Below are 57411 nucleotides of genomic sequence, written 5' to 3'. Positions count from 1 at the left end.
CAAAACAATCGTTTAGCGACCTGGATCGCGATCAAGGTCGCAGAGAGCAGGAACCGCTGCCACTGTGGGTTTTCCCATCCTCGTTAAGGAAAGCAATAATGAAAAAGCTGTGGTTCTTCTGGTTACTGTTTAGCAGTGTGGCAACGGCGGCACCCTGGCAGGTCGCCAGCCGCTTGCAAACGTTTTATAACGGCGATCGTCAACTGGTTACCCGTATCTATTACCCCACTGCGGCCAATGGCCCGTTGCAAACGGTAGGTGCCAGACCGGTATTTGAAGGTATTGCCGCGCAGCCTGATGCGCTACCGGCAGCCGGGCGTTTTCCGCTAGTGGTTTTGAGCCACGGCAGTGGCGGCAACAATAGCAGCCTAGCCTGGCTGGCGCAGGCGTTGGTACAACAGGGCGCGATTGTGGTTGCAGCCAATCATCCGGGCAGTACCACCGGCGATTCTGTTCCCGCACGGTCAATATTGCTTTGGCAGCAAACGCGAGATATTTCAGCGCTGATCGACGCGATGCTCAGTGACACAACCTGGCGGCCGCGGATTAATGCTCAGTCAATTGGCGTGATGGGCCACTCTAAAGGCGGCTACAGCGCCATTGCAACCCTTGGTGGCCGAGTAGCCTTACAAGATTTTGCCGTTGGTTGCCAGCGCCAGCCAAACTCACCCAACTGTCTATTCTACCGAGGGGTAGCACTAGAAAGCGTATCCACCACCGCGTTTGATGCCAGCTATACCGACAACAGGATCCGCTTTGCAGTCGCGCTCGATCCGGGCATGGTGCCCTACCTGCAACCCAGCAGCCTGCGGCAGTTAACTGCACCGCTACTGGTCGTCGCCGCACAGCACTATATGCCAGACGAGGCCGATGGCGGCATCGGGAGTGAATCGCTGGCAGCTTACGGCGGTCAGCACCCCATTACTGCGTTGAAACTGGCGGGTGCCAATCACTTCGACTTTTTGCCGCTATGCAATACAAAAGCCTTGGCGATATTGGCGCAGGAAGGAGAAGCCTTTATCTGTGCTTCTGGCGTACAGCAGCGAAAGCGCGTACATCAACAAACCATCAGCGCAGTACTGGCTTTTATACAGCCATGGTTACCCGCGCCCGTTGCAGAATAGGGTTTTAAAGGAAGCGATACTATATTAACTGGTCAGGAACAGTTGCCAAGCAGCAGCCAGACCACACAGCGTTACAGCACTGAAGATCACTTCAAACAGATAGTGATTAATCATGATGACGTAACCTCAAAAGAAGACACCCGGAAAACCGGGTGTCTGGATACTTAACTGATGACGCGGAACCGTTAGCGGATCCGCAGTCTTCACTTATTTAGCGGCTGGAGCAGCGGCTTTTTTGCTGTCTTTGTGGTGTTTTTTAGCAGCCTGGGCTTTTTGCTCTGGAGCTTTTTTGCTGTGTTTCTTCGCTTTAGCAGCCTGAGCTTTTTGCTCTGGGGCTTTGGTGGTGGCTTTCTTGTGCTCTTTCTTATGATGAGTGGCTTTTGTACCGTGAGCCGGAGCAGCCATGGTATCAGTCGCCGCTGGGGCAGCCGCCGGTGCTGCAGTATCAGCAGCGAAAGCAATTGAAGACAGACCCATAGTGGCAGCAACGATCAGCGCTAATACTTTTTTCATTTTTAAATCCTCAGAGAGTGTTTTTCGGTAAGCCCGGTTGGGCCGTTGAACAGATAATAAAGGAATCAATTCAGTACTTCCGTGAGTGATTGGTTTCGCCGAGTAACCAAATGTACAAAGCTGGTGAAGCCTGTACATCAGGGGTGCACAGTTCAATGATCCCAAATTGCTGCCAACTGCTGAAGATGACCGATCACACGCCGAGATATCGCGATCTTCCCCTATTCGCCAGCATCGATTAAAAAATGGTCTATACTCAGAGGATGTGTTCAATAACGGAGATTCTAATGTTCAAGAAAGCTGAAAAAGTAGAACGAGACATCGATCAGGATCTCGCCCTGCTGGCCGACACGCTCGATGAGGTATTACGCGATTCCGCTAGCAAAACCAAAGAGGAACTGAGCGAGTTGCACAACAAGGCAAAAGGCGTTTTACGCGATGCCCGTGCACGTTTCAACGATTCCAGCAGCCTGACACAGCATGCACGTGACGTGGCAGACCATGCCAATAGCTATGTTCGTGACAAACCCTGGCAGGGTGTCGGTATTGGTGCCACCGTTGGCATCGTCATCGGCCTCCTGCTCGCCCGACGTTAAACACCCCTGTAGCTAAAAAGATGAAACTGATGTGCGTCTGGCCCACGGGAAACCGTGGGCCGTTTAGTTTTAGTTAATACCCCAATTCTCTCTGGCTGCGGATCGCCAGCACAAGTATCGTGTCGATATCGGGAATATAGCGATAAAGCGCCACATAGCCTCTGGCTTGATAACCTATCACCAGCTCACGCATCCCTCTATTTATCGACTTGCCGATCAGAGGGTTATGTTCCAGGACGGAAATGGCCTGAATTATCTCCTGGATCCTCAAGGGAGAATTTGCAACATCATAGCGAGACAGGTGTTCAAGAATACGCTCAATGTCATCCATGACCTTCGGTGGCAGTTTGATCGCGGTCATTTAGCGCCCCAGCTTTCTCGCCACTGGCTTAACTGCACTCTGGTTACCGGCCATATGTTCTTCCAGATAACCACGCATTTCAGACCAGGAGATCGTTTCACCGCTGGCCACAATGTCGGCGTATCTTGCTTCTGCTTCGTCTTCAAAACTGCCTTGCAGCTCTTCGCGCGTGGCTTTTTCTGCAATAGCCTGCAAGATAAAACTGTGTGATGTTATGCCAGCATGTTCCGCCGCAATGGCCACTCTGGCCTTCAGTTCATCAGACATACGGATTGTGGTGGTAGACATAGAAACAGCCCTCAATCAGGAGCACATAAATGTAGCTCAATTGTGCTACAGGCTATCTGATATCACAAGGCGTCCTCCCATAAAAGCCCCGCCGGGAGGCAGGGCAATCCACACCTCAGAAGAAATGCGACAACGCCAGCAGCGACAGCGAAACATTAATCGCGCCGCCGATACGGGTGGCGATCTGGGCAAAAGGCATCAGCGACATACGGTTACCCGCCGTCAGGATCGCCACATCCCCCGTACCGCCCTGCCCGCTCTGGCAGCAGGAAACGATGGCGACATCGATCGGGTGCATACCAATCCTCTTGCCGACAAAGAAACCGGTGCCCACCAGCGCACATATGGTCGACACAATCACGATCAGATTCTGCACGGTGAATGCATTAACCAGCTCCTGCCACGGCGTGATGGCAACCCCTACGGCAAACAGGATCGGATAAGTCACCGCAGTACGGAAAAATTTATATACCACCTGCGAGCCTTCCTGAATGCGCGGGGACACGCCGTGCGCCAGTTTCACCGCCACGGCGGCAAACAGCATGCCCACCGGCGCAGGCAGGCCAATCAGCCGGTTCAGCAGCATCCCGACCATATACAGCAGGATCGCCAGCAGGGCCCCGCAGGCAATGGTGCTCACATCCACCATCTTGCCACTGGCCTGCTCGGCCACCGGCATCTCGCTATACCCTTGTTTGCTAGGCATCAGGCTGCCTTCACCGGTCAGGTGCGGGTAGCGTTTACCTATCTGGTTGAGCAACCCGGCGATCACAATAGCGGTCAGGCCACCCAGCATCACAATCGGTAAAATGCGCCCCAATGCCACGCCCTGCTCCATATGCAGAATGGTGGCATAGCCCATCGACAGCGGAATCGCGCCTTCCCCGACGCCACCAGCCATAATCGGCAGGATCAGGAAGAAGAAGATCTGGAACGGCTCCAGGCCCAGCGCCATGCCAACCCCCATCCCGACCAGCATCCCAACCACTTCACCGCACAGCATAGGGACGAAGATCCGCAGGAAGCCCTGAATCAGCACCTGACGATTCATACTCATAATGCTGCCGACAATAATGCAGCAGATGTAGAGATAAAGAATATTGGTCGACTTATAGAATTTGGTGGTGGACTCCACCACCACATCCGGCAGCAGACCATAATGCACCAGCGCGGAAGGAATAAAGGTGGCACAAATAGCAGCCGCCCCCATTTTGCCCACCAGCGGCAGGCGTTTGCCGAACTCACCACAGGCAAAACCAAAAAAGGCCAGCGTTGCCACCATGACCACAATATCACTGGGTAATTTACCTGCCAGGCAATCCAGTAAAATAAGCACCCCGGCCAGAATAAAGAACGGCAGAGGAATAATACCTATTTTGTAATTATCCAGAATGTGCCACCACTTTTCGCGCAGCGAAAGCGGGGGCGTTTTATCTTTGGTGACAAGGTAGGAATCATCGGTTGTGCTCATAGGCTGGCCTCTTATTAGTCTGTTCGGCCATCATAGAGAAACGCACGGATTAACCGCTGTGATTACGTTCAAAATAAGAAAGGTTTTTTAATGGTGGTTATGGTTTCTATGGTGTTAATAGCCCTTATGTAAAATAATGCGTGGTGTTAATGGCGTTAATAATACTGCCAATTTAAACTTTACTGCTTTTATTGCACGGCAGTGTGCTTATTAGTAAGCACTATAAAGCTGCACAGGTAGTCACAACTTGATCAGGAGCAACATTACTTCACGGGATTCTCATGATAGGGTAATCACTCAAACAGACTTCAAGGCCAGCAGCAAACCATGCGGATAAAACTCTCTTTTCAGATCAAACTGTTTCTATGCCTGGTGGCCTTTTCCTCTCTGCTGTTAACGTTAATTGGTGCTTACACCTACTACCAACTGGATAGCCAACTGCACCGCGATCTGGGAGCTCGTGCCCAGGTACAGGCGCGGGAAATTGCCCTGACCCCTACGCTGATTAGCATGGTAAAAAATAACGACACCGACGGCATTGCTACGCTGATGAACAAAATCCGCGCCAGCAGCGATGCCAGCTATATTGTGATTGGTGATAATCACACCATGCACCTTTATCATTCCGAACACAGCAATTTGCTGGGCACGCCGATGGTCGGTGGTGATAATAAAGAGGTACTGGAAGGAAAAAGTATTATTTCCATCCGCAAAGGGGGCATTGGGATTTCATTACGCAGCAAAGCACCAATTATGGATGAAAATAATCGGGTAATTGGCATTGTTTCGGTAGGCTATCTGAAATCACATATCGACAGTTTAAATGCCCACACTCTGACACAAATTGTCGGTTCGATTATTCTGTTATTGTTCGCCTTGTTTATTTTCTCCTGGTTATTATCCAAAAACTTAAAGCGCCAGATGTTCTCGCTGGAACCCAAAGAAATTGCGCTGCTGGTACGCCAACAGAAAGCCCTGCTGGAAGCTATTTATGAAGGGGTGATCGCCGTTGATCCGCAACTGCGTATTATCACTATCAACCACGCCGCCCGCGAGTTGCTGGATCTGCGCCAGCCTGCCAGCAGCCTGATGGGGCGTGAAATCAGTGAAGTGATCCAGTCGCAGCCAGATTTCTTCAGCGCTACCCAATTAGGGCAGGATACGCACGATGAAGTGTGCCGTTTCAACCATGTGCGGGTGATTGCCAGCCGGGTCAGGATCATGCAGGAAGAGGAATTGCAGGGCTGGGTGATCAGTTTCCGCGATAAAAATGACATCAATACCCTCAGCAGCCAGCTCAGCCAGGTGAAACGTTATGCCGATAATCTGCGCATTATGCGCCATGAACAGTTGAACTGGGCCGCCACTCTGGCCGGTTTGCTGCATATGCAGCGTTATAATGAAGCGATCCGCTACGTGGAAGCCCAGTCCGAAGGCGCACAGGAGATCCTCGATTTCGTTTCCCAACGCTTCAGCTCAGCCGCGCTGTGCGGCCTGCTCTTGGGCAAATACGCCAGCGCGCGCGAAAAAGGCATTGAATTGCGTTTCGATCCGGCCTGTCAGTTGCGCCAGATCCCAGCATCGCTTAACGAAACCGAACTGATGTCGATTATCGGCAACTTGCTGGATAACGCGGTCGATGCCACACTGCTTTGCGCTGCTCCGCACCATGCGGTAGAACTTTATATCAATGACAACAGCACTGAGCTGGTGATTGAGGTGGCAGATCAGGGTACCGGCATCGCAGCGCAAGTGCGCGATACGCTGTTTGAACAAGGCGTCACCACTAAAGATAAAGGCGATCACGGTATTGGCTTGCATCTGGTGGCCAGCCACGTTGCGCAGGCGCACGGCAACATAGAAGTGTCGGACAACGATCCGCGCGGCACCATTTTCTCTCTGTTTATCCCAAAGGCTTAAGCACCCGGACTCACCCTATGCAATATGAAACACTGGACGTTCTGATCGTGGAAGATGAGCCGCAGTTGGCGACACTGCATACCGAATTTGTCGAGAAAAACTTTAACCTGCGGGTGGTCGCCTACGCCGCTACGTTGGCAGAAGCCAGAGCCAAAGTTAACGCTCACCAACCACGCCTGATCCTGCTGGATAATTTTCTACCGGATGGCCAAGGGATCGCGCTAATGGAAGAACCGGCAGTGAAAAACCCGTCCTGTTCGGTGATATTTATCACTGCGGCCAGCGATATGCACACCTGTAGCCAGGCAATCCGCAACGGCGCGTTCGACTACATTATCAAACCGGTGTCTTACAGTCGGCTACGTAATTCCCTAGAGCGTTTTATTCAGTTTGCCCAGACGCAACGCACTTTCAAGGTGATCGACCAAAGCAATGTCGATGCCTTGTACAACCTGCACGCCAAACAGTTTGCCAGCGAAACCGGTGCCAAAGGGATCGAGGCCAACACGCTGGAACTGGTAAAGACGTTATTCATCAACCAACCGGATACCGCGCATGCGGTAGAAGACGTGGTTGATCAGGTCGGCATCAGCAAAACCACCGCACGCCGCTACTTGGAACACTGCGTTGCCACCCAGTTCGTGCGCATCGAGATGCTATACGGCAATATCGGCCATCCGCGGCGGTTGTATCGTAAGGTTTAAATTTGCTAATAATGATGGGCGGATTTTAGGAGCATAAAGAATGACTATTGCATCTCATAGCAGCAAAAATGGCATCGATGCGACAACTGCAGAAGGTATGATCGCCACATTCACCAACGCAGTGAAATGCATTCCACTCATGGCCGGTGGTAAAAGCGAAGCGGAATACAAACAAGCCCTTGAACTGATTGAATATCTCATCGATAGAGACGATCTGGACAACCCACTGTTTGAACCGTTAGCGGCAAAAATCGCTGAATATGAACAGCATGCCCCAGAGTTCGAGGATTTGCGCAACCATATGGCCGAGCTCCCCAGCGGTGTTACAGCTTTGCGCACTCTGATGGACCAATATGGGCTCAAGCCAGCAGATCTGGCAGATGAACTGGGATCCAAAAGTAATGTGAGCAACATTCTGAGTGGCCGCCGCGCATTGACTGTTCAGCATATTAAAGCTCTGGCTGCGCGTTTTAATGTCCCTGCCGGTCTGTTTATTTAGCCATTTGAGTATGCCATTTAACACCAATGCCACTTACTTTACCCGGCCAGATGATTTAGCCGGGTAAATTTTTTATATCTCAAAAAGTATAACGTAGGCCTACCCGGATACGGTATTGCTCAGCATTATAATCCAGCCAACGATCCAGCCATTGCAGTTCTAAATAAGGCATCCAGTGGGTATCTATTTTATAACTGAACTTATTAGTAATTTCCCAATGGTGGCCTTTACCATTTTTACTGTGGAAATCATTTACCCGAATAAAATAATGGGGTTCGAAGGTATAATTCAGCGCATCGGTGACTTTAAAATTCCAATAACTGGCAAACTCATGGGTATCATTACGCGCTGGTTGGCCGTTGAAATCGATGCTGTCATAGTTACTGCGGTTATAACGGTAACGCACGGTCAGGTTAAACACTGGCAGGAATTTATAGTTGTTATCCAGATACAGCGCCCCGCCGGAACCGGCACTGTTTGAGTTAACCAGCCCACCGGAGGAGATAGTCCATTGATCCGTTGGGCGCAGCAGCGGATACCAGCCTTCGAGCTCGTTATAGCCGTGCTTTAACTGATCAAACTTCCCTATGTTATAGGCATTGGTGGCCATCACCCCGGCACCGCCATCAAAGTTATAGCCCGCACGCAAAATAACCTCATTCAATTCCGAGGCGGTGTTGTAAGCTTCGCGCGTTTCCAGATAAGCGCGCCCGGCCTGAGCGCTGGCCGAGGCGATTAATGCCGTAATCAACAGTAATGATTTAACTTTATTCATCTTGATTCCCCAAATAGTCTGGATAAATGAGCGTAGAGAACCCGCCGCCATGCAATAGCGCATGGCGGTAGAGTGTTATTTTTAATAATTAAACTTCTTTGATGGCTTGCGTGTTAACCACCGGCTGAAAGGTTATTTCCTTACAGTGGTTGCCTTTGCGCATATTGATGTCATTGACTATCTGCATAAATAGCTGCTCGTTTAATTTATAGAAAGCACCCATCATAATTGCAGCCCCCATCGCTAATAGGCAGGGATAAATAAAGATCAACTGACGCAGGCCTTCCAATACCGCAGGTGACTGCGCAATATTGGGGACGTAGCCAATTTGCGTCAGCATAATCCCCGGTAGCAACCCCGCCAGCGCGGCGGAAATCTTGCGCGAAAACGTATAGCCGGTGTAGACCGAACCCTCCGCGCGGATGCCGGTTTTCCATTCGCCATAATCGACGGTATCCGACACCAACGCCCAATTAAGGCTGTTAACAAAGGCGGTACCAAAGAAGGCCATGCAGGAGAACGCCACAAAAGAGACCGAGCTATTGCCCCAGCCGTAGTTAAGCAAGTCGCCCAGGCACCACAGCAGCAACCCACCAAGGTAGACGCGCTTCTTGCCAAAGCGTTTCACCGCCGCAGGCACCATCAACACACCAATCAGAATGCAGCCCATGCTGAAAAAACCCATGTAGGACAGCAAACGGATATCGTGCAGCACGTACTGAGTGTAATAAACCTGGATCGCCAGCTTGATGTTAAACGCCGCTAGCGTACACAAGTTGGCAAGACACAGCACCAGCAGCGGCGGGTTCTTGAAGATGCCGCAGAAGGATTTGAAGATCCCCGGTTTATGATGTTCCGGCACAATCTCGACATAGCGCTCTTTCACCCCGGCATGGCACCACCACATGCAAAATACCCCGCAGGTGGCAAACACCGTGGCCGCAGCCAGATAGCCAATCTCCGGGCGGGCGGTAAACAGCGCCTGGATCGGCACAAACCCGACGGTGCATAGCAGCAGGCCAAGCGTGGCACCGCCCTGCCGCCAGGCGGCCAACTGTGCACGTTCATTCGGGTTTTTGGTGATCGCAGGCACCATTGCCCCGTAGGCGCAGTTCATCAGGCTATAAAACAGGCCGAACAACATAAACAGCACGGTGGCCAGTATGGTTTTGGCGTTCAGGCTGAAACCACTATTGAGGAAGTTGGCCACTGCCAGCAGAGCCACCGGCAGCGAGGCATAGAAGATAAAGGGCCGGAACTTGCCTTTGACCCCGATATTACGCCGCGAATCCAACAGCACGCCGGTCAGCATATCGGTGAAGGCGGTAAAGAATTTGGCAATCAGGAAGATTACCCCGCCGTAGATCGCGGGCAGCCCCAGAATGTCGGTATAGAATTTCAGCAGATACAGCGTGCCAATGCACAGCATCAGGTTAGAACCGAAGTCCCCCATGCCGTAGGCCAGCTTTTCACGCAGCGGCAACCGCAGCGTGACGGGATCGTTGTAGGGTATCGAGTCGGCCATATAACAGGTCCTTATTATTTTTTATACCCTTCGTCTTTCAAGTTACAGCGTTGTTGGCTGCGCGCGTCCACCCCAGTCACTTACCTAAGTAAGCTCCTGGGGATTATGAGCCTCATTACTGAGGCTCACCCTGCGGGCCAGCGCAAGCGCTGTTCAAATCAGTCTACGACCGATTTGTCACGCACTTGCCGGCTAGCTGTAACTTGAAATCCTGTGGGTATAGCATCCATTAATTACTGATAGCACTTATGTATCTATCGAATTAGCAGGTTGCATCTGTTTACACTGCCGGGCTCATGTTGCGTTTTCGGGTTTCCAGCTCATCCACAATCTTTAGGTAGTTTTTCTCCGTCAGGTGGTAGAACAAGCCCATGGTCAATGCCGTCAGCACCGCCAGTCCGCAAGGGTAGATAAAGATCAGTTGCCGCAGCCCTTCCAGCGTGCCAGCACCTTGCTGCACATTAGGCACATAGCCGATATAGGCCAGCATCACGCCGGGGAAGAACCCGGCCAGCCCTTGGGAAACCTTGCGGAAGAAGGTAAAGCCGGTATAGACGGTGCCTTCAGAACGCACGCCGGTTTTCCATTCGCCATATTCCACGGTATCGGACACCAGCGCCCAGTTAAGGCTGTTAACGAAGGCGGTGCCAAAGAACGCCAGGCAGGAGAACAGCACAAACAGCGTGGAGGTGTTGCCCCACAGGTAGTTCATCGCATCGCCGAGGATCCACAGCGACAAACCACCCAGGTAAACGTTTTTCTTGCCAAAGCGCTTCACCACCGTCGGCACCAGCAGCACACCGAGCAGAATACAACCCATGCTGAAGAAGCCCATGTAAGACAGCAGCGTGATGTCGTTAAGCACGTATTGGGTGTAGTAGATCTGAATCGCCAGTTTGATGTTGAACCCGGCCAGCGTGCACAGGTTGGCAACGCACAGCACGAACAGCGGTTTATTGCCGGTGATGGCTTTAAAGGATTGCAGCAGGCCCGGCTTTGGTGCGCCCGGTTTCGGCAGCTCGACGTAGCGTTCTTTAACGCCGGAATAGCACCACCACATGCACAGCATGCCAGCGAACGCGAAGATCGCCGCCGCTACCAGATAGCCCACCTGCGCCTGGCCTTCAAACAGCGACAGGATCGGTACAAACCCGACGGTACACAGCAGCAGGCCAACCGTCGCCCCACCCTGCCGCCAGGCGGCCAGTTGCGCTCGCTCCTGCGGGTTTTTGGTCATCGCGGGCACCATGGCGCCGTAGGAACAGTTCATCATGCTAAAGAACAGCCCGAACGCCATAAAGATCAGCGTGGCAATCACGGTTTTCGCCAGCACGTCGAACGACATACCAACGCCGATAAAGTTAGCCACCACCAGCAGCGCTACCGGCATTGAGGCATACAGGATAAATGGCCGGAACTTGCCTTTGGGGCCGATATTGCGCCGAGAATCCAGCATCAGGCCGGTACTGATATCGGTAAAGGCGGTAAAGAAGCGAGAGATCAGGAAGATCAACCCGCCCCACGCAGCCGGAATGCCCAACACATCGGTATAAAACTTCAGCAGGTACAGCGTACCCACGCACAATAAGAGGTTAGAACCGACATCGCCCATGCCATAGGCGAACTTCTCGCGCAGCGGCAGCGTCAATTTAACCGGATCATGGTTGACTTCACTCATGGTGATTCTCCTTGGAAAGCACCCCATCCCGAGGTAGCCGCCATTGCCGGTGGGGCCAATGGCGGCACAGTTTTTTATGCTTACAACGCCTTTAACGAGGCAAACAGCTCGGCCCACTCGCTGCTGGCGCGATAGAACACCGGCGGCTGGCCGATCGGTGCAGCTACCGTCACTTCGCACCCGCCGCTGTGCGGTTCGCCGGTCCACAGGTTGATCCAGCTGTCCTGCGGCAGATAGAGCGTCCAATCGCTGCGCCCCTCTTCATGCACCGGAGCCACCAGCAGTTCGCGGCCAAACAGGTATTGGTATTTCAGGCTGTAGGTGTGCGCGTCATCTTCGTAATGCAGGAACAGTGGGCGCATTACCGGCAGGCCGGATTGCGCATTCAGCGCTACCGCCTGCTTGATGTACGGCTTCATGGCGCTGAACACCCGGCTCATACGGGCGAACTGGCGGATGGTTTCCACATCGTGATCGAACTGCCAGTTGTCGTCCGGGCGGTTGCCTTCGTGGGTACGCATCACTGGTGTAAAGGCGCAGAACTCACACCAACGCATCAGCAGTTCTTTGCTGCGTTTCATCTCGAACAGAGTGGTGTAACCGCCGATATCGCTGTGGTGCAGGCCATGGCCGGTCATGGCCAACGACAGCGCCGCCGGGATCACCGAGGCCAGGCCGTCGTCCAGGCTCCAGTCAACGTTCTGATCCCCCGCCCACATCATCACCGAATATTTCTGGCTGCCGGTGTAGCCTGCACGCATAAAGAACAGGATCTCCCCCAGCTTGCCGCTTTCCACCAGCGCGTCGTAGTTGCACTTGGCCCACAGCGCAGGCCAGGCGTTATGCATGATTTCCGCATCCACGCCGTTGTGCATCACGGTGTCGGTTGGCAGGTATTCGCCAAAGTCCGCCATCCAACCATCGAGGCCGAACTCAATCAGGTTCTTTTTGATGACGTTTTTGAACCAGTCGTAGGCTGCTGGTTTGGTAAGATCCACCACCCCGGCATAGAACTCGCCGAATTCAACCTGATAGTCATTACCGCTGTAATCTTTGGTCAGATAGCCTTGTTCGGCGGCTTCGGCATACAGCTCTTTCTCGATCGCCACATAAGGGTTGATGTAACCGAGGAAACGCACGCCCTCTTTTTTCCACTGGGGAATACGCTTATCCAGTTCTGGATACAGCTCACTATCCCAACGCCAGTTCCACATCAGACGTTTACCGAAAGAGGTGATGCGGCGGCCTTCCCAGTCCTGCGCCCAGATGCCGCTGACCTTAACGCCGTGTTCACGCATCAGATCCAGCTTCTGCTGGCAGACTTCTGTGCCGCCCTGAATGCCGAGGATCACGCCGTCGTACACCCAGTCCGGCAGCTCCGGCTGGCGGCCCAGCAGCGCGGTGAGTTTCTCCAGCAGGCCGATGTAGCTGTTGGCGCAGTCAAAACGCAGCACCGCCTGATCCTGCCAGATCGCCAGTTCGTGGAAATCAGGGGCAGAAAAATCAAAGTTCATGTAGCAGCTGTTTTCCACATGGCAGTAATACTTCTGGCTGCTGACAAAGGTCGGCTGCGGGAAGAACGTCCAGTAATAGTCGCCACCGGCATTCTCTTTGCAGTCCGCCTGCCAGGTGACGTAGCTCTGCTTGTTGCGGCCCACGCCCTGCTCGCTGGTCCACAGTGGGAACGGCTTGCCGCGCAGATCAAAGTAAGAAAACTGCTCGCCGCAGCCGTAAACGTGATCGGCCTGCTGAGCCGCCAAACGCAGCCACATGCGGTTGTTGGTTTGGTCGCTGTTGTGCAGCTGCATTTCCAACCGCCCTTGCGCATCGGTGGTGATGTGCAGCGTGCTGTGCGCCACATCGCCACGGCTGAAACGGATGTTCCAGCCCTGCCCCTGCGGGGTGATGCTGACATCAGTCAGCGCCAGTTTTTCACTGAGCTGATCTTTGATGCTGAAGTTGCCGCGGAACATGTCGATATCCGCCTTGCCGCGCCCGATCCACAGGCAAGGGGCCTCCGGGGTATGGCGCAGCAGCACGCGCTGCTGAAAAGTCAGGGTGAAGCCGCCAGCCTGTTGCGTCAGTTCCAAGCCTTGCTGAGAAGTCATATTCAATTCTCCAAAAGGTTAAATACGGTATTTGCCTAAAACTCAGGTCAGTTCAATCACGTCCAGCCCCAGCAGATCGGCCACTTTGCGCAGCAGCGGGCGATGTTCGCCGTACACCAACGAGGTGTGATGCTCCATCCCGGCGGCGATCAAGCGCTGGCGGTAGGTATCGGCATCCACATCCAGCCGAGCGGTACCGGCGGTGCCGGAAAACGCCAGCGGAGCCTTGATCATCTCGCCACCGGCCAACATCAGGCGCAGCTTGCCTTCGCCCTGGGTAATGCGGCACAGCGTGATGCGCCCCGGCTTGAGGGCAAATTCAGACAGCAGCGGCAGCTTGCGGTTGGAGTGGATGGTGGCCTGCACCGGGCCATCGCGATCGGCCATTTCGATCGGTGCCTGGCCGCAGTGCCAGAACACCACGCTGTTATCCTGCGGATCGATATCCACCAGATCGGTATTGAACGCGGCATTGCCGGACGCCCACTGCGCCATCAGCGAAGACAACACGCCAAACATGTCGGCTTCGCAGCCGCAGGGCACCTTGTCTTCGTTCATCAGCGCCAGCGCGCCGCAGGCAGCACAGCCGTAGTCGGTGAAGAAATCCGGCCAGCAGCGCACGGCAATGCCGGTGTAGCCTTCGCGCTGTGCCTTTTCACGCAGCGCCGAATAGACCTTGAGGGTTTTGCGGGTGGCGCACTGATCCATTTCTGCCAGATTGGGGAAGTCTTTGGCGCGGCGGGCATAAGGCGCATCGGCCACGCTGTCCGGCAGCGCTTTCACTTCGTCGATAAACTCCAGCACCGGCTGGCGCGTCACTTCCACACCAAAGTGCTGCTTCAACTGCTGCTGGTTATAGTTACAGGCGTCAAAACCCAGCGGATGCTCACCGATCACCATCACTTTGGCCTGTTTGAAGCGCTTGACGATCGCCGCCGCCTGCGCCAACTGCTGTAATTCATTGATTACGCGGCTATCGCTCGGCAGGCCGTGCAGGGTCTGTACTTTGATCGCTTCACGGCTCAGCGCGTGGCAGGCCAGATTCACCCCGCAGAACGAGTTCAGCCGCAAACGGCCACCGGTACGCGCCTCTGGGAATGACCACAGCGCCGTGGGCACCGGGAAATCACGCGCCACTTCGGTGGTCAGCGAAGCATCGGTAAAGGTCACCTGCAGGATCAGCAGCAGATCGAGATCCGCCTGTTTCAGCGCAGGTAACGCTTGCAGGGCCGATGCGGCATCAAATTGCAGCATCGGTTCCCCGACCAGTTCGATCTCCATGCCGCTGAGCGCCTGCCAGGCCTGCGCCAGCATTTCCTGCGCGTATGGCACGTCAAAGGTGTTGCGACCTAACGCCAGCACGCCGACTTTTGCTTTATTTGTCATTATGTTGCTTCCAGTAATCGGAGAAATTAATCCAGAGCTATGCCAGGGTGCTAAAACGGTGCTCGGTGCGGCTGAGATATTTTTCGCCTGGGCGTAACACAACGTTGCTGAAGTGAGCGTGGTGGATGCTGTCTGGGAAAGCCTGCGTTTCCAGGCAGATGCCGGAAAATGCCTGATAGCGATGCCCCGCCTTGCCGTTCCAGACTTTGTTGGACAGCTTGAAGGCGTTGTAGAACTGCATGCCCGGCAGCGAGGTGTGCACCTCCATCACGCGCCCGCTGTGCGGGCAAAGCAGGCTGGCCGCCGGATGCAGCGCGCCGTCGCCGGGTTTAAGCACATAGTTCATGTCAAAGTCCTGCGCCGGGCGGTGCAGCATCGCATCCCCCAAACGGCGGGCGTTGCGGAAATCAAATGCCGTACCGGCCACGCGGCGGATCTCGCCGGTGGGCAACATGGTGCTTTCATCCACCGGAGTGATGAAATCCGCGTCGATCTTGAGCTGCTGATCGTGGATCAGCTGTGTGTGGCCGCGCAGGTTGTAATGGCTGTGATTCACCAGATTAACCAGCGTCGGTTTATCGGTTTGCGCCTCAAAGCTCAGCGTCATCACGTTGTCTTCGGTCAGGCCGATGCGGTGGCGCACCCGTAGGTTGCCTGGATAGCCTTCTTCGCCGTCGACAGAGGTGCGGCTGAAAATAATGCCGTCGCCGTCTTCCTGCGCCTGCCAGACGTACTTGTCAAAACCGCGCACTCCGCCGTGCAGATGTTGGCCGGTGGTCAGTTCGTTGGTGGCCAAGAGATATTCCTGGCCGTCAATCTTGAAGCGCCCACCGGCGATGCGATTGGCACAGCGCCCGGCGATCGCCCCAAAGAACGGGTGCCCAGCCTGATAAGAAGCCAGATCGTCAAAGCCCATCACGATGTCTTCTGCTCGGCCGTGCCGATCCGGCACCCACAGTTGGGTAATGATGCAGCCGTAATCGGTCACACACAGCCGCATGCCGTTCGCGTTGCTCAGCGTGAACAGGGAAACCGCCTGCCCTTGATGTTCGCCAAAATGCTGGCGTTGAATGGTTGTCATAGTCCGTCCCTATGGTTTAAAACTGTGCGGCCTTGCCGTGGCTGCCGAATAGCCGGATTTTTTCGACCACTCTTTCCTTCATCACATCACGGCCGCGCCCGAGCGAAACCGCCAGCACAAACTCTTCGGGATCGTTGTTCAGCACTTCGGCCATGCCCTGAGTGAAGGCTTGACGCAGTTCGGTATCCACGTTGATCTTGGCCACGCCCAGCGCCACCGCCTTGCGGATCTGCTCATCCGGCACGCCGGAACCGCCATGCAGCACAATCGGCTTGCGGACGATTTCGCGGATCTCATGCAGGCGATCGAACGCCAGCTTAGGTTCCTGCTTGTACAGGCCGTGTGCGGTACCGATCGACACCGCCAGATAGTCCACCGTGGTCAGTTCGGAAAACTTCAGCGCCTCGTCGCTGCTGGTGATCAGGGCGTCTTTTTCATCAACCGAGATATCATCTTCGGTGCCGCCAATCTTGCCGATCTCCCCTTCCACCCCGATGTTCAGCGCATGCGCCACATCCGCTACCGCGCGGGTAATTCGCACGTTTTCGTCGAACGACAGATGTGAGCCATCAAACATCACCGACTGGAACCCCGCCTGCACCGCCTGCATGGTTTGCGCAAAGCTGCGGCTGTGATCCAGGTGAATACACACCGGCACGGTAATGTCCTGCATAAAGGCATCGATCATCGCTTTCATTGGCTCAAGGCCCATCACGCTGATCACTTTCTGGCCCACCTGAATCATGATCGGTGCCTGTTCCTGCTCGGCAGCCAGCAAAATGGCGCGAATGGTTTCAGCGTTATGAGCGCTGAAGGCACCGATGGCGTAGCCGTTTTTCCACGCGTGCTGAACCATGGTGTAACCGGATAAATAAGGCATTTTCTCTCCCCTGTGCGCGCTGAATATCAGGCGCTTGTGATATCAATTAATGTTTGCCTGCCAGGCCAGAAGCCGCGCGAACCTGCTCCAGAATGGCGCTCCAATCCTGACGCCCGCGCCCGCTGGCGCGCGCCTGGCTGTATACTTCGCGCGCCGCCGCGCCCAACGGTATGGCAACGTGCAACTGGTTGGCGACATCCAACGCAATCCCCAAATCTTTGTGCGCCAAGTCGATCATAAATGCCGGGCTGAGATCGCCCTTCAGCACCTTGTTCGGCCAGGTGGTGGTGAAATGCCCTTTGCCTGCTGGCGTGCCGCTCATCACTTGCAGCGCCACGTCGAACGACAGCCCCAAGGCTTCACACAGCACCGCCGCTTCGGCCGACAGCGCGTTGAGCGCAATGCTCATGTAGTTGTTGATCAGCTTCACGCGGATGCCCATGCCCGGCCCACCGGCGTTGATCAGCTCTGAGCCCATCGCCATCAGCACTGGCGTAGCACGCTGTACCTGTTCGGCAGTGCCACCGGCCAGAATCAGCAAGGTGCCCGCCTGTGCGTGATCGGAGGTGCGCCCTACCGGGGCGTCCATCAGGCTGAAACCGCGTGCCTGCATGTCGGCAATCAGCCGGTCGGTTTGCAGCGGATGAATGGTGGACATGTCGATCACCAGTGCCGCAGGCGACAACGTGCTGCATACGCCTTCGGCACCGAACAACACTTCACGCACCAGATCGCCGTTCGGCAGCATGGTGATCACCACTTCGGCATCCAGCGCCGCCTGTGCCGGGCTGGCTGCCGCTGTTGCCCCTTGTGCCACCAAGGCGTTGACCGCCGCTGGGCTGATATCAAAAACGCTCAGCCGGTGGCCCTGTTTAATCAGGTTGCTGGCCATCGGTGCTCCCATTTGCCCTAGCCCGATAAATGCGATCTGTGCCATGGTTCTCTCCTGTTCGTTACGGTTGTCCGCTTTGTGTCAACTTACCGGCCACAAACCAGACCGTTTTTGTCTGTTTTTGATCGTATTTGTAATTTATAGTCAAAAAATTGACACGCGTCACTCTTTTAACATTTGAGAAAATTAAAATGGTGGCATCGTGATCGGCCGCCACTTTTTGGCGAAAACCGTTTTGCTAACAACAGAGGATCCAGACCATGACTCGCATTGCCTGTGTAGGTATTACGGTGCAAGACCGTTTGTATTACGTAGAGAAGTTGCCGCAAGGGGGCGGGAAATATGTCGCCAACGATTACCGTGAAATCGGCGGTGGCCCGGCGGCAACCGCCGCCGTTGCGGCTGCCAGGCTGGGTGCGAAGGTCGATTTCATTGGCCGCGTTGGCGACGACGCCACCGGGCAGGTTTTGCTGGCAGAGTTAGCCAGCTATGGCGTCAATGTCGGTTACACCCGCCGCTATCCGCAGGCGCGATCGTCACAGTCGGCGGTGCTGGTGGATGCGCAAGGGGAACGTATTATCATCAACCACCCGAGCCCGGATCTGCCAGAGGACGCTGGCTGGCTGAGCGAGATCGACTTTAGCCAGTACGACGTGGTGCTGGCAGACGTGCGCTGGCATCAGGGGGCGCTGGCGGCCTTTACGCTGGCACGGCGTGCCGGGGTCACTACGCTGCTGGATGCCGACGTGACGCCGCAGGACATCCGCCCGCTGGTGGCGTTGGCCGATCACGCCGCCTTTTCCGAACCAGGATTAGTGCGTATGACCGGAGCAACTGAGGTTGAAAAAGGGTTACGGTTAGCAAAAAATGACAAAAACGGACAGGTTTATGTCACACAGGGGAAACAGGGCTGTTTCTGGCTGGAAAACGATCGGTTAAAACATCAGCCCGGCTTTAAGGTTGAGGTGGTGGATACCACTGGCGCTGGCGACGTTTTCCACGGCGCACTGGCGGTCGCGCTGGGCTCGCAGCCGGATATCGCGCAGGCGGTACGCTATGCTAATGCCGTTGCCGCGCTGAAGTGTACCCGCCCCGGCGGGCGCGCAGGCATCCCCAACTGTGATCAAACAGACTCTTTCCTGGACAGTTTTGTATAAAATGATCAACTGATGACAATATTGAAGAGAGCTGAACATGAGTCTGACTGAACTTACCGGCAACCCGCGCCACGATCAGCTGATTCAGTTGATCGCCAAACGCGGCTACATGAATATCGACGAACTGGCCCAGTTGCTGGCGGTTTCAACCCAGACGGTACGGCGCGATATCCGCAAGCTAAGCGAACAGGGGCTGATTACACGCCACCACGGCGGCGCGGGGCGCGCCTCCAGCGTGGTTAATACTGCTTTTGAGCAGCGTGAGCTCTCTTACACCGAAGAAAAAATCGCCATTGCGGAAGCGATCGCCGATTACATTCCCGATCGCTCCACGGTATTTATCACCATCGGCACCACGGTTGAGCATATCGCCCGCGCGCTGATGAACCACAGTCATCTGCGGATTATCACCAACAGCCTGCGGGTGGCGCATATTCTGTATAAAAATACGGAGTTTGAGGTGATGGTACCGGGCGGCACTCTCCGGCCGAATAACGGCGGCATTATCGGCCCCAGCGCGGTGACTTTTGTTGAAGGGTTTCGCGCCGATTATTTGATCACCAGCGTAGGGGCGATCGAGGCGAATGGCGATCTGTTGGAATTCGATGTCAATGAGTCCAGCGTAGTGAAAGCGATGATGGCCCATTCGCGCCATATTCTGCTGGCAGCGGATCACACTAAATTCCACACTTCCGCAGCGGTAGAAATTGGTAATACCCGCCAGGTAACGGCGTTATTTACCGACTCACCACCGCCGCTATCACTGGGAACACTGCTGCAACAGCAGCAGGTAGAACTGGTGGTGACGTCGGCCGCCGCCGAAGAACCAACGCTTTAAATTCAGGCGGTAAATCTGCCGCTCTCTCAGCGAATAATTAATGCACGCAGCGCTTTAATATGCGTGCATTAATTGGCCAATATTACCCATAGATTACAGCCACTAATTACCCGCAAAAAACACAGATAATTAGGCAATATCAACCTGTCTGAAGTAGCCAAATTAACCAATACGGTAAACTGCAAATATCCCATTACATTGACATTAAGGGTTGTCTCAGACTGTCAGTATGTTAGGGTATATGGCTCTCTTATTTTCTATTAGGAAATTTTTATCATTTGATAATACATCACAGGAAGCAGATATTTGCATGGCTATTAAACTTGAAGTAAAGAACTTATATAAGATATTTGGTGAAAACCCCGAACGGGCATTTAAGCTGCTTAAACGCGGCCTGACAAAAGATCAGATACTGGAAAAAACGGGATTATCACTTGGCGTAAAAAACGCCTCTCTGGCCATTGAAGAAGGCGAGATATTTGTCATCATGGGGCTTTCCGGTTCCGGTAAATCCACCCTGGTACGCCTTCTCAATCGTCTGATAGAACCCACGCGCGGTCAGGTACTGATTGACGGCGAAGATATCGCCCAAATATCCGACACGGCATTGCGTACCGTGCGGCGAAATAAGATCAGTATGGTGTTCCAATCATTCGCTTTAATGCCACACCTGAACGTATTAAATAATACCGCTTTTGGCATGGAATTAGCGGGCGTACCGTTACAAGAACGTCAGGAAAAAGCGTTGGATGCATTGCATCAGGTTGGGTTGGAAAATTATGCCAACTCTTACCCTGATGAACTCTCTGGAGGTATGCGTCAACGGGTGGGATTAGCCCGCGCTCTGGCGAATAATCCGGATATATTGTTAATGGATGAAGCTTTCTCTGCGCTCGATCCATTAATTCGTGCTGAAATGCAGGATGAATTAGTCAAATTGCAGGATAAACATCAGCGCACCATCGTGTTTATTTCCCACGATCTGGATGAAGCCATGCGTATTGGCGATCGCATTGCGATTATGCAAGGTGGCGAAGTGATTCAGGTAGGGACACCGGACGAAATATTAAATAATCCGGCCAATGATTACGTTCGAGCCTTCTTCCGCGGCGTGGATGTCAGCCACGTTTTCAGTGCGAAAGATATCGCCCAGCGCCGCCCGGTAACCCTGATTCGTAAAACCCACGGTTTCGGCCCGCGTTCGGCACTGCAACTGCTGCGCGAAGAAGACCGCGACTATGGTTATGTGGTTGAACGCGGAGAGAAATTTATCGGCGTGGTGTCGATAGACTCGCTCAAACAGGCGCTGGCGGCCAAGCAAACGCTGGACGATGCGCTGCTGGATACCCCGTTCCCCGTGCCTGCGGATATGCCGCTGAGTGAATTGATCTCACTGGTAGCGCAAGCACCCTGTGCCGTGCCGGTGGTGGGGGAAAATAACAACTATATCGGAATCATTTCCAAGGCCATGCTGTTGCAGGCTTTAGACAAAGAGGGCCCAACGAATGAGTAATCAACAGGATCCGTGGGCGACTGCTTCCACAACAGCTAACGATGCCAGCGCAGCCACCAGCAGCGACCCCTGGTCTACCGGCGCACCGGTAGACGGCGCAGCGTCTGCGGGCTCTCACGATGCCGCCACTCAGGCCGCACAAGGGGCCGACTGGCTGAACAGCGCTCCGGCTCAGCCAGAGAGTTTCAGCCTGCTCGACCCTTTCCATAACACCTGGATCCCGCTGGACTCCTGGGTCACCGAAGGCATCGGCTGGGTGGTGCAGCATTTCCGCCCGCTGTTCCAGGGCATTCGCGTGCCGGTAGACTTCATCCTCAGCGGTTTCCAGCAGTTGCTGTTGGGTATGCCAGCCCCGATCGCCATTGTGCTGTTCTCGCTGATCGCCTGGCAGATCACCAGCCTGGGTATGGGTGCCGCCACGCTGGTTTCGCTGGTGGCCATCGGCGCGATCGGTGCCTGGTCGCAGGCCATGGTCACGCTGGCGCTGGTGCTCACTGCGCTGTTCTTCTGCCTCCTTATCGGGCTGCCGTTGGGCATTTGGCTGGCACGCAGCAAGCGCGCCGCCAAAGTGATACGGCCGCTGCTTGATGCCATGCAAACCACACCGGCCTTCGTTTATCTGGTGCCGATCGTCATGCTGTTCGGTATCGGTAACGTGCCTGGAGTGGTAGTGACCATTATCTTCGCGCTGCCGCCGATTGTGCGCCTGACCATTTTGGGCATCAATCAGGTGCCGGAAGATCTGATCGAAGCCGCCGAATCTTTCGGTGCCAGCCCGCGTCAGTTGCTGTTTAAAGTGCAACTGCCGCTGGCCATGCCGACCATTATGGCTGGCGTTAACCAGACGCTGATGCTGGCGCTGTCGATGGTGGTGATCGCCTCAATGATCGCTGTCGGAGGTCTGGGCCAGATGGTGCTGCGCGGGATTGGCCGCCTGGATATGGGGCTGGCCGCCGTCGGTGGGGTCGGGATTGTCATTCTGGCGATTATTCTCGATCGCCTTACCCAGTCGCTGGGCCGCGATCGCCGCAGCAAAGGGATCGGCCGTTGGTATGCCCACGGCCCTATCGGGCTGATGACGCGTCCATTTATCAAAAAAGCCTAACGAGGCTGCTGATAACGTAGCCTTTTAGCCCGAGATACCCGGATCTCGCGCACCTTGGGGCACTCCGGCGGCTTACGCCGCTACGACCCCTTCGGCACGCTCTCCCTAATAACGGGCTTTGTCAGTAGTCTGTCTTTACCGCCGGTGGCGCTTTGCCCCGGCGGGCTATCAAAAAACTAGAGGAATAACTATGCGCACCACAGGAATCTGGGCAATTGCCCTTACCACACTGATTGGCTCACAGGTTGCCTCCGCTGCTGATTTGCCGGGAAGAGGTATTGCGGTCCAACCGGTACAAAGCACCATTTCTGAAGAAACCTTCCAGACGTTGCTGGTCAGCAAAGCGCTGGAAAAACTCGGCTATGACGTGAAAGAGATCCGCGAGGTGGATTACAACGTGGCTTACACCTCGATCGCGGCTGGCGATGCCACCTTTATCGCCGTGAACTGGGATCCACTTCAGGCCGATCAGTACCGTGCCGTCGGTGGCGATGACAAACTGTATCGTGAAGGGGTTTACGTCAACGGCGCGGCACAGGGTTACCTGATCGACAAAAAAACCGCCGACCAGTATCAGATCACCAACGTCGAGCAGCTAAAAGACCCGAAAATTGCCAAGCTGTTTGATACCAACGGTGACGGCAAGGCCGATCTGACCGGCTGTACGCCAGGTTGGGGTTGTGAGGCGATGATTAACCATCATATTAAAGCCTACGGCCTGAGCGATACCGTCGAGCATAACCAGGGCAACTATGCCGCGATCATTGCCGATACCATTACCCGCTTCAAGGAAGGCAAGCCGATACTCTACTACGCCTGGACCCCTTACTGGGTCAGTGATGTGCTGGTGCCGGGCCGCGATGTGGTTTGGCTGCAAGTGCCCTTCTCATCCCTGCCGGGTGACCAGAAAGGCATAGACACCAAGCTGCCAAACGGTGCCAACTATGGTTTCCCGGTCAATACCATGCGGATTGCCGCCAACAAGCAGTGGGCGCTGGCCAACCCGGCGGCGGCTAAGCTGTTCTCCATCATGAAATTGCCGATTGCCGATGTGAATGCGCAAAACCTGCGGATGCATGAAGGCCAAGCCTCGCAGGCGGACATTCAGAACCACGTCAATGGTTGGATCAAAGCCCACCAGGCAACCTTCGATGGCTGGGTGAAAACCGCCGCAGAAGCGGCAAAGTCATAACATTCCAGTGGGCACAGCACGCTGCGCCCTGAGTTTGATGACACAGTCGCCTTCTAGCCCGAGATACCCGGGTCTAGCGCATCGAGGGGCACTCCGACGGCTTACGCCGTTACGACCCCTTCGGTACGCTCCCCCTAATAACCTGCTTTGTCAGCCGTTTGTGGGCGCAGCACGCTGCGCCCTTTCCACTGTAGGTAAACAGCTCAAACCGTTATGCGGTTTTGGAATCAGCTAGAATTAAACATTGTTTTAACAACCTGCCTTACCCGATACTCTGCACCACTGACTATTTCTTTGACTGAACACCGATGAACCCGCAAACCGAAAATCAGGGCCTGAGCCCGGTATTAACCCTTATCATCGCCATGGCTACCGGCCTGGCCGTCGCCAGTAACTACTATGCCCAACCGTTGCTGGAAACCATTGCGCAAAGTTTTAATCTGTCGGTCAATCAGGCCGGATTTATCGTCACTGCCGCGCAGTTGGGCTATGCGGTGGGCCTGCTGTTTCTGGTGCCGCTTGGCGATATGTTTGAACGCCGCGGGCTGATCGTGTTTATGACGCTGCTGGCCGCCGGTGGCATGCTGATCACCGCCGCATCCAGCACCTTATCCATGATGATCCTGGGGACCGCCCTCACCGGGTTGTTCTCGGTGGTGGCTCAGTTGCTGGTGCCGTTGGCCGCTACGCTGGCCCGCCCGGAGAAACGCGGTAAAACCGTCGGCATAATTATGAGTGGTCTGCTGCTGGGGATCCTGCTGGCGCGTACCGTTGCCGGGGCTCTGGCGGCCATCGGCGGCTGGCGCACCATTTACTGGGTTGCCAGCGTGCTGATGATCCTGATGGCGCTGATCCTGTGGCGCGCCTTGCCACGCTATAAACTGCATTCTGGCCTCAATTACCCACAGTTGCTGAAATCCATTTTCTCGCTGTTCTGCTTCACGCCGCTATTGCGCACCCGCGCCATTATCGGCGCGCTGTCATTCGCCAATTTCAGCATTTTGTGGACCTCAATGGCGTTCCTGTTAGCCGCGCCGCCGTTTAACTATTCCGAAGGGGTGATTGGTCTGTTTGGCCTGGTGGGTGCGGCCGGTGCTCTGGCAGCGTCACGCGCCGGGCACCTGGCGGATAAAGGTAAAGCCGGGCTGACCACCAGCATAGGTCTGATACTGCTATTGCTGTCCTGGATCCCGATCGCACTGGCGAAAGACTCCCTGTGGGCCTTGATTATCGGCATTCTCGTGCTCGATCTGGCTGTCCAAGGCGTGCATGTCACCAATCAAAGCGTGATTTACCGCATTATGCCGGAAGCTCGCAATCGCCTGACCGCAGGCTATATGACCAGCTATTTCATTGGTGGAGCGCTGGGTTCCGTGCTTTCCGCCACCGCTTATCAACATGCGGGCTGGAATGGCGTCGCGGCTATTGGGGGTATTTTGTGCCTGCTGAATCTGCTGACCTGGTGGCGAGGGAAACGTCATGATCCACAGGGATCGGTAATTTCTTAGTTAGCAAACATATAGTTATTTTTGTAATTTATTAAATACCAGAGAGTATAAACCACACTAACTCTCTGGTATTGTTATCGGGATAAATTATTAGTGCCCTATACCCGATAGCCTTCAAAATGCAGATCGATGGTGGCTGAGTCAATCTCAGGGAGTTTATTCCCCAGTAAAATGGGGTTAAAACGCGCCCCATTGCCGCAGATTAAAGAATAGCGGGTATATATTCTGTGACTCGAATACTCATGCAAAACCCTGTTGCCGTAGCTTTCTGTTCCCTTGTCATTCCTTCCGCCAATACAGAACGCTGCGGAACTCTTCTGCATTCAGTAAATAAATCTTATGTATTTCAATCAGCGGTAAAACTGAATTTGTGTCTTTACTCACAAAGCCATATAGATTGTGATGTTAATCATTTACAAATGGCTTACAAATGACACGAATTGCTAAATTATTCCCCTTGCTGAAGATTTACATTATTAATCACTATCGTTACTATACCGAACGAAATTAATGAGGCTAAAGATTATGGAAAGTTCGTTTACGCCCATAGAACAAATGCTTAATTTCCGCGCTAAACGCCAGGCAAACTTCCCTTACCAGGAAATTCTGCTGACTCGCCTTTGCATGCACATGCAAAGCAAGCTGCTGGAAAATCGCAATAAAATGCTGAAAGCACAGGGAATCAACGAAACCTTGTTTATGGCGCTCATTACGTTGGATGCGCAAGAAAGCCACAGCATTCAACCTTCTGAGCTAAGCTCAGCCTTGGGTTCTTCACGCACTAATGCGACCCGCATTGCCGATGAACTGGAGAAACGCGGTTGGATTGAGCGCCGGGAAAGCGACAATGACCGCCGGTGCCTGCATTTGCATCTGACTCCTGCCGGAGAGGCGTTTATCGGCCAACTGCTGCCGCCGCAGCACAAATGTCTGCATTTCCTCTGGTCCACGCTGAATGACGAAGAGCAGCAGCAGCTTGAAAAACTGACGCGTAAACTCTTGGTACGCCTGGATCAGATGGAAGTTTCAGAACAGTTATCACCCTAATTTCTGTTCAGGTAATTAATTTATGCGATCCCCGTTAAACTGGAGATTCACCCCGCTGTGCGCTGTTTTACTGCTGGCGGGGTGTGCATCTACCGACAATATCGCCCCACAATCCAAACTGATGGATCCGCAACACCTGCAACTTGCACAGCCTAAAGTCAGTTCACTGGCCGTTAGCCCACAGTGGTGGCGCACGCTGAATGACCCACAGCTTGATGCGCTGATGACCCAAACGCTGCAAAGCTCACCGTCGCTCAAACAAGCGGCCGCCCGCGTGCGTGAAGCCCAGAGCGTGGTCGGTGAAGCCAGTGCCGCCAACGGCCCGAACCTGGATCTCAACGCCAGCAGCGATCGCCTGCGTGTATCGCAAAACACCAATCAGGGTTTCGGCTACCCGACATCACCCATTTATGAAACCAGTAATTCACTGGGCCTGAATCTGGCCTACGAATTCGACTGGTGGGGCAAATATCGCGATCGGGTGAACGCGGCAAACGCCCAGGTCGACGCCGCACGCGCCGAACAGGCACAGGCGGCACTGACATTGACCAGTTCGGTGGCCTCGGCGTATTACCAGTTGCAGGCAAATTATGCGCTGGAAAAAGTACTGCAACAGGAAGTAGACAACAACCAGCGTCTGGCCGATCTACGCCAGCAGCAATACAAAGCCGGGATCTACGGCGTTGATATTCCGCAGCAAACGCTGGCACAGGCCGACGGCGCCAAGCAGAAAATCATCCAGTTGCAGTCACAGATTGAACAGCTTAAGCACCAACTGGCGGCATTAGCGGGCCAGGGCCCGAATACGATGCAGGCTCTGCATCCGGTGGCATTGCCCGCTGAGGCGCTGTTGGCCCCGAAAGGTGAACTGACCGCCGATTTACTGGGCAAACGCCCGGACATCGCGGCACAGCGCCAACTGGTGGAGTCATACAACCAGCGCGTCAGTGCGGCGCGTAAAGAGTTTTACCCCAGCCTGTCGATTTCAGCCTTTGCCGGTTTGAACACCACCAATGTGGGTGGTACCAGCCCGAATCTGCTTGAAGCGGCGAGCCAAGCCTGGAGCGTGATGCCGGCGATCTCTTTGCCGATCTTCCACGCCGGTGCGCTGCGCAGCAAGCTGGGTGAGGAATCTGCACTCTATGATGAAGCGGTGGAATCCTATAACCAAACTATCCTGAATGCGGTACGGGAGACGGCCGATGCCATTACTGTTCAGCAAAGCCGTGCCAAGCAACTGCAACAGGCGGCTGCGGCGGCCGAATCCGTGCAGCAGGTGTACCGAGTCGCTAACGCCCGATACCGGGCAGGGATCATCGGGCGCGACGAACTGTTGACCAGCCAGACGCAGCTATTACAGCAGCAACAGGCGGAACTGAGCGCCAACAGCAATCTGATGCAGGCGAAGATAGGATTGGTTCGTGCGCTAGGCGGTGGCTATCAAGCCCCGGCGGCGGATTCGAAAGCCTAGTAAATATCTATAAATAGAGAGCGTGGAGAACACCATGAGTGCAAGCGCGGAGATTCAACCCTCGCAGCAACCGAAGGGCAAAAAGAAGCAGCGTAAATTTTGGCTGCTGCTGCTGACGGTTATTTTTATTGTTATTGGGGTGGCCTATTTAGTGTATTGGTTCCTGGTGCTGCGTCATCATCAGGAAACGGATAACGCCTATGTCGCCGGTAATCAGGTGCAAATCATGGCGCAGGTGTCCGGCAGCGTGAACAGTGTAACCTTCGACAGCACGGATTTCGTGCGGAAAGGGGATGTTCTGCTGACGCTCGACCCTACCGATGCCGAACAGGCGTTTGAACGCGCCAAAACCGCGCTGGCCAACAGCGTGCGCCAAACGCATCAACTGGTGATCAACAGTAAGCAGTATCAGGCCAACATTGCGCTGCGCAAATCTGAACTGAGCAAGGCTGAAAACGATCTCAAGCGCCGTGTGGTGCTGGGCAGCGTGGATGCGATTGGCCGCGAAGAATTACAGCACGCACGCGAAGCGGTAGACAGTGCCAAAGCGACGCTGGAAGTGGCGGTACAGCAATACAACGCCAATCAGGCGATGGTGCTGAATACCCCGCTGGCAAAACAGCCCGCTATTTTGCAGGCGGCCGCGCAGATGCGTGATGCCTGGATGGCGCTGCAACGTACCCGCGTGATCAGCCCGATTACCGGCTTTGTCTCGCGCCGCAGCGTGCAGGTCGGCGCGCAGATCTCGCCAGGAACGCCGCTGATGGCGGTGGTTCCGGCCGATCATCTCTGGATCGATGCCAACTTTAAAGAAACTCAGATCGCCAATATGCGTATTGGCCAACCGGCTACCGTGATCAGCGACGTTTACGGCAGTGACGTGGTGTTCAAGGGTAAAGTGGTGGGTATCGATATGGGGACCGGCAGTGCCTTCTCGCTGCTGCCAGCGCAAAACGCCACCGGTAACTGGATCAAAGTCGTACAGCGTTTACCGGTGCGTATTGAGTTGGATCCCGAGCAGATTGCTGAACATCCGCTGCGGATCGGCCTTTCGACCTTGGTCACCATCGACACCAGCAATCGCGATGGGCAGATTCTCTCCAACGTGGTGCGCGAACAACCTCGCTATGAAACCAGCGCACTGATGCTGGATCTGGCACCCGTTGACCAGATGATCGCCGATGTGATCCATGCAAACGCAGGTTAAGCGCGCGGGAGGCTACCTTGGCACAAAAACCGCTTGAAGGTGCCCAGCTCGCCTGGATGACGATCGCGCTGGCTATGGCGACCTTTATGCAGGTACTGGACTCCACCATTGCCAACGTTGCAATACCAACCATCGCCGGTAACCTCGGGTCTTCCACCTCGCAGGGCACCTGGGTGATTACCTCGTTTGGGGTGGCGAACGCCATCTCCATTCCGATCACCGGTTGGTTGGCGAAGCGTATCGGTGAAGTGCGCCTGTTCCTGTGGTCCACGGCGCTGTTCGTCCTCGCCTCTTGGCTGTGTGGTATCTCCAACAGCCTGGGCATGCTGATCTTCTTCCGCGTGATTCAGGGGGTGGTGGCCGGGCCGCTGATCCCACTGTCGCAAAGTTTGTTATTGAACAACTATCCCCCCGCCAAGCGAGCGATGGCACTGGCGCTTTGGTCGATGACCGTGATCGTTGCGCCGATTTTCGGGCCGATTCTTGGCGGGTATATCAGTGATAACTATCACTGGGGCTGGATCTTCTTTATCAATATCCCCATCGGGCTATTTGTCATTCTGGCTGCGATGTCGACGTTGAAAGGCCGGGAAACCAAAACCGAGATCAAACCGATCGATACCGTTGGGCTGGTTCTGCTGGTGGTGGGTATCGGCTCGCTGCAAATCATGCTCGATCAGGGTAAAGAGCTGGACTGGTTCAACTCGACGGAGATTATCGTCCTAACGGCGGTAGCCGTGGTGGCGCTGGTGTTCCTGGTGGTGTGGGAGTTGACTGACGATCACCCAGTGGTGGATTTGTCGTTATTCAAATCGCGCAACTTTACCATCGGCTGCCTGTGTATCAGCCTGGCATACATGCTGTATTTTGGGGCGATTGTGCTGTTGCCGCAGTTGCTACAGGAGGTGTATGGCTATACCGCCACCTGGGCAGGCTTGGCGTCAGCGCCGGTGGGGCTGATCCCGGTGCTGCTGTCGCCTATCATCGGCAAATTCGGTAACCGGCTGGATATGCGCCGCCTGGTCACCTTCAGCTTCATTATGTATGCCGTGTGCTTCTACTGGCGCGCCTATACGTTTGAACCGGGGATGGATTTTGGCGCTTCGGCATGGCCGCAGTTTGTGCAGGGCTTTGCCATCGCCTGCTTCTTTATGCCGCTGACCACCATTACCTTGTCAGGATTGCCGCCCGATCGCATTGCCGCCGCGTCGAGCCTGTCGAACTTTCTCCGTACGCTGGCGGGTTCTATCGGTACCTCGATCACCACCACCTTGTGGACCCGGCGTGAATCGATGCACCATGCGCAGCTGACGGAGTTTGTGACCCCGTTCAACCCACAGTCGCAGGAGATGTATACCAAGCTTGAACAGCTCGGGATGAGCAAGCAGCAGGCTTCGGCGTATATCGCCAATGAGATCACCGCACAGGGGCTGATTATCTCGGCTAACGAGATTTTCTGGCTGTCTGCCGGCGTGTTCCTGGTCCTGCTGGCGCTGGTGTGGTTCGCCAAGCCGCCATTCAGTTCCGGCGGTGGCGGCGGTGGCGCTCACTGATCCCCAAAAAGCAAAACGGGCGCTCTGGTGAGCGCCCGTTTTTTTATCCTGCGTAAAAATCACGCCTGATTCTGACGCCACCAGTCGGCCAGCAGAATACCGGTCGCTACCGAAACGTTCAGGCTTTCTACCTTACCAGTTCCACCGATAGACACGCTCATATCGCCCTGCTGCCAAGCGCTGTCGCTCAAGCCATCACGTTCCTGGCCCAATACCAGCACCATTTTGGCAGGCAGTTTGGCCTGTGCCAACGCGGTCCCTTTATGGCTGGAAGTGGTCACAATGGTGTAACCCGCCTTGCGGAAGGTATCCAGTACTGACAGGAAATCATCGGCGTTGATCGCCTTGATATGCTCCGCGCCGCCTTCTGCGGTGCGCACCGCTGCGCCCGACTCCAGCAAGGCCGGATCCTGCAACAGCACCGCGTTAACACCGAAGTGCGCGCACGAACGCACGATCGCCCCTAGGTTGTGCGGGTTGCCCACTTCTTCCAGCGCCAACACACAATCTTTGGCAGGAGCGTTTTGCAGATAGGTCTGCGCATCCAAGCCCTGACGTTTTTTAATCAGGAAGCACACGCCGCCGTGGTGTTCGGTACCGGAAGCTTTTGCCAGTTCTTCTTCATCCACCACGTGGTAAGCCTTGCGGTTAGCCGCCATCCAGCGCAGCGCTTCGCGAAAACGCGGCGTGACGGACTGCACAAACCAGGCACGCACGATGGCATCTGGACGGCTGGCGAACAGCGCCTGACAGGCATTTTCACCATAAACGCGAGTTTCTTCTGCACGCTGGCGGCGCAACTGCTCTGGATCGATAAAGCTTTTGCCGCTGATGCCACCGTGATCAAACGCCGGTTCTTCTTCCGGGCCACGGGACACGGTTTTCCACGGTGAATCATAACCACCGCGATCTTCAGTGCGCGCCGGGCGGCGAGGACGATCGCTTTCACTGCGGCGGGAGTCGGCACCACGGCGGTCATTACTACGCGATTTATCCTGGCCAGTAGTACGACCACCCGTGCGTGCATTATCAGCCGGGCGACCTTTGCCGTCCGGACGTTTGTTCTTGTTACGGTTGTCGCCGCTGTCATCGTCACTACGGACGTACATCACTTTGACCTTACCGTTCTTGCCACTAAATGAATCGTTCATTGTCTTCTCCACCAACGCGCAGGGCGCGAAGATTACCTGATGTTGGTACGCTAAGCCACCAACTTGCGTAAAAGCCAGCAACTATCACACTCATTGAACAAATCACTTTGTTCAATGCGCCGCTTTTGCCGATAATAAGTAACATTGAGCATACATATTCGCAGCCTGTACTGCTGCGCCAGCACCCGAGGTAACCATGAATACAGTTTGTGCAGCGTGCAATGCCATCAACCGCGTCCCTGAAGAGCGCTTGGCCGATGGCGCTAAATGTGGCCGCTGCGGCCATGAATTGTTCAACGGCGAAGTGATCAACGCCACGGCCGCGACGCTTGACCATCTGTTGCAGGATGATCTGCCGGTGGTGGTCGATTTCTGGGCCCCATGGTGTGGCCCGTGCCGCAGCTTCGCCCCTATCTTTGAAGATGTGGCCGAAGAACGTGCCGGCAAGGTGCGCTTCGTGAAGGTCAACACCGAAGCTGAACCCGAACTGAGCGCCCGTTTCCACATTCGCAGCATTCCTACCATCATGATGTTCCGTGAAGGCAAAATGGTCGATATGCTCAACGGCGCCATGCCGAAAACGCCATTTGATAACTGGCTCAACGATTTAGTTTAACGCAAAAAACCTGGCTACGCCGCCCATTGTTTAGCGTGCCAGTTAAAGCCCGAGTGGTTCTCCCACCGGGCTTTTTTCTGCGCTACAATAGCGGTTTTTCTCAGGATCGTTATGACCGACAACGCCGTACTTCGCCTACGCCAATTCCGTTTAGCCAATGCTACCCGCCCATTTCGGGCTCGCGGCTGCCGCGCAGTGCGTTGTCAACATTGCCTGCTGCCACAGCAAAACTGCCTGTGCGCCACCATCAAACCGCAGTTGGCCAACAGCCGCTTCTGCCTGATCATGTTCGGAGCCGAACCGCTCAAGCCCAGTAATACCGGCCGCCTGATCGCCGATATCCTGCCAGATACCCAGGCATTTCTCTGGTCGCGTACCGAAATCGATCCAGGATTAATTGAGGCGATTAACGATCCTGCACGCCAGCCTTACGTGGTATTCCCAGCTTCCTATGCCGATCCCGATCGCCCGGTGTTCAGTGAATTACCCAGCGGCGGGAAGCCCCCTTTGTTTATCATGCTTGATGGCACCTGGTCTGAAGCGCGCAAGATGTTCCGCAAAAGCCCGTATCTGAATCAGTTCCCGGTCTTCTCGCTGAACGTGCTGGCCGCTTCCGGTTATCAACTGCGCGAAGCCAGCCGCACCGAGCAGCACTGCACCGCCGAAGTGGCCGCAGCGTTGTTGCAACAGGCAGGGGACGAACAGGCTGCAACCGGCCTTGCTGAGCATTTCAATTATTTCCGCGAGCAGTATCTGGCGGGGAAACCTCACCGCCCAGAGGCACCGGTCACAGCAAACCTGCCACAAAGCACCTAAAATCAAGCGATAAGTCGCATACACACAAAGATCCAGGGGATATCAGGAGCCATATATGAGCCAGCGAGGGTTAGAAGCACTGTTACGCCCGAAGTCGATTGCCGTTATCGGCGCTTCACAACAATCTAATCGCGCGGGTTATCTGATGATGCGCAATCTGCTGGCCGGTGGTTTTAGCGGCCCGATTTTACCGGTGACGCCACGTTACAAAGCCGTGTGCGGCGTCATGGCTTATCCAGACATTACCAGCCTGCCGCTGACCCCCGATCTGGCCGTGCTGTGCGTCAACGCCCAACGTAACCTGCAATTGATTGAAGCGTTGGGTGAGCGTGGTTGCAAAGCGGCGATCGTGCTCTCTGCCCCGCATCAGCAATTTGCCGAACTCAAAGCCACCGCACAGCGTTATTCAATGCGGTTGCTCGGGCCAAACAGCCTGGGCCTGCTGGCGCCATGGCAAGGCATTAACGCTAGCTTCTCACCGGTTCCTATTCAAAAAGGCAAACTGGCGTTCATTTCCCAGTCGGCCGCCGTGGCCAATACCGTTTTGGACTGGGCACAGCAGCGTGAGGTTGGCTTCTCCTATTTCATCGCGCTGGGCGACAGCCTGGATATCGACGTTGACGATCTGCTCGACTTCCTGGCGCGCGACAGCAAAACCAGCGCCATTCTGTTGTACCTGGAAAATATCAGTGATGCGCGGCGTTTCCTTTCTGCCTCGCGCAGCGCCTCACGCAATAAACCGATCTTGGTGATCAAAAGCGGCCGCAGCCAGCAGGCACAGCTGTTGCTTAACAGCCAGCAAGGGCTGGATGCCGCCTATGATGCCGCTATCCAGCGCGCCGGTTTGCTGCGCGTGCAGGATACCCATGAGCTGTTTTCCGCCGTGGAAACCTTAAGCCATATGCACCCGCTGCGCGGCGAGCGGCTGATGATTATCAGCAATGGCGCAGCGCCAGCAGCCATGGCGCTGGACGAGTTGCTGGCGCGCAACGGCAAGCTGGCTGTGCTGACGGAAGAAACACAGGAGAAGCTCAAGGCAGCCCTGCCGGAGTTTGTCCAGGCCAGCAATCCAATCGACCTGCGTGATGACGCCACGCCACAACGTTATCTGGCGGCACTGCAACCGCTGCTCGATAGCCACGATTACGATGCACTGCTGCTGATCCACGCCCCTAGCGCGGCGTCACCGGGGACTGAAACCGCTGAACGGCTGATCGAGGCCATACGGCAGCACCCGCGCGGTAAACGTATTACGTTGCTGACCAACTGGTGTGGGGAGTATTCCTCGCAGGAGGCCCGCCGTCAGTTTACCGAAGCCGGGATCCCCACCTATCGCACGCCAGAAGGTGCCGTCACTGCTTTTATGCATATGGTGGAATACCGTCGCAACCAGAAACAGTTGAAAGAAACCCCGGCTCTGCCCGTCGGGCTCACCGCCAATACCGCCGATGCACACCGGTTGATCGATCGGGCGCTGGCAGAAGGGGCAACTCAGCTCGACACGCACGAAGTACAGCCGATCCTGCAAGCTTACGGCCTCAGCACCTTACCCACCTGGATTGCCGGTGACAGCGCCGAAGCGGTGCATATTGCCGAACAGATTGGCTATCCGGTGGCGCTGAAGCTACGTTCGCCTGATATTCCGCACAAATCTGAAGTACAGGGCGTGATGCTCTATCTACGCACCGCCATCGAAGTACAGCGCGCGGCAGAAGCGATCCTCGATCGCGTGAAACGTACTTACCCACAGGCGCGTATTCACGGGCTATTGGTGCAGAGCATGGCCAATCGGGCCGGAGCTCAGGAGTTACATATTGCCGTAGAGCAAGACGCCATCTTCGGGCCGTTGATTATGCTGGGTGAAGGCGGGGTCGAATGGCGGCAAGAGAATCAGGTTGCCGTCGCACTGCCGCCGTTGAATATGGCGCTGGCGCGCTATCTGGTCTTGCAGGCGGTGAAAGGGGGCAAAATCCGTAGCCGTAGTGCCTTGCGCCCGCTCGACATTCCTGGGTTAAGCCGTCTGTTAGTTCAGGTATCCAACCTGATCCTGGATTGCCCCCAGATCTCACGTTTGGATATTCATCCGGTATTGGCTTCCGGCAGCGAATTCACCCTGCTGGATGTGTCGATGCAGCTCGCCCCTTTCAGCGGCGATCCACAAACGCGGCTGGCCATCCGCCCATATCCGCATGAGTTGGAAGAAACCATCACGCTGAAAGATGGTTCACAATGCCTGTTCCGCCCGATCCTGCCGGAAGACGAACCGGCGCTGAAGCACTTTATCGATCACGTCACCAAAGAAGATCTCTACTACCGCTACTTCAGTGAGATCAACGAGTTTAGCCATGACGATTTGGCTAACATGACGCAAATCGACTACGATCGAGAGATGGCTTTCGTGGCCGTGCGTAACGGTGAGGAAATTATTGGCGTCACCCGTGCGCTCTCCGACCCGGATAATACCGACGCAGAATTCGCCGTGCTGGTGCGCTCGGATCTGAAAGGCTTAGGCCTTGGCAGGCAGCTCATGGTGAAATTGATCGGCTACGCCCGCACACGTGGTCTGACTCGCCTGATCGGGATTACAATGCCAAATAACCGGGGTATGGTAACGCTCGCGCAAAAGCTTGGCTTTGCGGTCGACGTTCAAATTGATGAAGGGATTGTCAATTTAACCCTGCCGCTACAAACCACCGTAACGCCGTGACCTCTGCCGCAATGCGCTACGAATCCATAACTTAACGCCAAAAAATACGCGCAATGGGGCAAGTAGTGGTATTATCCTCGGTTATTCGAATGACGGTTTTAATGCGAGTGGCATTCCGGCCATCCAAACATGAGAGAAGAAGCGCACTGTGATGTTGTCAAAATTTAAACGTAGTAAACATCAACAACACCTTGCACAACTGCCCAAACTCCCCCAGACGGTTGCTGATGTCCGTACCCTTTATGCGCCTGCCGATTTCCGCACCACGCTGCTGGAATCGATCGCTAATGCTACAACGCGTATTTATCTGGTCGCGCTCTATCTGGAGCATGACGATGCTGGCCGCGATATCCTTGAAGCGCTTTATCAGGCCAAACAGCAGCGCCCAGAGTTGGAAATTTGTGTTCTGGTCGATTGGCATCGTGCTCAGCGCGGGCGTATCGGTGCGGCGGCAACCAATACCAATGCGGATTGGTACTGCGCTATGGCAGCACAGCACCCACAGATTTCGGTTCCAGTTTACGGCGTTCCGGTTAATACCCGTGAAGCCTTGGGCGTGTTGCATTTAAAGGGCTTTGTGATTGATGATACCGTCATTTACAGCGGCGCCAGTATTAATGATGTCTATCTGCATCAACACGATAAGTACCGATACGATCGCTACCAGTTAATCACCAACGCGATACTGGCTGATACCCTGATCGATTACATCAAGCAACATCTGCTGATCGCCGGTGCTGTGCAGCGCCTTGATCGTGACGATCGGCCAAAAAGCCCGGAGATCAAGAACGAAACCCGTATGTTCCGCTTTGCCCTGCGTCGCGCCAGTTATCAGTTTCGCGGTAATGCTGGCAATGATGAACTGGCGGTAACTCCGCTGGTCGGGCTGGGTAAGCAGAGCATACTGAATAAAACCATTCACCATCTGATGGCCAGTGCCGATCAGAAACTGACGCTGTGCACGCCTTATTTCAACCTGCCAGCCCTGCTGGTGCGCAATATCATTTATCTGTTACGCCAAGGGAAGCAGGTGGAAATTATCGTAGGCGATAAAACCGCTAATGATTTTTACATTCCTGAAGATCAGCCGTTCAAAATTATCGGTGCACTGCCCTATCTGTACGAAATCAATCTGCGCCGTTTCCTGAGCCGCCTACAGCGCTATGTCGATACTGGGCAGCTTATCGTGCGCCTGTGGAAAGATGGCGATAACAGTTATCACCTGAAAGGCATGTGGGTGGATGATGAGTGGCAATTAATCACCGGTAACAATCTTAACCCGCGCGCCTGGCGGCTGGATTTAGAGAATGCGATCCTGATCCACGATCCTAAACAGCAAACGAGGGAACAGCGTCACAAAGAGCTAGAGATGATCCGGACTCATACCACTGTGGTCGACAACTATCTCGATCTACAGAGTATCCAGCAATATCCGGTGAAAGTACGCAAACTGATCCGCCGCTTGCGCCGCATTCGTATCGATAGATTGATTAGCCGTATATTGTAACCCCACTATAATCTTCAGCGCAGCCCGGCAATGCCGGGCTTTTTTGTACACAATGAACCCCTTCGTCTGTTTTATCCTCCTTCCAGTTCTGTTCTGCACAAGTGACTGCGCACATATGGCCAATGATCGCTGGACGGGGAAAGATAAAGCTCAGCACTTCGTTGCCTATGCGGCCTTTTCCGCTGCTGGAGCGTCGTCAGCCTGTCATTTTCTACCGGCCTTGGTGCAGCCAAAGAGCTGTATGACAGCCGCGAAGGCGACACCAGTTGGAGTTGGAAGGAGATTTTGCCTGGGATGTGGCAAGCGCAGCTACTGGCTATAGCATTTGTCATCGCGCACGCTAAGCTACTAGAGCTGTTTTTAGCACATAGCAAAAAGCCCCATGCTTTCGCATGAGGCTTTCTACTTTGTTTGATGCCTGGCAGTGTCCTACTCTCGCATGGGGAGACCCCACACTACCATCGGCGCTACGGCGTTTCACTTCTGAGTTCGGCATGGGGTCAGGTGGGACCACCGCGCTATTGCCGCCAGGCAAATTCTGTTTCATTCCAGGCCGTTACATGTCTTTACACGTAACCACCAGAACCAATCTAAGAACATCGCTGAAAATCAAAACTTATATTCTGTCTCTCACTAAAACACCTTCGGTGTTGTAAGGTTAAGCCTCACGGTTCATTAGTACTGGTTAGCTCAATGCATCGCTGCACTTACACACCCAGCCTATCAACGTCTTAGTCTTAAACGTTCCTTTAGGGTCCTCAAGGGACCAGGGAAGACTCATCTCGAGGCAAGTTTCGCGCTTAGATGCTTTCAGCGCTTATCTTTTCCGCACTTAGCTACCGGGCAGTGCCATTGGCATGACAACCCGAACACCAGTGGTGCGTTCACTCCGGTCCTCTCGTACTAGGAGCAACCCCTCTCAATCTTCCAACGCCCACGGCAGATAGGGACCGAACTGTCTCACGACGTTCTAAACCCAGCTCGCGTACCACTTTAAATGGCGAACAGCCATACCCTTGGGACCTACTTCAGCCCCAGGATGTGATGAGCCGACATCGAGGTGCCAAACACCGCCGTCGATATGAACTCTTGGGCGGTATCAGCCTGTTATCCCCGGAGTACCTTTTATCCGTTGAGCGATGGCCCTTCCATTCAGAACCACCGGATCACTAAGACCTACTTTCGTACCTGCTCGAGCCGTCACTCTCGCAGTCAAGCTAGCTTATGCCTTTGCACTAACCTCACGATGTCCGACCGTGATTAGCTAACCTTCGTGCTCCTCCGTTACTCTTTGGGAGGAGACCGCCCCAGTCAAACTACCCACCAGACACTGTCCTCACCCCAGATTATGGGGCCGAGTTAGAACATCAAACATTAAAGGGTGGTATTTCAAGGTTGGCTCCATGCAGACTGGCGTCCACACTTCGATGCCTCCCACCTATCCTACACATCAAGGCTCAATGTTCAGTGTCAAGCTATAGTAAAGGTTCACGGGGTCTTTCCGTCTTGCCGCGGGTACACTGCATCTTCACAGCGAGTTCAATTTCACTGAGTCTCGGGTGGAGACAGCCTGGCCATCATTACGCCATTCGTGCAGGTCGGAACTTACCCGACAAGGAATTTCGCTACCTTAGGACCGTTATAGTTACGGCCGCCGTTTACTGGGGCTTCGATCAAGAGCTTCGCGTTGCCGCTAACCCCATCAATTAACCTTCCAGCACCGGGCAGGCGTCACACCGTATACGTCCACTTTCGTGTTTGCACAGTGCTGTGTTTTTATTAAACAGTTGCAGCCAGCTGGTATCTGCGACTGGCTTCAGCTCCGAGAGCAAGTCTCTTCACCTACGCGCCAGCGTGCCTTTTCCCGAAGTTACGGCACCATTTTGCCTAGTTCCTTCACCCGAGTTCTCTCAAGCGCCTGGGTATTCTCTACCTGACCACCTGTGTCGGTTTGGGGTACGATTCTGTGTTACCTGGAGCTTAGAGGCTTTTCCTGGAAGCTTGGCATCAACCACTTCTGCACCGTAGTGCATCGTCATCACGCCTCAGGGTTGGATAAGAGAACGGATTTACCAATTCTCTCCCCCTACACGCTTAAACCGGGACAACCGTCGCCCGGCTAGCCTAGCCTTCTCCGTCCCCCCTTCGCAGTAACACCGAGTACGGGAATATTAACCCGTTTCCCATCGACTACGCCTTTCGGCCTCGCCTTAGGGGTCGACTCACCCTGCCCCGATTAACGTTGGACAGGAACCCTTGGTCTTCCGGCGAGCGGGTTTTTCACCCGCTTTATCGTTACTTATGTCAGCATTCGCACTTCTGATACCTCCAGCAGCCCTCACAGACCACCTTCAACGGCTTACAGAACGCTCCCCTACCCAACAACGCCTAAGCGTCGCTGCCGCAGCTTCGGTGCATGGTTTAGCCCCGTTACATCTTCCGCGCAGGCCGACTCGACCAGTGAGCTATTACGCTTTCTTTAAATGATGGCTGCTTCTAAGCCAACATCCTGGCTGTCTATGCCTTCCCACATCGTTTCCCACTTAACCATGACTTTGGGACCTTAGCTGGCGGTCTGGGTTGTTTCCCTCTTCACGACGGACGTTAGCACCCGCCGTGTGTCTCCCGTGATAACATTCTTCGGTATTCGGAGTTTGCATCGGGTTGGTAAGCCGGGATGGCCCCCTAGCCGAAACAGTGCTCTACCCCCGAAGATGAGTTCACGAGGCGCTACCTAAATAGCTTTCGGGGAGAACCAGCTATCTCCCGGTTTGATTGGCCTTTCACCCCCAGCCACAAGTCATCCGCTAATTTTTCAACATTAGTCGGTTCGGTCCTCCAGTTAGTGTTACCCAACCTTCAACCTGCCCATGGCTAGATCACCGGGTTTCGGGTCTATACCTTGCAACTAGACGCCCAGTTAAGACTCGGTTTCCCTACGGCTCCCCTATTCGGTTAACCTTGCTACAAAATATAAGTCGCTGACCCATTATACAAAAGGTACGCAGTCACCCAACTAGTAGGCTCCCACTGCTTGTACGTACACGGTTTCAGGTTCTATTTCACTCCCCTCGCCGGGGTTCTTTTCGCCTTTCCCTCACGGTACTGGTTCACTATCGGTCAGTCAGGAGTATTTAGCCTTGGAGGATGGTCCCCCCATATTCAGACAGGATGTCACGTGTCCCGCCCTACTCATCGAACTCACAGTGCATGCATTTTAGTGTACGGGGCTATCACCCTTTACTGCGCGACTTTCCAGACGCTTCCACTAACACACCCACTGATTCAGGTTCTGGGCTCTTCCCCGTTCGCTCGCCGCTACTGGGGGAATCTCGGTTGATTTCTTTTCCTCGGGGTACTTAGATGTTTCAGTTCCCCCGGTTCGCCTCGTATGGCTATGTATTCACCATACGATAGTGCAACGAATTGCACTGGGTTTCCCCATTCGGGTATTGCCGGTTGTAACGCTTCATATCAGCTTACCGACACTTTTCGCAGATTAGCACGCCCTTCATCGCCTCTGACTGCCTAGGCATCCACCGTGTACGCTTAGTCACTTAACCTCACAACCCGAAGGTGTTTCCTGTAAACAGGAGACAACCGTCGTGCTGTAAACAATTGAGAGACTCTCTGACAGGTTAGTCCTTACCCCAATAACGCTACGGAGGGATAAGTTTCAGCTGTCAGGTTTCAATTTTCAGCTTGTTCCAGATTGTTAAAGAGCAAAATACTTCGCAGCATACTGTTGCCAGTACACTCTGAAGTATTATCAAGGACTATATGGATATGGTGGAGCTAAGCGGGATCGAACCGCTGACCTCCTGCGTGCAAGGCAGGCGCTCTCCCAGCTGAGCTATAGCCCCATACAGTCACTTGCAGAAATCTTTATTACCACTCGCGGCGAATTACAGTCTTTCCCTTTCAGGAAACCTGTTCATCCGTGCTCAGCCCATAATGCAGCATAAGTGCGAATTTGGTAGGCCTGAGTGGACTTGAACCACCGACCTCACCCTTATCAGGGGTGCGCTCTAACCACCTGAGCTACAAGCCTATAAAGATTTTTCTGCTCGTTACTTTTTCATCAGACAATCTGTTGTGAGCACTCACTCGATGCAATATCGTTAGGTAAGGAGGTGATCCAACCGCAGGTTCCCCTACGGTTACCTTGTTACGACTTCACCCCAGTCATGAATCACAAAGTGGTAAGCGCCCTCCCGAAGGTTAAGCTACCTACTTCTTTTGCAACCCACTCCCATGGTGTGACGGGCGGTGTGTACAAGGCCCGGGAACGTATTCACCGTAGCATTCTGATCTACGATTACTAGCGATTCCGACTTCATGGAGTCGAGTTGCAGACTCCAATCCGGACTACGACATACTTTATGAGGTCCGCTGGCTCTCGCGAGTTTGCTTCTCTTTGTATATGCCATTGTAGCACGTGTGTAGCCCTACTCGTAAGGGCCATGATGACTTGACGTCATCCCCACCTTCCTCCGGTTTATCACCGGCAGTCTCCTTTGAGTTCCCACCATGACGTGCTGGCAACAAAGGATAAGGGTTGCGCTCGTTGCGGGACTTAACCCAACATTTCACAACACGAGCTGACGACAGCCATGCAGCACCTGTCTCACGGTTCCCGAAGGCACCAAGCCATCTCTGGCAAGTTCCGTGGATGTCAAGAGTAGGTAAGGTTCTTCGCGTTGCATCGAATTAAACCACATGCTCCACCGCTTGTGCGGGCCCCCGTCAATTCATTTGAGTTTTAACCTTGCGGCCGTACTCCCCAGGCGGTCGACTTAACGCGTTAGCTCCGGAAGCCACGCCTCAAGGGCACAACCTCCAAGTCGACATCGTTTACAGCGTGGACTACCAGGGTATCTAATCCTGTTTGCTCCCCACGCTTTCGCACCTGAGCGTCAGTCTTTGTCCAGGGGGCCGCCTTCGCCACCGGTATTCCTCCAGATCTCTACGCATTTCACCGCTACACCTGGAATTCTACCCCCCTCTACAAGACTCTAGCTTGCCAGTTTCAAATGCAGTTCCCACGTTAAGCGCGGGGATTTCACATCTGACTTAACAAACCGCCTGCGTGCGCTTTACGCCCAGTAATTCCGATTAACGCTTGCACCCTCCGTATTACCGCGGCTGCTGGCACGGAGTTAGCCGGTGCTTCTTCTGCGAGTAACGTCAATGTGATGCGCTATTAACACACCACCCTTCCTCCTCGCTGAAAGTGCTTTACAACCCGAAGGCCTTCTTCACACACGCGGCATGGCTGCATCAGGCTTGCGCCCATTGTGCAATATTCCCCACTGCTGCCTCCCGTAGGAGTCTGGACCGTGTCTCAGTTCCAGTGTGGCTGGTCATCCTCTCAGACCAGCTAGGGATCGTCGCCTAGGTGAGCCATTACCTCACCTACTAGCTAATCCCATCTGGGCACATCCGATGGTGTGAGGCCCGAAGGTCCCCCACTTTGGTCCGAAGACGTTATGCGGTATTAGCTACCGTTTCCAGTAGTTATCCCCCTCCATCGGGCAGTTTCCCAGACATTACTCACCCGTCCGCCGCTCGCCGGCAAAGTAGCAAGCTACTTTCCGCTGCCGCTCGACTTGCATGTGTTAGGCCTGCCGCCAGCGTTCAATCTGAGCCATGATCAAACTCTTCAATTAAAAGTTCGATTTGCTTTAACAAGTAAAGCGATGCTCAAAGATTACTTTCTGCAAATGCATTGCCCTTGCGGGTCAATGTATACTGCTTTGGTCACTCTTCAAGACTTGATATTTTTTTGCCACCGAGGTGGCTGGATATCGTCTTGTGAGTGCCCACACAGATTGTCTGATAAATTGTTAAAGAGCAGTGAGTTACGCGCTTTCGCTTGCTAACTCGAGGTGGCGTATACTACGCCTTCCTCTTTCAGAGTCAACCTTAATTTTCAGGTTTTTTCTCTGCGACCCCCGGAGACTCTGTGAAGTTATTCACATGTTCCGTGTCGATGGAGGCGCATTATAGGGAGCTGACTCAGAATGACAAGAAATTATATTCACTTTTCTTCTGACCGCTCACTATTCATGCACAATGCGGGTTAAACCCGCTTTCTGATGGCTTCCGGCAGGTCTTGCAGGCCATTTAGCACCCAATCAGCCGCCTTTTCGCCTTCTTCCGTTACTGGTTTACCGGTGCGAACCAACACTTTAGTACCCACGCCCACCGCCGCCGCTGCCTGCATGTCTTCGATTTTGTCACCCACCATATAAGAAGCTGCCAGATCGATATTCAATTCTTTTTGCGCCAGTAGCAACATACCGGGCTGCGGTTTGCGGCAGTCACATGTTTGACGGTATTCTTCTATTAATGCTTCTGGGTGATGTGGGCAAAAGTAAATGCCGTCCAGATCGACATCACGATCGGCCAGCGACCAGTCCATCCATTCGGTCAGACGCATAAACTGGTCTTCGCTGAATTTGCCGCGAGCGATACCTGACTGGTTGGTGACTAGCACCAGCGCGAAACCCATATTTTTCAGTTCACGGCATGCATCAATCACACCATCAATAAATTGGAAGTCATCTATTTCATGGACATATCCATGGTCCACATTAATCGTACCATCACGATCTAAGAAAATTGCTGGAACGCGTTGTGTCACCGGTCTGCTCCTGAGGGTCTGAAAACGCGTACAGTATCGCATGTTTTACCGCAGACTGAGAACGCTGAAGAACAGCGTTAACGTTGACTTGGACGTCTAGACGCCTTAACATCTGACTCATACCTTGGCTCTGACCAGGGTTTACTTTTATCTAGCCACGGGCAACCACGCTAAAAATAAGAAGAATATGATTAAACTTTCCAACATCACCAAAGTGTTCCAGCAGGGATCGCGCACCATCAGCGCGCTTTCCGACGTGAGCCTTCACGTCCCTGCCGGGCAGATTTACGGCGTTATCGGTGCCTCGGGTGCCGGTAAGAGTACGCTGATCCGCTGCGCCAACATGCTTGAGCGTCCCACTTCCGGTACCGTATTGGTCGATGGGCAGGACCTGACCTCCCTGTCTGAACGCGAACTGACACGTGCACGCCGTCAGATTGGCATGATATTCCAGCACTTTAACCTGCTCTCTTCACGCACGGTATTTGGCAACGTGTCGTTGCCGCTGGAATTGGATAATACCCCGCGCAGTGAAATCAAAAAACGCGTTGCCGAGTTACTGGAACTGGTAGGTTTGTCAGACAAGCACGATGCCTACCCAGCCAATCTGTCAGGTGGACAGAAACAGCGCGTGGCGATTGCCCGTGCCTTGGCCAGCAACCCTAAAGTGCTGCTGTGTGACGAAGCCACCAGCGCACTCGATCCGGCTACCACGCGTTCCATTCTCGAATTGCTGAAGGATATTAACCGCCGCCTTGGGCTGACCATTCTGTTGATCACTCATGAAATGGACGTAGTGAAACGCATCTGCGATCAGGTTGCCGTCATCAGCCAGGGGCAACTGATTGAAAAAGACAGCGTCAGCGAAGTGTTCTCTCATCCGAAGACACCGTTGGCCCAGCAGTTTATCCAATCCACCCTGCATCTGGATATTCCAGATGACTACGCCAAACGCTTGATGCCGGAACGCAGTGGCAATCATCAACCGCTGTTGCGCCTGGAATTCACCGGTCAGTCGGTTGATGCACCGCTGCTGTCCGAAGCAGCCCGTCGTTTCAACGTCAATAACAACATTATCAGCGCGCAAATGGACTATGCCGGTGGGGTGAAGTTCGGCGTGATGCTGGCTGAGCTACATGGTTCTGACGAAGACGCACAGGCAACGATTAAGTTCCTACAGGAAAATCAGGTAAAAGTAGAGGTTCTGGGTTATGTCTGAGGCAATGATGTGGTTAATGGTACGTGGAGTTTGGGAAACCGTCACGATGACCTTTGTCTCGGGCTTCTTCGGCTTCGTGCTCGGCTTGCCGGTTGGTGTGCTATTGTACGTTACCCGTCCTGGGCAAATTATTGCCAACAATACCCTGTATAAAACCTTGTCTGGGTTGGTGAACATTTTCCGTTCCATCCCCTTCATTATATTGTTGGTGTGGATGATTCCTTTTACCCGCATGATAGTCGGTACTTCTATTGGTTTGCAGGCCGCCATCGTGCCGCTGACCGTCGGCGCAGCGCCGTTTATTGCCCGTATGGTAGAAAACGCCCTGCTGGAGATCCCATCTGGGCTGATTGAAGCTGCCCGTGCGATGGGTGCCACGCCAATGCAAATCATCAAGAAAGTGCTGTTGCCTGAAGCATTGCCGGGTCTGGTGAATGCGGCCACCATCACGCTGATTACTCTGGTGGGTTATTCTGCGATGGGCGGTGCCGTCGGCGCAGGAGGTTTAGGTCAAATTGGTTATCAGTATGGTTACATTGGTTATAACGCTACCGTTATGAATACGGTATTAATATTACTGGTTGTTCTGGTGTACCTGATTCAGTTCTGTGGCGACCGTATTGTTAAGGCCGTTACTCACAAATAGTTTTTACCAGCACGCTTACAGCTACTCGATAGGGTAAAGCGTATTTCATATACGAGTCTAATGAGGAAAGGATATGTCGTTAAAATTTAAATCCATTGCGGCAATCGGCGCACTGATCGGTACTCTGGCTTTGGCCGGTTGCGGTCAGGACGAAAAAAATCCAAACCATATCAAAGTGGGCGTTATCGTTGGTGCTGAACAGCAGGTGGCGGAAGTTGCCCAAAAAGTCGCAAAAGAGAAGTATGGCCTGGACGTTGAGTTGGTAACCTTCAACGATTATGTCTTGCCAAACGAAGCGTTGAGCAAAGGTGATATCGATCTGAACGCTTTCCAGCATAAACCTTACCTGGATCAGCAAATCAAAGACCGTAGCTATAAACTGGTTCCAGTCGGCAACACCTTCGTTTACCCGATTGCTGGTTACTCCAAAAAAATCAAATCTCTGGATGAGCTGAAAGAAGGTTCACAGATCGCAATACCTAACGATCCTACCAATCTGGGGCGTTCGCTGCTGCTGCTGGAGAAACAAGGCCTGATTAAACTGAAAGACGGTGTTGGCCTGCTGCCTACCGTACTGGACGTGGTGGAAAACCCGAAAAACCTGAAGCTGGTCGAACTGGAAGCACCACAGTTGCCACGTTCACTGGACGATCAGCAAATCGCCCTGGCCGTCATCAACACCACTTACGCCAGCCAGATCGGTTTAACGCCAGCCAAAGACGGTATCTTTGTTGAAGATAAAGACTCACCTTACGTCAACATCATGGTTGCTCGTGAAGATAACAAAGACGCAGAAAACGTGAAAAAATTCGTTCAGGCCTATGAGTCTGAGGAAGTCAACGAAGCAGCGAATAAAATCTTCAACGGTGGTGCAGTGAAAGGCTGGTAATCATCCATTACCTATTTTGCTCCTATATTTGCAAGACGGGCTCAGGCCCGTCTTGTTATTTCGGCCAGAGATTGTTTCAATAGCGCCACTTTTATTAAAGGCAGAGGAATGTCAATGCGTGTTTTACCTCTCTGTTTGTTAGCACTTTTGCTGGCCGGATGTTCTAAACCGAAGCCAGTCGCACCCACAACAAACAGCACCAACGCACCAGTTGCGATCGCACCGGCAAAACCAGCGCCACCAGCACGTCCAGCGCCAGTAACGCTGTATAAAAGTGCAGAGGCATTAATCGGTAAGCCTTTCCGCGACTTGGGAGAGGTTTCCGGTAGCGTCTGCCACACCAAGGCTCGTAAGAATCCACCGAGTCTTGCCTCTGCTCGCAAAAGAATGCTGCAGCGCGCTGCCAATATGAAAGCCAATGCAGTATTGCTGCATCAGTGCCAGATACTTAAAGGTGTTGCCGGTTGTTACCAGCAAGCGATTTGCCAAGGTTCTGCACTTAACGTTTCGGCCAAATGACCGAATTCGTTTTTAATCAGATCGGCATTATCCGCTCACCGTATAAAGAAAAATTCGCCGTTCCCCGTCAACCGGGGTTGGTCGAAGACGGTGGCGGAGAACTGGTGCTGCTGCCACCTTATAACCAGGCGGAAGCCGTGCGCGGCCTCAGTGAGTTCAGCCACCTCTGGGTGATGTTCATTTTCCATCAAACCATGGAGGGCGGCTGGCGGCCAACGGTCAGGCCACCACGATTGGGCGGCAATGCCCGCATGGGTGTTTTCGCTACTCGCTCAACGTTTCGCCCTAACCCACTCGGCATGTCGCTGATTGAACTGAAAGAGATCCAGATCCAAGGCGGAGAGGTCGTGTTGAAGTTAGGCAGTCTCGATCTGGTCGATGGTACGCCGGTCGTCGATATCAAACCCTACCTGCCGTTTGCCGAAAGCCATCCTCAAGCCCGTGCTGGTTTTGCTCAAACTGCACCTGCTGGCGATATGCCGGTGAGTTTTTCCCCTCAGGCAGAGCAGCAATTGCAGCAGCATCTACGTCGCCACCCCAATTTACGCCGCTTTATCAGCCAGGTACTGGCACAAGACCCCCGCCCTGCCTACCGTAAAGCGGAAGAGGCTGAGCGTGAATATGCCGTATGGTTGCTGGAGTTTAACGTGCGCTGGCGGGTTGTTGATGGGCAAACTGAAGTGTTATCACTCGACGTCCGTTAAAAATCCACCGTCTCTCTTTTGACAACCGTCCTGCGCTGGTAGACTAAACCACTTTTGAAAATTTTGGCTGCCACTCCTGCTGGCAGCCCGATGCAATTTGCAGTACTAACGGAACCAAAACATCATGCGTACTAGCCAATATCTGCTCTCCACGTTGAAGGAGACACCTGCCGATGCCGAAGTGATCAGCCACCAGCTGATGCTGCGTGCCGGGATGATCCGCAAGCTGGCCTCCGGTCTTTATACCTGGTTGCCAACCGGTCTGCGTGTTCTGAGAAAGGTTGAAAACATCGTTCGTGAAGAAATGAACAATGCTAATGCGATCGAAGTTTCCATGCCGGTCGTCCAACCGGCAGATCTGTGGCTGGAGAGCGGCCGCTGGGAGCAGTATGGCCCTGAGTTGCTGCGCTTTGTCGATCGTGGCGAACGCCCGTTCGTTCTCGGCCCGACACATGAAGAGGTGATCACCGATCTGATCCGCAATGAAATCAGCTCCTACAAACAGTTGCCGCTGAATTTCTTCCAGATCCAGACTAAATTCCGTGACGAAGTCCGCCCGCGTTTCGGCGTGATGCGTTCCCGTGAATTCCTGATGAAAGATGCCTATTCATTCCATACCACGCAGGAATCTCTGCAGGCGACCTACGAAGCCATGTACGAAGCCTACAGCAAGATCTTCAGCCGTATGGGGCTTGATTTCCGCCCAGTGCTGGCCGATACCGGTTCCATTGGCGGCAGCGCATCGCATGAATTCCAGGTGCTGGCAGACAGTGGTGAAGACGATATCGTCTTCTCTACCGATTCTGATTACGCGGCTAATATTGAGCTGGCAGAAGCGGTTGCCCCGGCGCAACCACGCGGTGCAGCTACCGAAGCACTGCGTATCGTCGATACCCCTAACGCCAAAACCATCGCCGAGCTGGTAGAGCAATTCCAGTTGCCGATCGAGAAAACGGTGAAAACCCTGCTGGTCCGTGCAACCGAAGAAAGCGGCCATAAGCTGGTTGCGCTGTTGGTACGAGGCGATCACGAACTGAACGAAATCAAGGCAGAGAAACTGCCACTGGTAGCGGCTCCGCTGACTTTCGCTACAGACGAAGAGATCCGTGCTGTGGTGGGTGCAGGCCCAGGTTCTCTCGGCCCGATCAAGATGCCAGTTCCTATAGTGATCGATCGCAGCGTAGCGGCTATGAGCGATTTCGGGGCTGGTGCCAATATCGATGCTAAACACTACTTCGGGATTAACTGGGAGCGCGATCTGCCGCTGCCACAGGTTGCCGATATCCGTAACGTTGTTGCAGGTGATGCTAGCCCGGATGGTAAAGGCACTTTGCTGATTAAACGCGGTATCGAAGTGGGTCATATCTTCCAGTTGGGCACCAAATATTCGGAAGCGATGAAAGCCACGGTACAGGGCGAAGATGGCCGTAACCAGGTTCTGACCATGGGTTGCTACGGTATTGGGGTTAGCCGCGTAGTGGCCGCCGCTATTGAGCAGAACCACGACGAGCGTGGCATTGTCTGGCCAGATGCGATTGCTCCATTCCAGGTGGCTATTCTGCCAATGAACATGCACAAGTCATTCCGCGTGCAGGCGCTGGCTGAAGAGCTTTACAACCAGCTGCGCTCTCACGGCATCGACGTTATTCTTGATGACCGTAAAGAACGCCCTGGCGTGATGTTTGCCGATATGGAACTGATCGGCGTGCCGCATTCCATCGTGATTGGCGATCGCAACCTCGACAGTGAAGAAATTGAGTACAAAAATCGCCGGATTGGCGAGAAGCAGATGATTAAAACCGGCGAAATCGTTGATTTCCTGCTGGCCCAAATCAAACGCTAGCATTCCCAATACGGTATGAAAAACACCCTGTTTATACCCAAAGTACTTGGAGTTGCAGGTAGGCGGCAACTGAGCGAATCCCGATGAGCTTACTCAAGTAAGTGATTCGGGTGAGTGAAGGTAGCCAACAACCCTGCAGCTTCAAGTAATAAGGGTATCAGGGTGTTTTGCTAAGGACGCAGTTGATTAAAGGATTAAGAAATGCCGTTACCTTATACCTCAGTCATGCGACTGTTTGCCTTGCTGCCGGTCTTTATCACCGGCTGCACCATGGATATTGCGCTGTCCGAAAAAGAAAAACGTGCTTCCCTCAATCCCGTGGATATCCAGTTTCAAACCCTCAGTTCCGCGCCACAGAATACCTTTCGGGAAGTCGATGAAGCCGCCCTCCAAGATGGCGATCTGCTTTTTTCCTCAACGATTGGCCTAACCTCTCTGGGGATCCGTATCTTCAGTGCTTCTTCAGTCAGCCATGTCGCGATCTATATTGGTCAAGGCCAAGTCGCCGAAGCGGTGGGCGATGGTGTGCAGATTGTCAGCCTGGAAGATGCGCAAGCCCACAGTGACAAACTGTTTGCTTTGCGCATGCCGAGCCTGACCCCCACTCAAGCAGAACAAATTCGCTACTTCGCCAAGCAAAAGGCCGGTAGCCGCTATAACTATCAGGGGATTATTGAAATGATGCCCTTTATGGTCACCAAGCAGATTTGCTCGCTAAATCCTTTCTCGAAGGATTTCCGCCAGCAGTGCGTACAAGGATTGGCCGCCGCACAGCTCAGTACGCCAGCCGCCGATGAATCCAGCTATTTCTGCTCGCAGTTTGTGTTGGCCGCCTTTGAGCACGCCGGGCGGCCACTCACTCTGGCATCACCTGGCTGGGTCAGCCCCGGTGATTTGCTACATATGCGGGAAGGGGATATTGCAACGCTGGCGCCAAGTCAGACCTTGGCCTATGTTGGGCACATCAAACCAGGTATCTATTTGCGCAATCGCGCCTTGGTCAGCAATAGCGTGCATGACGGCAAATCCCAGATTCAACCCGGCCATGACGTATTCTAGAAAACATAAACCCCGTCATTTGCCATAACGGGGTTTTATCTTCGACTGCCCAACATGAATGCGATCAGCGGCTGTTACAATCTTTGCTGTTATCGAAAGTCACCTTACCACCGGGCTCAGGCACCAATGCTTTTTGCATTTGCCCTTCTTCCATGGATGGCTGAATGCTGAAATGGCCATTAAGCATCAGGAATACCGGTTCCCCTGGCGCTTTTTGAGCTTTCAAATAGCCTCTTTCCAACGCGATATTATTGACTACCGGGAAGGTTTTACCGGTCGCACAATCTTTGAATACTGCCGCATCAGCCAAATAGGTATAAAGCCCACTCAACGGCATTGGCGTTTTTGGCAACGGCTGCTCGGTTGGCGACAATGTATAATTAAGCTCGGACGTAATCGGCGCTCCATTGCGATCCAGCATTTGCAGATTCTTGCCTACCGGGCGGAAGTAACGCTTTTCGCCACTGGCTTCGGTCAGCACCAACCGATCGGCCGTGCGTGCCCACTGACCATAGCTGGCAAAAGTTCTATCGCCATCTTTGGTGCCGCGATAGGTTTCCTGCAGAATGAAAGTGCCATCTTTATCCAGGAACAAAGTCGTATCCAGCCCGCTACAGTCAGCGCAAGGCAATACCCCCTGATAACTCTGCTGCATTGGCTGAAGCGGTTGTTCTTTCGGTTGGTATTGGTTATTACAGCCTAGTAGCGAAAGCGCTCCTGCCGCTAAAAACAGGACGATTGTTATTATTTTCACAGTTATTCTCCTGCTGCGTTCCATTAATATCCACAAAGTGGTGCCAAACAGGCTTCCCTAAGGGAGAACCTTGCCGCGCAGCGCTTTGGTTGCGCCTTTGCGCACCTTGCCTTCCAAACGGCGTAATTTCGCCCCTTTGCTGGGTTTCGTTGCTCTGCGCGTCTTTTCAACCACCATCGTCTGTTGAATCAGCGCTACCAAACGAGCCAGCGCCGCCTCACGATTTAACTCCTGGCTACGGTATTCCTGCGCTTTGATAATCACCACACCATCAACGGTCACTAAATGATGATTAAGCGCCAGCAACCGTTCCTTGTAATACTCTGGCAGGCTGGATGCCCGGATGTCAAAGCGCAAATGAATGGCCGTTGAGGCTTTATTCACGTGCTGCCCACCCGCGCCTTGAGCGCGGATCGCCGTTAATTCTATTTCGTTGTCCGGTATCGCTACGTTTCTTGACAGTGCCAGCACCGGTTACACCTGTGCCTGCTGCCATTCGGCAAATTGAATTTCGAGACTATTCTGAACATCGGAAAGCCAGATAGTACCTTCCTGTAGGGTAGCCTGTAACGTCATATTGCGGCTGGCCATCGCGGCCAGGCGAGCTAATTGTTCATCATCGAGAAAACGGATGCTTAGGTTTTTGTGGTTTGCCACTTTGCTCTGCATCGATTGCCACCAGACATACCCGGCACGTTCACCATAAGCATACAGCATCACCCGTGGGGATTGATTACAGGCTTTTTTAATGCGTTTCTCATCTGGCAGCCCCAGTTCGATCCACATTTCCAGCCCGTTATGGTCGTTGCGTTGCCAGATCTCAGGTTCATCTTCTGCGCTCAGGCCTTTGGTAAATACCAAGCGTTCATCAGCATGACAGATCCATGCCAGCAGGCGCAGCATCATGCGCTGTTCGGTTTCTGAAGGATGCTGGGCCAACGTCAGCGTCGCGTCGTGGTAAAAGTGACGATCCATATCCGCGATATTGACCGTGGCTTTGTAAATTGTTGCTTTCAGCGCCATGGGTAACCTCATTATTAACAGGCCACAGTGTACTTGATAAGATCGGTTCACAGCCAGCACGAGGAGCCTATAGCTGCGAATGAAAGCCAATACGAGGTGCTAATAACTCCACGGCACCTGTGCTATAGTCGTTTAGGATAGGATTGAACTCCGAGTGTCTGTGCCTCATCGCAGCCTGCGTTGGCGATTATGCAAAGATTCTTAAGGGAGGAAACTGTGCAACAATATTGTGAGTTAGTACGCCGTTTTTACGCCCAGATCGGCAGTGGAGATCTTGGCTACGTGCCTGATGCACTAGCATGTGTCTTAAAGGCATTGGACGAGGTTGCAGCGAATAGCGCGCTACCGTCCTCCGTTAGGGAACAGGCGGCATTTGCCGCCGCTAACTTATTGGTGAGCGACTATGTTGATGATTAGCTAAAATATCCCTAAGTTACATTTTAAAGAGGAATGAAGAATGACAAGGAAAACATACGGTTACTGTCGAGTGTCGTCAGGTAAGCAACTGGATGGTAACGGTATGTCGAGGCAGCAAAAAATGCTGCTGAAATACATTCAAAACTATAAGGATACGAAAAACCTTGGTTACCAGCTATCCATCGATGACTTTTCATGGATGCTGCAACCCGGTCAATCTGCATTCAAAGGCTATAATCTTGAAGAGGGTGTTTTAGCCGAGTTCATAAAAGAAGCCAAAGCAGGAAAACATAAAAATTCATGCTTACTTATTGAAAATATAGACCGATTCAGCCGAGCAACTCCTGCAAAGTCAGCGTTGAATTTTTTAGCTGTCACAGAAGCAGGAGTGCACATACACGAGGTAGAAACTGGAGAGGTTTTTACTGATGTCCTTAACCTAGAATTATTAGCCAGTAGCCTAACACGAGCAAATAGAGAGTCTTTGCGTAAACAAAATCTCTCGAATGATAATTGGGAAGAGCGATATGAGGCAGCGAAGAAAGGAACTGCCGTACTGACTAAACGCGTTCCAAAGTGGATTGAAGTAGTTGATAATAAATATCAATTAACTTCAGAGTCGCATATTATCAGCTATATTTTTGATAAATTTTGTGAGGGTATAGGTAGTACAACTATTGCTCGAGAATTAAACAAAAGAAGGATGTTAATCGGTAATGCTGAGTGGTATCCCCAAAACGTAAACAGGCTCCTGAGCGATAAACGTGTTGCTGGCTGGCTAATTTCAACAAACAAAAACAGACAAGATGTTCGTCTATATCCGCAGGTAATCAGTGATGAGCAATTTTCTCGAGTTCAAAATATCAAAAACTCATCACAGCCTTTGGTGAAGTATAAACCTACGGAAAACATGAACAACCTATTCAACGGTATAAGTTCTTGTGGACTATGTGGTGCGGCTGTTGGTGTAATAAAGCAAACATATAAGGGAAAAATCACTTATAAACGGCTTTATTGTTCTAAACGCAAAGAGATTAAAGCATGCACAGCAAAGTCTATTCGGTATGATTTTATTGAAAAAGTCATTTACAACCACATTTTGAATTTTGATTGGAATAAATTTCTATCTAATGAATCACAGGAAGATACTTCAGATACAATTAGAGATGAATTGATAGAAAAGAAAAATTACGCCAATGCATTAAGAGGGATCATCGATAAGTCTGAGATGCCAGACATTTCCTTTTTTAAAACATTAGATGGAGTAAACAAAATTATTACTTCATTAGAATCTAAGTTAGCAACCATTAAAAACGAGCCACAAGAGTTTGATGTTTCGGGATTCGACATTGAAAATGCAGAGGAACGATTAAGATACAATTTAGCATTACGAAAAGTAGTATCTACAATCAAGTTAACACGACATCCTTTTATAGATACGTTTGTAAGTATTGAGTTCCATTATCACATGGGTAATTTAAAGCATGTAATATTAATGGACAGCATAAATGGGGATGTATTATCAAATATCGCTTGTACGGAAACAGAAACAACCTTATATTACATTTCAAATGTTATGAGTATTGAGTGCGATAAAAAATCACACCATGTTGAAATAAAAGGATTATATATTCCAGAAGATTTAGCACTGATGTTGCTATTTATGGAGCAGCAAAGCGTGGATAATAATTTAATTGAAGGAATACGTAGATTACAAGGGCGGCATTGAGTATGGAATAATTTGTTCAAACCGACCATAATAATTAAATTTATAGGGTCCCATATTAAGCATAAATGGGACTCCATCAGTCTTTTATTTCTTAGCAAGATCTAAAAAAGACTTAGGTGGTTTTGAAATTATAATTTTCACACCATTTTTAGTTTGCTTCATTGATTTAATTAATCGTCTTGCAATTTCAGGTAGAAGAGTGTATTTCTTAACAAGATAACCACCTCTTACTTTTTCAATAATCCCTTCAGATTCTAATTTCTCAAAGTCAACTTTTGATAACTCTGTTGCATGTGAGACAATTTCTTTCATCAACTCATCCAGAGATGATGACTTTTTCTCTTCTGCCATATCAATCACCTTTATTTTAATACTAATTAATAGTATCAGTTAGAATAAATATCTATGTTAACTGCTGGATGTTAGTGACAATAAAATTAATCTGCCCGATTATCTCAAGTGAGGATAGTTCGGCATCTAAAATTGTAAGTACTGGATATTTTTTATTATCACTGATTAAATTGTACCCCTTAACAACTACTTGGACTCGCTTGAATAAGTAATTATCCCCTTTTTTCAGCACTACAAGCTGATTTTCCTTTAGCTGGTTTATGCTTGTATCAACGATGATTACAGCACCTACGCCAAAAGTAGGTTCCATCACGTCGGTAGTTACCCGTAAAGCTACAAGATGGCTTATATCGTCTTTTTCTTGCAAAATATTACCATCCAGTAAAAGGAACTTATCTTGTTCTAAAAATGGGATTCTTATTACTCTGGAGAGTTCTTTATCACCATTAGTAACTGCTTCAGACACAGAAGCTTCCTTTCCTGTTGCCAGCCACTCTATAGAGACATCTAACGCCTTAGCAAGTAGTACCAAATTCTCTAAAGTTGGGCTGCTAACCGCAGAGAGATAATTGTGCAACGTTGAGTATCCAATGCCAGCTTTAGCCGCAAACGCCCTTCCTGAACCGGTAGGCAGCTTGCTCTTGAGACGCTCGGTGAACTGCAATAGTTGCTCGGAAGGTTCTTTTGACTTCATTTTAAATGTTCCTAATTCAGAAACACAACCGTAGGTAAGGTATAAATCAATCTAAAAATTCCTTTTTATGGATTGACAAGTTCCTTATAACGATCAACAATGTTCCTAAGGTGAGTAATGAGAGTTCATAATGAGTGATGTTAATTTGAAAGGATCGCAGAAAAAGGGACAATTTTCCAGTACTGAAAAGAACTGGCATCGGGCAGACATCCTTGCTGCTATTCGAAAAAAAGGAACGACACTTTCTGAATTATCCAGGCAAGCGGGACTGCACGAACGCACGTTATACAACGTATTAGAGCGACACTGGTATAAAGGAGAAAAAATAGTCAGTGACTGTATAGGTGTGCCAGTAGAAGAAATTTGGCCTGAAAGATATACAAAGAATAAAGGTTAGTTACGTAATTTAATACGCCGCATCTAAAAATAAGGATCTTTTCATTATGTTTGGCTTGATTGTGTTTATCGTATGCATAGCAATTTCAATATATAGCTATAAGAAAGTAGCTTTACACCTCAGGAGTAAAGGGAGAGGTAAGCTAAGTACTTTATTAATTGCACTATCTTGTAGCGTTTTTATTTTTATGATTTCTGTAGCTATTGGTGCATTAATGATTGGAAAAGCACATCAAGAAAAAAATACAACAGAACTACATAAGAGTACCACCAATGAAGAAAATGTTAAATACAAACCCGATGAGTCAAAAAATGATGATGACGATTTAGATAAGTATATTAGATATATGAGAGCAGATCCAACAAGAACTTATCAAGCTAATACAAATGAACTTGAAACAGTTTTTGGTTCTAATACTAAAATATTAGTTAATAATTCTGGTAAAGAACAAGTAAAACAGTTCATATTCGATGGTACTGAAAAACCAGTTTATATAACTTATTTTGGTAAAGAAGTACTCTCGCATTGGGATGCGGTTGAAAAATTCTTAGAAAAATCAGGTAAAGAAAATATTGACGTTGAAAGAATTTATGGAGCAACAACTACTTATAACTATAGTTATTATTACAGTCCATCTCAACAAAAACCATATTTAATGATTTGTAATAAATTAGATTGTACAGTGATTGACATGCTTAATGTTTGGAGATTACGTGGCGAATTAGCAAAAGATGGTTCTAATTATCTAAAGAAAAACAAATCCGATTAAAATTAAAAACAGTTAATACAGATGGGGATAGTAATGAAAAAGACAGCAATAACAGCAGTCTTACTTGCTACATTAAGTTTTTCAGGAGCAATTGTGGCGGCACAAGGTTTAAAACAATACAGGATCGAATACCGAATTGCTGGAGATTCGAAAATTTACGGTGAGATTATTTTCGCTTTTAATACCTCAGAAGCTTGGAACACTTTGAAGAAAAAACAAAAAAACGGTGGTAGTGAACTTATTCAAATGAAAGTAAGAGAAATGAAGTAATACATTTAACTTTATAAATATAAGGGATTATATAATGAATAAATTAATTTTAATTGCAACTTTATTCTCCGTTAGTACTTGTTCTTATGCAAAAGAACTAAGAAAAGATCTCGATGAACAATTAGATAAATGTAGGGAGTCGGCACTATCCACGTTGGATAGTGTTGATTGTTATACGAAATCTACTAACGAATGGGAAAAAGAATTAAGTAAACAATATAAACTACTTCTTCAAGATCAACCAAAGGAAATCCAAACCGACTTACGAAACTCACAACGAGCGTGGGTGAAAT

Annotated in this window: 51 protein-coding genes, 2 tRNA genes, 3 rRNA genes and 1 pseudogene (1 of these 57 cut by a window edge); 33 read left to right on the top strand and 24 right to left on the bottom strand. The window is 52.4% G+C overall.

The window, feature by feature from the left end:
• Positions 1-98 precede the first annotated feature (98 nt).
• Positions 99-1124, top strand: coding sequence for an alpha/beta hydrolase family protein (locus ACX1CU_RS05655; RefSeq protein ID WP_459401626.1), 1026 nt, complete (start codon positions 99-101; stop codon positions 1122-1124).
• A 207-nt stretch (positions 1125-1331) separates the two neighbouring features.
• Here the strand turns inward: ACX1CU_RS05655 and asr are convergent, their stop codons facing one another.
• A complete protein-coding gene (gene asr, locus ACX1CU_RS05650; protein ID WP_459401625.1) occupies positions 1332-1637 on the bottom strand; it encodes an acid resistance repetitive basic protein Asr in 306 nt (101 codons plus the stop codon).
• A 287-nt stretch (positions 1638-1924) separates the two neighbouring features.
• Between asr and ACX1CU_RS05645 the strand changes: the two genes are divergently transcribed.
• Entirely contained in the window at positions 1925-2233 is a 309-nt protein-coding gene (locus ACX1CU_RS05645; RefSeq protein ID WP_459401624.1) for a DUF883 family protein, read from the top strand.
• Positions 2234-2306: 73 nt separating this feature from the next.
• On the opposite strand, the gene ACX1CU_RS05640 is transcribed toward ACX1CU_RS05645, so the two are convergent.
• The 3 genes from ACX1CU_RS05640 to ACX1CU_RS05630 form a co-directional block, all read right to left on the bottom strand.
• Entirely contained in the window at positions 2307-2594 is a 288-nt protein-coding gene (locus ACX1CU_RS05640) for a type II toxin-antitoxin system RelE/ParE family toxin (protein ID WP_459401623.1), read from the bottom strand.
• On the bottom strand, positions 2595-2882 hold the full coding sequence (locus ACX1CU_RS05635; RefSeq protein WP_459401622.1) for a CopG family transcriptional regulator: 288 nt from the start codon (positions 2880-2882) through the stop codon (positions 2595-2597).
• A gap of 115 nt (positions 2883-2997) precedes the next feature.
• Complete coding sequence (locus ACX1CU_RS05630; protein ID WP_459401621.1) at positions 2998-4353, bottom strand: 2-hydroxycarboxylate transporter family protein; 1356 nt, start codon at positions 4351-4353, stop codon at positions 2998-3000.
• Between the two features lie 327 nt (positions 4354-4680).
• Here ACX1CU_RS05630 and ACX1CU_RS05625 point away from each other — a divergent pair, with 327 nt between their 5' ends.
• Genes ACX1CU_RS05625 through ACX1CU_RS05615 form a run of 3 tightly spaced genes read left to right on the top strand, consistent with a single transcriptional unit; the run spans position 4681 to position 7476 of the window.
• Positions 4681-6273 (top strand): ATP-binding protein, encoded by a 1593-nt coding sequence (locus tag ACX1CU_RS05625; protein ID WP_459401620.1) that lies wholly within the window; start codon positions 4681-4683, stop codon positions 6271-6273.
• A gap of 17 nt (positions 6274-6290) precedes the next feature.
• On the top strand, positions 6291-6977 hold the full coding sequence (locus ACX1CU_RS05620; protein WP_459401619.1) for a response regulator: 687 nt from the start codon (positions 6291-6293) through the stop codon (positions 6975-6977).
• Positions 6978-7017: 40 nt separating this feature from the next.
• Positions 7018-7476 (top strand): helix-turn-helix domain-containing protein, encoded by a 459-nt coding sequence (locus ACX1CU_RS05615; RefSeq protein WP_459401618.1) that lies wholly within the window; start codon positions 7018-7020, stop codon positions 7474-7476.
• A 79-nt stretch (positions 7477-7555) separates the two neighbouring features.
• Here the strand turns inward: ACX1CU_RS05615 and ompL are convergent, their stop codons facing one another.
• From ompL to yihU, 8 genes are all read right to left on the bottom strand, one after another.
• Positions 7556-8251 (bottom strand): porin OmpL, encoded by a 696-nt coding sequence (gene ompL, locus ACX1CU_RS05610; protein WP_459401617.1) that lies wholly within the window; start codon positions 8249-8251, stop codon positions 7556-7558.
• An 88-nt stretch (positions 8252-8339) separates the two neighbouring features.
• On the bottom strand, positions 8340-9776 hold the full coding sequence (locus tag ACX1CU_RS05605) for an MFS transporter (RefSeq protein WP_459401616.1): 1437 nt from the start codon (positions 9774-9776) through the stop codon (positions 8340-8342).
• Between the two features lie 280 nt (positions 9777-10056).
• Positions 10057-11454, bottom strand: a complete 1398-nt coding sequence (locus ACX1CU_RS05600) for an MFS transporter (RefSeq protein WP_459401615.1) — start codon at positions 11452-11454, stop codon at positions 10057-10059.
• An 80-nt stretch (positions 11455-11534) separates the two neighbouring features.
• Positions 11535-13562: an alpha-glucosidase gene (locus tag ACX1CU_RS05595; RefSeq protein WP_459401614.1), complete on the bottom strand. Its 2028-nt coding sequence runs from the start codon at positions 13560-13562 to the stop codon at positions 11535-11537.
• A gap of 42 nt (positions 13563-13604) precedes the next feature.
• The gene (locus ACX1CU_RS05590) at positions 13605-14948 is read right to left on the bottom strand and encodes an L-fucose/L-arabinose isomerase family protein (RefSeq protein WP_459401613.1); all 1344 of its coding nucleotides are present in this window, start codon (positions 14946-14948) and stop codon (positions 13605-13607) included.
• Between the two features lie 37 nt (positions 14949-14985).
• The gene (locus ACX1CU_RS05585) at positions 14986-16029 is read right to left on the bottom strand and encodes an aldose epimerase family protein (protein WP_459401612.1); all 1044 of its coding nucleotides are present in this window, start codon (positions 16027-16029) and stop codon (positions 14986-14988) included.
• 16 nt (positions 16030-16045) lie between these two features.
• Positions 16046-16909, bottom strand: coding sequence for a class II fructose-bisphosphate aldolase (locus ACX1CU_RS05580; protein ID WP_459401611.1), 864 nt, complete (start codon positions 16907-16909; stop codon positions 16046-16048).
• 46 nt (positions 16910-16955) lie between these two features.
• A complete protein-coding gene (gene yihU, locus ACX1CU_RS05575; RefSeq protein WP_459401610.1) occupies positions 16956-17846 on the bottom strand; it encodes a sulfolactaldehyde 3-reductase in 891 nt (296 codons plus the stop codon).
• Positions 17847-18061: 215 nt separating this feature from the next.
• Between yihU and ACX1CU_RS05570 the strand changes: the two genes are divergently transcribed.
• From ACX1CU_RS05570 to emrB, 10 genes are all read left to right on the top strand, one after another.
• Entirely contained in the window at positions 18062-18958 is an 897-nt protein-coding gene (locus ACX1CU_RS05570; protein ID WP_459401609.1) for a sugar kinase, read from the top strand.
• 37 nt (positions 18959-18995) lie between these two features.
• Positions 18996-19796: a DeoR/GlpR family DNA-binding transcription regulator gene (locus ACX1CU_RS05565; RefSeq protein WP_459401608.1), complete on the top strand. Its 801-nt coding sequence runs from the start codon at positions 18996-18998 to the stop codon at positions 19794-19796.
• Positions 19797-20106: 310 nt separating this feature from the next.
• Positions 20107-21309: a glycine betaine/L-proline ABC transporter ATP-binding protein ProV gene (proV, locus tag ACX1CU_RS05560; protein ID WP_459401607.1), complete on the top strand. Its 1203-nt coding sequence runs from the start codon at positions 20107-20109 to the stop codon at positions 21307-21309.
• Positions 21302-22414, top strand: a complete 1113-nt coding sequence (gene proW, locus ACX1CU_RS05555; protein ID WP_459401606.1) for a glycine betaine/L-proline ABC transporter permease ProW — start codon at positions 21302-21304, stop codon at positions 22412-22414. The genes proV and proW overlap by 8 nt, the downstream gene beginning before the upstream one ends.
• Before the next feature lie 190 nt (positions 22415-22604).
• Positions 22605-23606 (top strand): glycine betaine/L-proline ABC transporter substrate-binding protein ProX, encoded by a 1002-nt coding sequence (gene proX / locus ACX1CU_RS05550; protein WP_459401605.1) that lies wholly within the window; start codon positions 22605-22607, stop codon positions 23604-23606.
• 308 nt (positions 23607-23914) lie between these two features.
• Entirely contained in the window at positions 23915-25114 is a 1200-nt protein-coding gene (locus ACX1CU_RS05545) for an MFS transporter (protein ID WP_459401604.1), read from the top strand.
• Between the two features lie 525 nt (positions 25115-25639).
• Positions 25640-26161: a transcriptional repressor MprA gene (gene mprA / locus ACX1CU_RS05540; RefSeq protein WP_459401603.1), complete on the top strand. Its 522-nt coding sequence runs from the start codon at positions 25640-25642 to the stop codon at positions 26159-26161.
• Positions 26162-26183: 22 nt separating this feature from the next.
• Positions 26184-27632: an efflux transporter outer membrane subunit gene (locus tag ACX1CU_RS05535; protein WP_459401602.1), complete on the top strand. Its 1449-nt coding sequence runs from the start codon at positions 26184-26186 to the stop codon at positions 27630-27632.
• A gap of 34 nt (positions 27633-27666) precedes the next feature.
• Positions 27667-28839 carry a multidrug efflux MFS transporter periplasmic adaptor subunit EmrA gene (emrA, locus tag ACX1CU_RS05530; RefSeq protein WP_459401601.1) on the top strand — a complete coding sequence of 391 codons (1173 nt, stop codon included), beginning with the start codon at positions 27667-27669 and terminating at the stop codon, positions 28837-28839.
• A 17-nt stretch (positions 28840-28856) separates the two neighbouring features.
• Positions 28857-30392: a multidrug efflux MFS transporter permease subunit EmrB gene (gene emrB, locus ACX1CU_RS05525; protein WP_459401600.1), complete on the top strand. Its 1536-nt coding sequence runs from the start codon at positions 28857-28859 to the stop codon at positions 30390-30392.
• A 59-nt stretch (positions 30393-30451) separates the two neighbouring features.
• On the opposite strand, the gene ACX1CU_RS05520 is transcribed toward emrB, so the two are convergent.
• Complete coding sequence (locus ACX1CU_RS05520; protein WP_459401599.1) at positions 30452-31543, bottom strand: tRNA/rRNA methyltransferase; 1092 nt, start codon at positions 31541-31543, stop codon at positions 30452-30454.
• A 196-nt stretch (positions 31544-31739) separates the two neighbouring features.
• On the opposite strand from ACX1CU_RS05520, the gene trxC reads away from it, so the two are divergent.
• The 5 genes and pseudogenes from trxC to ACX1CU_RS05495 all read left to right on the top strand — a co-directional run bounded on the left by trxC (position 31740) and on the right by ACX1CU_RS05495 (position 37533).
• Positions 31740-32159: a thioredoxin TrxC gene (gene trxC, locus ACX1CU_RS05515; protein WP_459401598.1), complete on the top strand. Its 420-nt coding sequence runs from the start codon at positions 31740-31742 to the stop codon at positions 32157-32159.
• A 111-nt stretch (positions 32160-32270) separates the two neighbouring features.
• Positions 32271-32975, top strand: coding sequence for a tRNA-uridine aminocarboxypropyltransferase (locus ACX1CU_RS05510; protein WP_459401597.1), 705 nt, complete (start codon positions 32271-32273; stop codon positions 32973-32975).
• Positions 32976-33030: 55 nt separating this feature from the next.
• Positions 33031-35682: a bifunctional acetate--CoA ligase family protein/GNAT family N-acetyltransferase gene (locus ACX1CU_RS05505; protein WP_459401596.1), complete on the top strand. Its 2652-nt coding sequence runs from the start codon at positions 33031-33033 to the stop codon at positions 35680-35682.
• Between the two features lie 151 nt (positions 35683-35833).
• Complete coding sequence (gene pssA, locus ACX1CU_RS05500; RefSeq protein ID WP_459401595.1) at positions 35834-37189, top strand: CDP-diacylglycerol--serine O-phosphatidyltransferase; 1356 nt, start codon at positions 35834-35836, stop codon at positions 37187-37189.
• Positions 37190-37241: 52 nt separating this feature from the next.
• Positions 37242-37533, top strand: a pseudogene (locus tag ACX1CU_RS05495) (hypothetical protein).
• Between the two features lie 72 nt (positions 37534-37605).
• Here ACX1CU_RS05495 and rrf read toward each other — a convergent pair.
• The 6 genes from rrf to gmhB form a co-directional block, all read right to left on the bottom strand.
• Positions 37606-37721, bottom strand: a 5S ribosomal RNA gene (gene rrf, locus ACX1CU_RS05490).
• Positions 37722-37843: 122 nt separating this feature from the next.
• Positions 37844-40752 (bottom strand): 23S ribosomal RNA (locus tag ACX1CU_RS05485).
• Positions 40753-40976: 224 nt separating this feature from the next.
• Positions 40977-41052 (bottom strand) — tRNA-Ala (locus tag ACX1CU_RS05480).
• 111 nt (positions 41053-41163) lie between these two features.
• Positions 41164-41240 (bottom strand) — tRNA-Ile (locus ACX1CU_RS05475).
• A 75-nt stretch (positions 41241-41315) separates the two neighbouring features.
• A 16S ribosomal RNA gene (locus tag ACX1CU_RS05470) occupies positions 41316-42858 on the bottom strand.
• Together the 16S, 23S and 5S rRNA genes with 2 tRNA genes alongside form the textbook arrangement of a ribosomal RNA operon.
• A gap of 413 nt (positions 42859-43271) precedes the next feature.
• Positions 43272-43835 (bottom strand): D-glycero-beta-D-manno-heptose 1,7-bisphosphate 7-phosphatase, encoded by a 564-nt coding sequence (gmhB, locus tag ACX1CU_RS05465; RefSeq protein ID WP_459401594.1) that lies wholly within the window; start codon positions 43833-43835, stop codon positions 43272-43274.
• Positions 43836-44022: 187 nt separating this feature from the next.
• Here gmhB and metN point away from each other — a divergent pair, with 187 nt between their 5' ends.
• The 7 genes from metN to ACX1CU_RS05430 all read left to right on the top strand — a co-directional run bounded on the left by metN (position 44023) and on the right by ACX1CU_RS05430 (position 50714).
• Positions 44023-45054 (top strand): methionine ABC transporter ATP-binding protein MetN, encoded by a 1032-nt coding sequence (metN, locus tag ACX1CU_RS05460; protein WP_459401593.1) that lies wholly within the window; start codon positions 44023-44025, stop codon positions 45052-45054.
• Complete coding sequence (locus tag ACX1CU_RS05455) at positions 45047-45700, top strand: methionine ABC transporter permease MetI (RefSeq protein ID WP_459401592.1); 654 nt, start codon at positions 45047-45049, stop codon at positions 45698-45700. The genes metN and ACX1CU_RS05455 overlap by 8 nt, the downstream gene beginning before the upstream one ends.
• A gap of 73 nt (positions 45701-45773) precedes the next feature.
• Positions 45774-46589 carry a MetQ/NlpA family lipoprotein gene (locus ACX1CU_RS05450; protein ID WP_459401591.1) on the top strand — a complete coding sequence of 272 codons (816 nt, stop codon included), beginning with the start codon at positions 45774-45776 and terminating at the stop codon, positions 46587-46589.
• A 114-nt stretch (positions 46590-46703) separates the two neighbouring features.
• Positions 46704-47108, top strand: a complete 405-nt coding sequence (gene rcsF / locus ACX1CU_RS05445; RefSeq protein WP_459401590.1) for an Rcs stress response system protein RcsF — start codon at positions 46704-46706, stop codon at positions 47106-47108.
• Entirely contained in the window at positions 47105-47812 is a 708-nt protein-coding gene (tsaA, locus tag ACX1CU_RS05440) for a tRNA (N6-threonylcarbamoyladenosine(37)-N6)-methyltransferase TrmO (RefSeq protein WP_459401589.1), read from the top strand. The genes rcsF and tsaA overlap by 4 nt, the downstream gene beginning before the upstream one ends.
• Before the next feature lie 124 nt (positions 47813-47936).
• The gene (gene proS, locus ACX1CU_RS05435; protein ID WP_459401588.1) at positions 47937-49655 is read left to right on the top strand and encodes a proline--tRNA ligase; all 1719 of its coding nucleotides are present in this window, start codon (positions 47937-47939) and stop codon (positions 49653-49655) included.
• A 201-nt stretch (positions 49656-49856) separates the two neighbouring features.
• The gene (locus tag ACX1CU_RS05430; RefSeq protein ID WP_459401587.1) at positions 49857-50714 is read left to right on the top strand and encodes a YaeF family permuted papain-like enzyme; all 858 of its coding nucleotides are present in this window, start codon (positions 49857-49859) and stop codon (positions 50712-50714) included.
• 64 nt (positions 50715-50778) lie between these two features.
• Here the strand turns inward: ACX1CU_RS05430 and nlpE are convergent, their stop codons facing one another.
• From nlpE to ACX1CU_RS05415, 3 genes are read right to left on the bottom strand one after another with little or no spacing between them, the layout of a single operon-like run.
• Entirely contained in the window at positions 50779-51468 is a 690-nt protein-coding gene (nlpE, locus tag ACX1CU_RS05425; protein ID WP_459401586.1) for an envelope stress response activation lipoprotein NlpE, read from the bottom strand.
• Between the two features lie 57 nt (positions 51469-51525).
• Positions 51526-51939 carry an alternative ribosome rescue aminoacyl-tRNA hydrolase ArfB gene (arfB, locus tag ACX1CU_RS05420; protein ID WP_459401585.1) on the bottom strand — a complete coding sequence of 138 codons (414 nt, stop codon included), beginning with the start codon at positions 51937-51939 and terminating at the stop codon, positions 51526-51528.
• Positions 51940-51942: 3 nt separating this feature from the next.
• Positions 51943-52491, bottom strand: coding sequence for a YaeQ family protein (locus ACX1CU_RS05415; protein WP_459401584.1), 549 nt, complete (start codon positions 52489-52491; stop codon positions 51943-51945).
• A 216-nt stretch (positions 52492-52707) separates the two neighbouring features.
• On the opposite strand from ACX1CU_RS05415, the gene ACX1CU_RS05410 reads away from it, so the two are divergent.
• Together ACX1CU_RS05410 and ACX1CU_RS05405 are read left to right on the top strand one after the other, a co-directional pair.
• On the top strand, positions 52708-52908 hold the full coding sequence (locus tag ACX1CU_RS05410) for a YaeP family protein (RefSeq protein ID WP_459401583.1): 201 nt from the start codon (positions 52708-52710) through the stop codon (positions 52906-52908).
• 40 nt (positions 52909-52948) lie between these two features.
• A complete protein-coding gene (locus tag ACX1CU_RS05405; protein WP_459401582.1) occupies positions 52949-54637 on the top strand; it encodes a recombinase family protein in 1689 nt (562 codons plus the stop codon).
• Between the two features lie 84 nt (positions 54638-54721).
• On the opposite strand, the gene ACX1CU_RS05400 is transcribed toward ACX1CU_RS05405, so the two are convergent.
• The gene (locus ACX1CU_RS05400) at positions 54722-54988 is read right to left on the bottom strand and encodes a hypothetical protein (protein WP_459401581.1); all 267 of its coding nucleotides are present in this window, start codon (positions 54986-54988) and stop codon (positions 54722-54724) included.
• 52 nt (positions 54989-55040) lie between these two features.
• Complete coding sequence (locus ACX1CU_RS05395) at positions 55041-55682, bottom strand: XRE family transcriptional regulator (RefSeq protein WP_459401580.1); 642 nt, start codon at positions 55680-55682, stop codon at positions 55041-55043.
• Positions 55683-55812: 130 nt separating this feature from the next.
• Here ACX1CU_RS05395 and ACX1CU_RS05390 point away from each other — a divergent pair, with 130 nt between their 5' ends.
• The 4 genes in view from ACX1CU_RS05390 to ACX1CU_RS05375 are tightly spaced (at most 46 nt apart) and all read left to right on the top strand, a layout consistent with a single transcriptional unit that may run on beyond the window.
• Positions 55813-56079 carry a helix-turn-helix domain-containing protein gene (locus ACX1CU_RS05390; RefSeq protein WP_459401579.1) on the top strand — a complete coding sequence of 89 codons (267 nt, stop codon included), beginning with the start codon at positions 55813-55815 and terminating at the stop codon, positions 56077-56079.
• Positions 56080-56125: 46 nt separating this feature from the next.
• Positions 56126-56848: a hypothetical protein gene (locus tag ACX1CU_RS05385; RefSeq protein ID WP_459401578.1), complete on the top strand. Its 723-nt coding sequence runs from the start codon at positions 56126-56128 to the stop codon at positions 56846-56848.
• Between the two features lie 33 nt (positions 56849-56881).
• Positions 56882-57118 (top strand): hypothetical protein, encoded by a 237-nt coding sequence (locus tag ACX1CU_RS05380; protein ID WP_459401577.1) that lies wholly within the window; start codon positions 56882-56884, stop codon positions 57116-57118.
• Positions 57119-57152: 34 nt separating this feature from the next.
• Positions 57153-57411 carry the 5' portion of a lysozyme inhibitor LprI family protein gene (locus ACX1CU_RS05375; RefSeq protein ID WP_459401576.1) on the top strand. The gene runs 164 nt beyond the window's last position, so 259 of the gene's 423 nt are visible here — the first part of the coding sequence; it begins with the start codon at positions 57153-57155; its stop codon lies off the right edge, out of view.

The sequence above is a fragment of the Serratia sp. D1N4 genome, assembly GCF_054552755.1.
Note: the sequence above shows the minus strand (reverse complement) of the source record. Positions and strands in the feature narration are given on the sequence as shown.

What these genes read in the sequence shown, in the direction of transcription:
- ACX1CU_RS05655 (WP_459401626.1), top strand. Translation starts at nt 99, where the DNA reads ATGAAAAAGCTGTGGTTCTTCTGGTTACTGTTTAGCAGTGTGGCAACG.
- asr (WP_459401625.1), bottom strand. Translation starts at nt 1,637, where the DNA reads ATGAAAAAAGTATTAGCGCTGATCGTTGCTGCCACTATGGGTCTGTCT.
- ACX1CU_RS05645 (WP_459401624.1), top strand. Translation starts at nt 1,925, where the DNA reads ATGTTCAAGAAAGCTGAAAAAGTAGAACGAGACATCGATCAGGATCTC.
- ACX1CU_RS05640 (WP_459401623.1), bottom strand. Translation starts at nt 2,594, where the DNA reads ATGACCGCGATCAAACTGCCACCGAAGGTCATGGATGACATTGAGCGT.
- ACX1CU_RS05635 (WP_459401622.1), bottom strand. Translation starts at nt 2,882, where the DNA reads ATGTCTACCACCACAATCCGTATGTCTGATGAACTGAAGGCCAGAGTG.
- ACX1CU_RS05630 (WP_459401621.1), bottom strand. Translation starts at nt 4,353, where the DNA reads ATGAGCACAACCGATGATTCCTACCTTGTCACCAAAGATAAAACGCCC.
- ACX1CU_RS05625 (WP_459401620.1), top strand. Translation starts at nt 4,681, where the DNA reads ATGCGGATAAAACTCTCTTTTCAGATCAAACTGTTTCTATGCCTGGTG.
- ACX1CU_RS05620 (WP_459401619.1), top strand. Translation starts at nt 6,291, where the DNA reads ATGCAATATGAAACACTGGACGTTCTGATCGTGGAAGATGAGCCGCAG.
- ACX1CU_RS05615 (WP_459401618.1), top strand. Translation starts at nt 7,018, where the DNA reads ATGACTATTGCATCTCATAGCAGCAAAAATGGCATCGATGCGACAACT.
- ompL (WP_459401617.1), bottom strand. Translation starts at nt 8,251, where the DNA reads ATGAATAAAGTTAAATCATTACTGTTGATTACGGCATTAATCGCCTCG.
- ACX1CU_RS05605 (WP_459401616.1), bottom strand. Translation starts at nt 9,776, where the DNA reads ATGGCCGACTCGATACCCTACAACGATCCCGTCACGCTGCGGTTGCCG.
- ACX1CU_RS05600 (WP_459401615.1), bottom strand. Translation starts at nt 11,454, where the DNA reads ATGAGTGAAGTCAACCATGATCCGGTTAAATTGACGCTGCCGCTGCGC.
- ACX1CU_RS05595 (WP_459401614.1), bottom strand. Translation starts at nt 13,562, where the DNA reads ATGACTTCTCAGCAAGGCTTGGAACTGACGCAACAGGCTGGCGGCTTC.
- ACX1CU_RS05590 (WP_459401613.1), bottom strand. Translation starts at nt 14,948, where the DNA reads ATGACAAATAAAGCAAAAGTCGGCGTGCTGGCGTTAGGTCGCAACACC.
- ACX1CU_RS05585 (WP_459401612.1), bottom strand. Translation starts at nt 16,029, where the DNA reads ATGACAACCATTCAACGCCAGCATTTTGGCGAACATCAAGGGCAGGCG.
- ACX1CU_RS05580 (WP_459401611.1), bottom strand. Translation starts at nt 16,909, where the DNA reads ATGCCTTATTTATCCGGTTACACCATGGTTCAGCACGCGTGGAAAAAC.
- yihU (WP_459401610.1), bottom strand. Translation starts at nt 17,846, where the DNA reads ATGGCACAGATCGCATTTATCGGGCTAGGGCAAATGGGAGCACCGATG.
- ACX1CU_RS05570 (WP_459401609.1), top strand. Translation starts at nt 18,062, where the DNA reads ATGACTCGCATTGCCTGTGTAGGTATTACGGTGCAAGACCGTTTGTAT.
- ACX1CU_RS05565 (WP_459401608.1), top strand. Translation starts at nt 18,996, where the DNA reads ATGAGTCTGACTGAACTTACCGGCAACCCGCGCCACGATCAGCTGATT.
- proV (WP_459401607.1), top strand. Translation starts at nt 20,107, where the DNA reads ATGGCTATTAAACTTGAAGTAAAGAACTTATATAAGATATTTGGTGAA.
- proW (WP_459401606.1), top strand. Translation starts at nt 21,302, where the DNA reads ATGAGTAATCAACAGGATCCGTGGGCGACTGCTTCCACAACAGCTAAC.
- proX (WP_459401605.1), top strand. Translation starts at nt 22,605, where the DNA reads ATGCGCACCACAGGAATCTGGGCAATTGCCCTTACCACACTGATTGGC.
- ACX1CU_RS05545 (WP_459401604.1), top strand. Translation starts at nt 23,915, where the DNA reads ATGAACCCGCAAACCGAAAATCAGGGCCTGAGCCCGGTATTAACCCTT.
- mprA (WP_459401603.1), top strand. Translation starts at nt 25,640, where the DNA reads ATGGAAAGTTCGTTTACGCCCATAGAACAAATGCTTAATTTCCGCGCT.
- ACX1CU_RS05535 (WP_459401602.1), top strand. Translation starts at nt 26,184, where the DNA reads ATGCGATCCCCGTTAAACTGGAGATTCACCCCGCTGTGCGCTGTTTTA.
- emrA (WP_459401601.1), top strand. Translation starts at nt 27,667, where the DNA reads ATGAGTGCAAGCGCGGAGATTCAACCCTCGCAGCAACCGAAGGGCAAA.
- ACX1CU_RS05520 (WP_459401599.1), bottom strand. Translation starts at nt 31,543, where the DNA reads ATGAACGATTCATTTAGTGGCAAGAACGGTAAGGTCAAAGTGATGTAC.
- trxC (WP_459401598.1), top strand. Translation starts at nt 31,740, where the DNA reads ATGAATACAGTTTGTGCAGCGTGCAATGCCATCAACCGCGTCCCTGAA.
- ACX1CU_RS05510 (WP_459401597.1), top strand. Translation starts at nt 32,271, where the DNA reads ATGACCGACAACGCCGTACTTCGCCTACGCCAATTCCGTTTAGCCAAT.
- ACX1CU_RS05505 (WP_459401596.1), top strand. Translation starts at nt 33,031, where the DNA reads ATGAGCCAGCGAGGGTTAGAAGCACTGTTACGCCCGAAGTCGATTGCC.
- pssA (WP_459401595.1), top strand. Translation starts at nt 35,834, where the DNA reads ATGTTGTCAAAATTTAAACGTAGTAAACATCAACAACACCTTGCACAA.
- metN (WP_459401593.1), top strand. Translation starts at nt 44,023, where the DNA reads ATGATTAAACTTTCCAACATCACCAAAGTGTTCCAGCAGGGATCGCGC.
- ACX1CU_RS05455 (WP_459401592.1), top strand. Translation starts at nt 45,047, where the DNA reads ATGTCTGAGGCAATGATGTGGTTAATGGTACGTGGAGTTTGGGAAACC.
- ACX1CU_RS05450 (WP_459401591.1), top strand. Translation starts at nt 45,774, where the DNA reads ATGTCGTTAAAATTTAAATCCATTGCGGCAATCGGCGCACTGATCGGT.
- rcsF (WP_459401590.1), top strand. Translation starts at nt 46,704, where the DNA reads ATGCGTGTTTTACCTCTCTGTTTGTTAGCACTTTTGCTGGCCGGATGT.
- tsaA (WP_459401589.1), top strand. Translation starts at nt 47,105, where the DNA reads ATGACCGAATTCGTTTTTAATCAGATCGGCATTATCCGCTCACCGTAT.
- proS (WP_459401588.1), top strand. Translation starts at nt 47,937, where the DNA reads ATGCGTACTAGCCAATATCTGCTCTCCACGTTGAAGGAGACACCTGCC.
- ACX1CU_RS05430 (WP_459401587.1), top strand. Translation starts at nt 49,857, where the DNA reads ATGCCGTTACCTTATACCTCAGTCATGCGACTGTTTGCCTTGCTGCCG.
- ACX1CU_RS05415 (WP_459401584.1), bottom strand. Translation starts at nt 52,491, where the DNA reads ATGGCGCTGAAAGCAACAATTTACAAAGCCACGGTCAATATCGCGGAT.
- ACX1CU_RS05405 (WP_459401582.1), top strand. Translation starts at nt 52,949, where the DNA reads ATGACAAGGAAAACATACGGTTACTGTCGAGTGTCGTCAGGTAAGCAA.
- ACX1CU_RS05400 (WP_459401581.1), bottom strand. Translation starts at nt 54,988, where the DNA reads ATGGCAGAAGAGAAAAAGTCATCATCTCTGGATGAGTTGATGAAAGAA.
- ACX1CU_RS05395 (WP_459401580.1), bottom strand. Translation starts at nt 55,682, where the DNA reads ATGAAGTCAAAAGAACCTTCCGAGCAACTATTGCAGTTCACCGAGCGT.
- ACX1CU_RS05390 (WP_459401579.1), top strand. Translation starts at nt 55,813, where the DNA reads ATGAGTGATGTTAATTTGAAAGGATCGCAGAAAAAGGGACAATTTTCC.
- ACX1CU_RS05385 (WP_459401578.1), top strand. Translation starts at nt 56,126, where the DNA reads ATGTTTGGCTTGATTGTGTTTATCGTATGCATAGCAATTTCAATATAT.
- ACX1CU_RS05380 (WP_459401577.1), top strand. Translation starts at nt 56,882, where the DNA reads ATGAAAAAGACAGCAATAACAGCAGTCTTACTTGCTACATTAAGTTTT.